At 65.5% G+C, this 41688-nt stretch carries 23 protein-coding genes; 7 read left to right on the plus strand and 16 right to left on the minus strand.

The window, feature by feature from the left end:
• Positions 1-130: 130 nt before the first annotated feature.
• From LWF15_RS33555 to LWF15_RS33565, 3 genes are all read right to left on the minus strand, one after another.
• Positions 131-1339, minus strand: a complete 1209-nt coding sequence (locus LWF15_RS33555; RefSeq protein WP_232815027.1) for a hypothetical protein — start codon at positions 1337-1339, stop codon at positions 131-133.
• Positions 1340-1402: 63 nt separating this feature from the next.
• A complete protein-coding gene (locus LWF15_RS33560; protein ID WP_232815028.1) occupies positions 1403-3115 on the minus strand; it encodes a DUF6119 family protein in 1713 nt (570 codons plus the stop codon).
• A gap of 106 nt (positions 3116-3221) precedes the next feature.
• Entirely contained in the window at positions 3222-3413 is a 192-nt protein-coding gene (locus LWF15_RS33565; RefSeq protein ID WP_232815029.1) for a hypothetical protein, read from the minus strand.
• 493 nt (positions 3414-3906) lie between these two features.
• On the opposite strand from LWF15_RS33565, the gene LWF15_RS33570 reads away from it, so the two are divergent.
• Complete coding sequence (locus LWF15_RS33570) at positions 3907-5508, plus strand: N-6 DNA methylase (protein WP_232815030.1); 1602 nt, start codon at positions 3907-3909, stop codon at positions 5506-5508.
• On the opposite strand, the gene LWF15_RS33575 is transcribed toward LWF15_RS33570, so the two are convergent.
• The 5 genes from LWF15_RS33575 to LWF15_RS33595 all read right to left on the minus strand — a co-directional run bounded on the left by LWF15_RS33575 (position 5483) and on the right by LWF15_RS33595 (position 21292).
• Positions 5483-7660 carry an ATP-dependent helicase gene (locus LWF15_RS33575; protein WP_232815031.1) on the minus strand — a complete coding sequence of 726 codons (2178 nt, stop codon included), beginning with the start codon at positions 7658-7660 and terminating at the stop codon, positions 5483-5485. The genes LWF15_RS33570 and LWF15_RS33575 overlap by 26 nt on opposite strands.
• Positions 7661-7723: 63 nt before the next feature.
• Positions 7724-8020: a hypothetical protein gene (locus LWF15_RS33580; RefSeq protein WP_232815032.1), complete on the minus strand. Its 297-nt coding sequence runs from the start codon at positions 8018-8020 to the stop codon at positions 7724-7726.
• Between the two features lie 49 nt (positions 8021-8069).
• Positions 8070-12158 (minus strand): Eco57I restriction-modification methylase domain-containing protein, encoded by a 4089-nt coding sequence (locus LWF15_RS33585; protein WP_232815033.1) that lies wholly within the window; start codon positions 12156-12158, stop codon positions 8070-8072.
• Positions 12158-15052 (minus strand): DEAD/DEAH box helicase, encoded by a 2895-nt coding sequence (locus tag LWF15_RS33590; RefSeq protein WP_232815034.1) that lies wholly within the window; start codon positions 15050-15052, stop codon positions 12158-12160. Before LWF15_RS33590 ends, LWF15_RS33585 begins: the two co-directional genes overlap by 1 nt.
• A 3-nt stretch (positions 15053-15055) precedes the next feature.
• Complete coding sequence (locus tag LWF15_RS33595; RefSeq protein ID WP_232815035.1) at positions 15056-21292, minus strand: protein kinase domain-containing protein; 6237 nt, start codon at positions 21290-21292, stop codon at positions 15056-15058.
• Positions 21293-21505: 213 nt separating this feature from the next.
• Here LWF15_RS33595 and LWF15_RS33600 point away from each other — a divergent pair, with 213 nt between their 5' ends.
• Complete coding sequence (locus LWF15_RS33600) at positions 21506-22102, plus strand: hypothetical protein (protein WP_232815036.1); 597 nt, start codon at positions 21506-21508, stop codon at positions 22100-22102.
• 157 nt (positions 22103-22259) lie between these two features.
• Positions 22260-22682, plus strand: coding sequence for a DUF6880 family protein (locus tag LWF15_RS33605; protein ID WP_232815037.1), 423 nt, complete (start codon positions 22260-22262; stop codon positions 22680-22682).
• Between the two features lie 587 nt (positions 22683-23269).
• On the opposite strand, the gene LWF15_RS33610 is transcribed toward LWF15_RS33605, so the two are convergent.
• Positions 23270-23830 carry an SMI1/KNR4 family protein gene (locus LWF15_RS33610; protein ID WP_232815038.1) on the minus strand — a complete coding sequence of 187 codons (561 nt, stop codon included), beginning with the start codon at positions 23828-23830 and terminating at the stop codon, positions 23270-23272.
• A gap of 418 nt (positions 23831-24248) precedes the next feature.
• Between LWF15_RS33610 and LWF15_RS33615 the strand changes: the two genes are divergently transcribed.
• Together LWF15_RS33615 and LWF15_RS33620 are read left to right on the plus strand one after the other, a co-directional pair.
• Positions 24249-30164, plus strand: a complete 5916-nt coding sequence (locus LWF15_RS33615; protein WP_232815039.1) for a DUF3320 domain-containing protein — start codon at positions 24249-24251, stop codon at positions 30162-30164.
• Between the two features lie 287 nt (positions 30165-30451).
• Positions 30452-30673 carry a hypothetical protein gene (locus LWF15_RS33620; protein ID WP_232815040.1) on the plus strand — a complete coding sequence of 74 codons (222 nt, stop codon included), beginning with the start codon at positions 30452-30454 and terminating at the stop codon, positions 30671-30673.
• Positions 30674-31057: 384 nt separating this feature from the next.
• Here the strand turns inward: LWF15_RS33620 and LWF15_RS33625 are convergent, their stop codons facing one another.
• The 7 genes from LWF15_RS33625 to LWF15_RS33655 all read right to left on the minus strand — a co-directional run bounded on the left by LWF15_RS33625 (position 31058) and on the right by LWF15_RS33655 (position 40567).
• Positions 31058-32236: a Wadjet anti-phage system protein JetD domain-containing protein gene (locus LWF15_RS33625; protein WP_232815041.1), complete on the minus strand. Its 1179-nt coding sequence runs from the start codon at positions 32234-32236 to the stop codon at positions 31058-31060.
• Positions 32233-35601, minus strand: a complete 3369-nt coding sequence (locus tag LWF15_RS33630) for an ATP-binding protein (RefSeq protein ID WP_232815042.1) — start codon at positions 35599-35601, stop codon at positions 32233-32235. The genes LWF15_RS33625 and LWF15_RS33630 overlap by 4 nt, the downstream gene beginning before the upstream one ends.
• Entirely contained in the window at positions 35594-36217 is a 624-nt protein-coding gene (locus LWF15_RS33635) for a DUF4194 domain-containing protein (RefSeq protein WP_232815043.1), read from the minus strand. The genes LWF15_RS33630 and LWF15_RS33635 overlap by 8 nt, the downstream gene beginning before the upstream one ends.
• Positions 36214-37671: a DUF3375 domain-containing protein gene (locus LWF15_RS33640; RefSeq protein ID WP_232815044.1), complete on the minus strand. Its 1458-nt coding sequence runs from the start codon at positions 37669-37671 to the stop codon at positions 36214-36216. The genes LWF15_RS33635 and LWF15_RS33640 overlap by 4 nt, the downstream gene beginning before the upstream one ends.
• A 12-nt stretch (positions 37672-37683) precedes the next feature.
• Entirely contained in the window at positions 37684-38835 is a 1152-nt protein-coding gene (locus tag LWF15_RS33645) for a helix-turn-helix domain-containing protein (RefSeq protein ID WP_232815045.1), read from the minus strand.
• Positions 38832-39617, minus strand: coding sequence for a hypothetical protein (locus tag LWF15_RS33650; protein WP_232815046.1), 786 nt, complete (start codon positions 39615-39617; stop codon positions 38832-38834). Before LWF15_RS33650 ends, LWF15_RS33645 begins: the two co-directional genes overlap by 4 nt.
• A gap of 143 nt (positions 39618-39760) precedes the next feature.
• Positions 39761-40567 carry a hypothetical protein gene (locus LWF15_RS33655; RefSeq protein ID WP_232815047.1) on the minus strand — a complete coding sequence of 269 codons (807 nt, stop codon included), beginning with the start codon at positions 40565-40567 and terminating at the stop codon, positions 39761-39763.
• Between the two features lie 149 nt (positions 40568-40716).
• Here LWF15_RS33655 and LWF15_RS33660 point away from each other — a divergent pair, with 149 nt between their 5' ends.
• Complete coding sequence (locus LWF15_RS33660; RefSeq protein ID WP_352396726.1) at positions 40717-40965, plus strand: type II toxin-antitoxin system Phd/YefM family antitoxin; 249 nt, start codon at positions 40717-40719, stop codon at positions 40963-40965.
• The gene (locus tag LWF15_RS33665) at positions 40965-41348 is read left to right on the plus strand and encodes a type II toxin-antitoxin system VapC family toxin (RefSeq protein WP_232815049.1); all 384 of its coding nucleotides are present in this window, start codon (positions 40965-40967) and stop codon (positions 41346-41348) included. The genes LWF15_RS33660 and LWF15_RS33665 overlap by 1 nt, the downstream gene beginning before the upstream one ends.
• Positions 41349-41688: the final 340 nt, after the last annotated feature.

The following is a 41688-nucleotide window of genomic DNA, read 5'->3' on the forward strand; positions in this document are numbered from 1 at the left end:
TCGCGATTTGTTCGCCAAAGGCGTCACTTCATACCAACGCGCCTCCGACTTCACGCTGGTTTCGGCGCACTTCTTCGAGGCGCGGCCACTACAAGCAGACGGGAGCCACCCGGCTGGAAGTTGCGCCTCCTCAGCTCTCCTCGCCCGATCCGTTCCCCTGCAGCTTCTTTACAACAAGGCTGCTCAGGCCCAGCGCGGCTATCCCGGCCACGGTCGGGGCAGCTTGTTTCGCCCGCTCCACTGCCTGTGCCCCTACGGCCGCAGCGGTTCCCAGTGACCGTTCCTCCCACTGCTGGAAGTTCTCCTCGATCCGCAGCAGCTGGTGGAACTCGTGGATGTCGGCACCGAGCCGGTTCGCGGCCTCGACGACCACCCCGGCGTTGACCCGGTTCCAGAAAATCTTCTCATTGGCCAGCCGGACCGCTTGGTCGACCCTGTCGAGCAGGCACCTGGTGCGCTCGGCGATGGGCTCCCGATGCCCGAGGCGGGACATAATCATGCCCTGGTCGTAGGCCAGAGCCTTGTCCGGCGTCTCGGCCGAGGACCGCTCGAACTCCAGCAGATCCAGAGCCACGGCCAGCTGAAAGCAGCGAGCAATCACCGCGAGCCACTGGGGGATTTCGGCCTCCGCCTGCCTGGCGGCTGAGGCCAGATCGCCCATCCGCGTGCCTTCCAGGCCTTCGGCGAGGCTGGCGAGTTGACTCATGGCATAACTCTGAGCGGCGCCGATCTTCTGGTGCGAATGAGCCACAGTCGACCAGAGCGTCGCGTTCACCTCGCCGGTCTGCCGATGGATCGCGACTGCCCGATCGATGGCGTGGCCGATCCCGACCAGTTCGGCGAGCACGGCGTCGTCCTGTTTACGCAGGATGTCGTCAACCTTCTCGTCTAGGCGGGCCAGTGCCGCGGTGATGTCCGCCATGGACTGCTGGGCCTGGATCTGCGACAGGATGTTGCCCACACCGGAGAGGACGGCCGGGTTGGTGGCCAGGGCCTGCAACCCTGTCTCGACCTTCAGCCATTTCCCGATGTCGCCGGGCCGCCCGATCATGGCGTAGCTGAGGCCCGGGGTGTCGGTGTCCATCAGCCCGATCTCCTTGACCCAAGTTGCGGACTCCTGGTCGAGCTTGAGGTATCGACCCGACGTGGCCGCGATCGAGGCTGCACCCTCGGCGGCGGCGGCCCCCGCCCGCAGAACGCGTCCGAACCGGTCCGGGTCGAGCGGGCGCGACGACGACAGCCGCCCGACCGACTTCAAGAACCTTTCGACGGCAGGCTTCGCGCCGATCACGGCCAGGCTCTCGCCGTCACTGATCAGTTCAACCTCGTGGTTCATCATCATCTCCTGGATAGGTCGCAGTTTTTTGAAACGGAAGAGTCAGGTGCCGGCCGAGCCGGGGGCTCAGTCGTCGCCCAGATGGATGCCGACCAGCTCGACCCGGACACCGCGGCGGGACAGGATGCGGGCGGTGTGCCGCAACGCCAGCTGTGCGAAGGGGAAGAGCGTCGTCTCGGACAGTTCCTGCCCGGTCTTCAGCAAGATGGCGAAGACAACCCGCTTCGGCTCGTAGTTGTCCGGAAGGGGGACACCACGCTTGGCCGCAGCCTTGAGGAACTGCTCGCGTACGTCGGCCTGCAGCAGCGCCTCGGCCGAGACCAGACCCTGGTTGAAGAGGTGGCTGAGCACGTCGGAGCCGGCGGCGGGCTTGACGTGGATCAGAGTGCCGTCGCGCGTCAGCAGGTCACAGACTTCCAGCCGCCACGGGCGGTCGGCCCGCCCACGGACGAAGACCTTGTCCATCGTCACCAGATCGGAGACGTCGTTGCCCACCCGCTCGTTGTACTCGCCTTCGGTCTCGATGCCCTTCGGCTTGCGGCGCCAGGCAGGAAGGGTGATAGCAGAGCGGAATTCGGTGAACAGGGCGGTCATGTCCTGCTGGAGGTTCGTCAGGTACTCCGCGCCGAGCTCGTACCACCTGCCCTCCAGCAGTGTGTACCGACGCGGACCAATGCTCACCGAAGCCTCGATCCAGCGGAACAGGTCACTCTCACGAAGGATCTCGTCCGGGGCCCCGGTGGAAGGCAGCATCCTCACGCGCCCGTGGCTCAGCGCGTCGATACGCTTCTGCGAGGTGCCGAGCCGCTGCAGCAGCTGCTCGATCCATTCGATGGTCAGCTCCACCCGGGGCGTCATCCAGGTACCGCCGCCCAGACGTACCTGGAAAGCCCCGGCCAGCGGATACGCGTCCTGCAGATCGGTGGGAACGGCCAGGGCCAAGCGCTGCTCGTAGTTCGGGCTGCTTGTGAGCGCGCTCTCCAGGACCGCCGACAAGCCGTTAAGCGTGTCCGGGAACGTGACCGGCCTGACGTTGTCCACGAACGCGAACTCGGGGGCGACGTCACGCTCGAGCAGCACTTTCTCGAGCGCTCGAATGTCCGCACAAAAATTGCGTGGAGACAGACCCAAATGGGTCGAGACCGAACCGGCCGCCTCCAGCTTCGGGGCGCGCTCGCCGGCCCGGGAATAGGTCAGGTCGAGGTCGAAGCTACGGCCGTTCAGCTTCCGGACCATCTCGCTGACGGTGTCCAGCCCCAGACCCCACAGGTGTGAGCCACCCGGCACCTGGGTCGAGTCCGTACGGCCCTTGCGGCCGGGCGAGCGCCGGACGATGTCGGAGACGTCGGAGGGGTCCATGCAGCGGATGGCCAGGGCCAGGCCGAAGGTCTGGTCCTTCACCGAATCCTCGATCCAGGTGTACCCGCTACCGAAGGGGACCACATAGAGGCGGCCGTCGATCTCCACGAACAGCAGGGCCCCAGGTCGGGAACCCTTGAACTCCTCCTCGAAGGAGTGGTCGGCCAAGAGGCCCAGGTCATCGCTCCACTCGGGCGCCACCTCCGGCGGCCGCTTGTGCACCAGCCAGGCCGGGGAACCGGCGACGGACTTCGGGGTCAGCTCGGGGTTGAGCTCCTTCTGACAGGTCTCGGTGAGGCAGTTGAGCACGTCGTCGATCCGGACTTCCTCCACAAGACGGTGCAGTGTCATCCGCCTGGTGGTGCGTACCCGGTGCCGCGACTGCTGCCGTGGCACCTCGATCATGTTTCTGGTCGTCATGACCATCCCCCAGTTCGAAACTCGACCCTTGTGACGGTCCGCGGCACGCCGCCCCGGACCGGCGACTCACTGCAGCTCACCCTGTGCGCTGCCGTCGTGCGATGGTTCAGAAGGTGTCGTTGCTGGTGATCCGCCCGTAGTCCTTCACCCGGTCGTCACCCGATAGGCAGCTGAGGGAGACCGTGGTGCCGACGTCGGTCGGGTCGGTAGTGCAGCTGGTTACGGCGACGCCCTCGGTGCCTTTCCAGAATTTGATGTCGACGAGGGCAGAGTCCTTCTCACCCTGGTTGTTGGTCACCTTCAAATTGCGGACGTCGACGCTCCCCAGAGCGTCAGCACTGGCCTTCCGAGCCTTGGAGTACTCGAAACCGGCGACCTCGAAGGCCTTCGCAATCCAGACCTCGAGCGGGTTGTCAGGGCCACCCGGCTGGCCGTCTTTCTCCTAGACCACAGTGAATGCCTCTGGTCTCGTAGGGACCAGAGGCTGCGTACCGGGGTGCCGGGCCTCGCTGTCTTGGTCGTTCATTTGGGCTCCCTAAGGAGGGTCACGGCTGATGGAGGCGAAAGTAGAGGTGGCACAGTCGTTTGTGGTTCGCGGTTGTCAGCGGTTGCATGCATCTCGAGCTGGCAACGGGATCAGTGAACCGTAGCCTGTGAACAATGTCAACGAACTGTATACTCATCTAGTTCACGCCGATGACGCTGCTCGGTGTTACTGAGGGTGGGTGTGCGTTAACTACGTCAACGTAACGTCTGGCTGGTAGGGGTCGGGCCTGTGTACCGTGGTGAACATGTCCAACGGCCCTGACGCCGCTCCTCCAGGACTCGTCTCATCTGCAGAAATCGCCCGCATTGCCGGCGTGACCCGGGCAGCTGTCTCGAACTGGCGCAAGCGCTACAGCGACTTCCCCGCCCCGGTTGTGGGCGGCCGGAACGCGCAGTTCGACCTACAGGCAGTGCAGGCTTGGCTGCAGAGTGAACGCCCGGTCTCCGAGACTCCGGGCGAAACCCAGATCTGGGCCGGGCTCCGGCTCACGCACGGCAACGATGTTCAAGCCGCACTGGCCGACGTCGCCGAGTTCCTGCTGCACGGCCACATCGGCAGGCTCGGGGTACGGGAGCGGCAGGCGCTACAGGGCATGCCCGGTCCTGAGGGGCTCGATGCAGTGCTTGAGCAGGCTGGCATCGGAACAAGCTTGGGAACCACTCAGTCGCTGGTACGAGCGGTTGGTGCGGTCATTGCCGGTCTACCTCGACAGAACAGCGCACCTCCAACCGTGCTCGACCCTGCCTGCGGGATAGGCAATCTCCTGTTAGACGTGGTGCCCGAAGGCACCAAGCTGGGTCAGGAACTCAACCGAGATGCCGCCCGCCTGTGCCAGGCCCGCGCGCAGTTGATGGGTCTTGAGGTCACCGTCAAGGTAGGTGATTCACTCCGAGCGGATGCTTGGAAGACGTACCTGGCCGACATAGTCGTGTGCGAACCCCCGGTCGGCATCAACGACTGGGGGCGAGAAGATCTGCTGCTGGACCCGCGATGGGAGTTCGGCGCCCCGACCAAGGGCGAAGGAGAGCTCGCCTGGCTTCAGCACTGCTATGCCCACCTACGGCCGGGCGGGTATGCCGTCATCGCCCTGCCGCAGTCCGTCGCCAACCGCAAATCCGGTACTCGCATCCGAGCTGAGATGATCCGGCGGGGAGCCTTAAAGCAGGTGGCGGCCCTTCCTGCCGGAGTTGCCACCACCCATCAACAACCGTTGCACCTATGGGTCCTGAGCCGCGACGAGGAGGGGGGAAAGACGCCCGACAGCATCCGAATGGTCGATCTGAGTGGGCCGACGGCCGACGCCCTGGCACCGTCGGTCGAGGTCCCGGCCATCGAACTGCTGGACGAGTTCGTTGATCTCAGCCCTGGGCGTTACCTTGCGGCCCAACAGCGGCCGCCCGAGATCGAGTACACGCGGGTCGCTCAGCGGATGGCGGAGCTCACCGCTCAGTTCAACGAGACTCTCGCGCAGTTTCAGCCGGGGGAGGGCAAGATCGCCGAGACGGACGTCCGGGTCTCGGACCTGATGCGTGCCGGACTGGTGACTGTCACCAGAAACGAGGTCTCGTCAAAGACGGAACAGATAGACGATGAGTTCCTCCGTCGATTTGTCCAAGCGCACGGCGGGACGGTCCGCGGTAGTGGCTCGTTCCGGACGGACGCTCGGGGGGCGCGCATCCCGCAGCTGGACAAGGCCGACCAGCGCCGGTACGCCGAGGCGTTCGCGGCGCTGGACGAAGTCGAGGCCACGCTCAGGGAGCTATCCCAACTAGGGCGGGATACGCTGGCCGAGGCTCGACAGGCCCTGGTGAACGGATGGCTCAAGCCTTCTTCAGAAGAGGCGTGACGAAGCGGCTTTCGGCGCCGTTCCAGGAAACTGCCAGGTACTCCCGAGCGCGGGTGCAGGCCACGAAGAGCAGGCAGCGGTCTCGCAGAAGGTCGTTGTCATGCTGCACCTGATCAACCTCCGCGGCTGTGATACCCGGTGCGTAGGGAAACACCGATGCGCCCGCACCGACCACAGCCACGGCGCGGAACTCCAGGCCCTTCATCGCGTGGGTGGTGGCCAACCGGATGCCCTCGTCGTCGGGTCCCGGATGGTCATCGACCTTCACGGTGAGGATGCCGGCCTTGTCCAGAGCGCCCGCCACCTTGTCCAGCAAAGGCTTGCGCAAACGGCTGCAGACCGCGATCTCAGTACTGTCGATGCCTTGTTCCAGCCAGTCCTCGACCTGACTCACTAGGGCCTCCACCTCGGCAGCCTGGGTCTTGTGACCGGTGACCACGGGCGGGTTCCCGTGCAGGAGCGAGCGGTAGCCGCTCAGGCTGTCATCGCCCTGACCGCTGAGATCGCTGATCGGCGAACCGGTGAGCAGACCGGTGGACCAGGACAGGATCTCCTCGGTGCTGCGATAGTTGACCTTCAGTCGCCGGCTGCGGCCGGTGACCTTGATCCCGACCGAGGCCAATGAGGTCTGCGAGTCGTAAATCCGCTGGTGCGGATCACCGGTGATGAACAGGTCGTCCGGACCCTCAGCCACCGCTGCCCGCAGGAATCGCCACTGGGCAGGATGCAGGTCCTGGGCCTCGTCCACCACGACGTGATCGAAGTTCAGCTCCACGATCCCAGAACGGACGAGGTCTGCTGCCTCGTCGCAGGCGGCGTTGTGGGTCTTCCTGCCCTTGGCCGACAACTCTGCGAGGTACCGCTCGATGGCACTCCAGATCTCGGTGCGCTGAGCACTGTTGCGCCGGACTCCGGCGCCCCGGCCCGGCCGCGCCGCGACCTGGTACGTCGCCTCGTCCTCAATCTTCTGGGCCAGCACGACGTTCTGGTACTCCTGCGCGAGGAACTGTTCCGTCCAGGGAAGGTTTAGATCCTTGCGGACCCGCTTCCAGTCCTGGTGGCTCTCGGATTCGCTCAGCAACTGCGGCTGCTTACCGGTGTGCCGGCGCAGTTGCGCCATGGCCAGCCGGTTGATCGTGCTCACCTCGACGCGTTCCAGCTGATCCGCTTGCCCGATCAGGGTCTCCAGGTTCTCCCGGAGATTGTCGGCCATGGCGTTGGTGAACGTGGTCAGCAGGACCCGGTGCTGGGGATACCGATTCAGAAGATGCTGGACCCGGTGTAGGGCGACGACGGTCTTACCGGTGCCCGGACCACCGCTGACCTGTGCCGACCCGTTGTACTGGGGATGGTAGGCGACGCGGCGCTGAGACGGGTGAAGGAACACCTTCCAGGCCACCAGAGGCTCTTCAAGGGCCTCACGCAACTCCGCGGAGCTGGTCAGCACCTTGATCCGGCTAGGGGTCGAGATGATCGCCTGCTCCAGACTGATCTCGCCCTCGCCGGACGCGCCCCCTGCTTCGGCACGCCGGGGGATGACCACGTCCTGGTACACCTCGTCCACCGTGAATCCGAGGGCCAGGTGGTGCAGGGCCTCGAACTGGTCCTCCGGCAGGAAAGAGCCAAGAGCGGTGAGCTGCTCCAGTTCCGTAACGGTGCGCGCCGCCCGCAAAACCTGTTCGTCGATGCCCAGATACGTCATCTCGTCGTCCGAGACGTGCGCGAACACTTTGGAGACGACCGTCGCGGAGTCGGCGTCCTCTGGCTCGATGATCTCGACCAGCTGATCGATCACGCTGACATTGCGCACTTCGAGGGCATGGGTGGCCGAGTTGACGCTGAACTTCAGCTTGGCCGCCTTGTCGTATGCGTCGTTGTGGGGGAGCACGTCGTACAGGAGGAAAGTGCCATCGGGTTCACCGTCCTCGGGCGCCAGCACGACTCCGCGGTAGAACTGCGTGATCCGGATCGTGCGCATACGGGGGTCCGCGGCCTTGTCCACCGACTCCAGGTGCAGCCCCTTGTCGGCGTACAGTTCGGCGATCGTGCGTTCCTGGAACTTCTCGGTGGCCTTCTGCACGCCCTTCAGAACCGGCTTCTCAAGCTGTGCAAACTTTTCCCAGATGTTCTTGGCCAGAGCGAGCTGAGGCACCATTTCCTCCAAATGACAGCAGAAGAGCGGTTTCACGTTCCGAGCGTTCGACGAGCAGCCTGATCAGAGCAGAACAGCAAGCAACTTCTCCAAGGCGATCCGGTAGCTGACGTCCAGCGACCCGGACTCAGCGTCCGTCAACTCCTGGGTTGCCGTGCTGTAGAAACCCTCGGTCAACGTCTGGCCCACCGCATCGTCCAGATCGGTCACCGACGGGCCCCGTTTTGATGGGGCGATGTGACGCCATGCCACCAAGCTCAGCGGGGTCGCCCCGCCGGCAGTAGCCGCGTCGCAGAGGTGCTCGAACTCTCGCGCCGAGACGCACCACTCACGACTTTCGGAGAACTCGGTGGAGAGCATTCAGAAACCCACCCTCATGATCTTGTCTGCTTATCAAGCGAGCCAACCGTCAAGAATGGCGAGGGCCCTGGCCCGGGGGAGGAACAAGCTCGGACACATAGCACGACTGGCTCAGCGGCCGATCGAGTTCGGGTTTCGCGGGGGCCATACGGTTGTAGGCAGCAAGGACGAGATCCCGGGTGCGGTAGGTGCCGTGGGCCTTGATCTCGTTGTTCATCAGGCCACCGGTATCTGTCCGGAAGGTGCCCATGATGTACTCGGCGTCGTCGCGGGAGATGCCGTAGAGGTAGAAGAACAGCGCATCCAGCTCGGCGCGGATGTGGGCGCGGCGATCGTCGTCCCAGATGAACGGCTGACCTGTGTCGTCGAGATCGGCTGCCAGGCCAGCCATGTCGTGGGCGGTGTAGGTAAGCTCGAGGACGCGGGGAACGATGAAGTCTAGGTGTGGGTCGAGCATCTTAGGGGTCGGTACAGGGAGTTGCTTCCATGTCATCAGTGCCATGTGAATCCCGCCAATTTTCTGACGGCTAATAAAATCGAAAACAAGAGAGCTCTGGACGGCAATAAGGCCAGCTGTTTGGCGTGGGGAAGTCTTTGGGAGCATTACCGGGAAGGTGTGTCCGACCGCGCTTATTGGTAGAAAGGCCGGAATTGATGTGCGCTCATTGGTGGATGAAGTTACATCGCACCAACCGCACAACCACTCGCGCTCCCAGCTGAGCTTGCGTAGTGATTCGCGGACCCCATCGACTTTGACGTCGCGATCACGTCGTCGAACTTTAATGGCGCCATTTTCATGGACCCAGTTTAACGAGAAAGCAAAACGAGAAGGATTGCGCAAGTCGGTCTGCTGCAAATAGCGAGGTTGATTTTGTCGGTTAAGGGCGGTTTCGCTCCGTATAACATCTGCTGCACGATGGTTGAAGAAGTCTACCATCTTGGCTTCGTAGAGTGGCAATTTTCGTTCGTTGCCCTTGACAAAGATGTTTCCCTCCAGCGCCCACCCGGCTGCTTCGAGCTCGACCTGGGTCTGGAAGATGTCCGAGTCATCGGTCATATCGAAGAGGCGGGTAAAACTAATCTTCCACGAATTTCCCCTAGGCTTCCGTTCGTTCCACAGAACGGGAAGACGCCGGTACACGAATGTAGTGAGGTCAGCGTCTCGCCGATTTCTGAAAACTGGGAGCGTGCCGGAGTTTGGGTTGATGAGGGTGATCTCATCCGGGGTGAGGGTGAAGACCTTGGACCGGTCCTCCAGCTCCATCGTGTCGCCAAGGAATGAGGCCAGGCGTGTCTCGGGTTCGGTGACTTCAGCGCCAGTCAGTGAGAGGAGGCAGAACTTGATGCGTGAGTCAACTCCCGGGAAAAAGAGTCTTGCTTCGCCGCGGGATAGTCGAGAGCGTCGGTTCTCAAAATCGAAAAGGCTAGCGATGCGGCCACTGCTGCTAAGCTTCCCGAAGAGATGCTGTGCGCCAGCACCGGTGCCAATAGCTGTTGGGACGATGACTCCAGCACGGCCGCGTCCGGCGATCAGGTATGAGGTCAGCTCTGCGAAGAGTTGATCCACGAGCAGAGAGTTCACGCCCTTGATGCTCAAACCTTTGGCCATCGACGGATAAGAGCCAGAGCTTCCCATGAAGTGGAACGAGCCCTTCACCCGCCGACGGGCTTGGTTGTAGCGTTCACCAGCTTCAGGGTGCTCGTTCATCCAGTTCTGGATTTCGGCGCGCCGTTTCGCGCCGGCCATAGCGGCAATTCTGGGCTCGACGATGCTGAAGTACTTCTTGTCCTCGAAGTCGATCTTGTCCCAAGGCGGGTTGCCGAGCACGCAGTCGAAGCCGCCGGGTTCGTCGTCCGGGAAGATGTTGGGGAACTCGATGTGCCAGTGGAAGAACCGGTACAGATCGCGCAGGCGGATGATCTCCTGGTGGGTCTCCCGCTGGATCTCCCCATCCGGCTTGTTGAGAGACAGGAAGGTTTCCTGGGTGACCGCGAACTTTCCTGCCCCTTTGGTTTTTTCCCAGACGAACGCGGCGCACCACGCGTCTGCACGACGCCGGGCAGTCATGTATCGACTGGAGGTCAACAGTTGCTCGTAAGCTTTGGTCTGGCGGCGGACATCGGTCAAGGCATCGGCCGGGGCAGCGGTGATCTCCAGCATTTCCCGAGCCAGTTCGGCGGTGGAGATCTTGGGCTGCGTCGGCCGGTCGAAGAGGGTCTCTTGTGGGGTGCGCTCGAGCTCGTTGCGGTCGGCGAGCGAGCGCACGATGTCCTTGTCGTCTCCCTCAATGAGCTTGAAGGCCCTGGCCGGGACACCCTCGGCCATCAGTTCGGGAGTGGTTCCGATCAGAGAGTTCCCGTGCTTGATGTGGGCGTCCAGGAATCCCAGCGGCTTGCCGGGTTCCATGGCCTCCAGCCACAGGGAGACCTTGGCCAGTTCGACCGCCATCGGCTCCAGGTCGACTCCGTAGATGCAGCGGGCGATGACCTCGTGCAGCGCGTGGCGGACGGACTCGATTGTCGGTTCGGGGTTTCCTTCCCTGACTGCGGCCACGCGCTTGGCGATGCGTCGGGATGCGGCTACGAGGAAGTGCCCGGAGCCGCAGGCGGGGTCGCAGACCGTGAGGCTCAGGAGTTCCGTAACGATGCTGTCGGTCGCGTCGGGGCCGGTGGCGGTCTCTTCGCCGCGCTTAACTGCGTCGTCGATCACCGGGTTGAGGCTGGAGTCGAGCAGGACCTCGATCAGGGATGTCGGCGTGTAGTAGGAGCCGGTCTGCTTGCGGTCGTTGCCAGCCCTGTTCTCCAGCTCGAACGTCTGGTCGGTGTCGCTGTGCTTCGGGACGAGTTCGAGGAGGGACTCGTAAATAGATCCCAGTTCCTCAGCGCCCATGTTGCGGTAGTCGATCTGCCGCCAGCGGGCGGCGTTCGGGTCGTAGGCGCGGTCGAGATGGCGAACGGCGTCGAGTAGGTATTCGTTGGCGAGCTGTGCGCCGTGCAGGGGGTCGCTGTCCGCCAGGTCGAAGAGGCCACCTAGACCTACCAAACCCAGCTCCGGACGCCCATTGTCGTTTGCAAGGGACGTGAGGACAAGGTGCAGGGTCGAGTAGAGGTCGTGGTGCGTCGTACCTCGGCGCTTTCGGGCGACCTGACGTAGGTGCGCTCCGGAGAAGTACTTCGCGTATCGCTGCTTGGCCAGCTCGTCGGCGTCGTTCGGGTGCAGCAAGTTCCGGTCTTCGGCGACGAAGAGGAAGATCATGCGGTAGACCAGGCGGAGCAAGGATCGGTGCAGATCGTGGGCATCGATGTTCTGGCGTAGCGCGGCATTGGCGGGATGGCGGACGAAGCCGGTTCCCAAGGCTCGGATGGCCTTTTCGACGCCGTCGCGCTGCTGGTCCAGGGCACGGGTGCCGGAGTCGATGGCCTCGACCCGCCAGGTCTCCAGACGGCAGCTCGACGGAGGGGTCCCGGGGGCGAGTTCGAACCGGGAGACATGGAGAAGCCGGTAGAGCAGGACGAACTCGCTGAAGAGTTCGCCGTCGAAGATGGCTTCGAGGTCGAACTCCACGTACGAGGCGGTGGCCAGTGCGCTGGAGTCACGCAGCAGACGGATCTGGCGGCCGTTGGAGAGCACCGCCCAGAGATGGGTGCTGCTGCGGTTCAGGCATTCCTGAACCATCGACTGCGCGGGCACGGTGCCCGGGGCGCTGCGGGTGTCGAGTGGGGCGTTCCATACAGCCAGGTGGATTGGGACGTGGTCCCAGCGGTGGCTGACCGGAAAAGTCTTACTCTGGTCATCGCTGCTCAGGCCGAGAGAGCCGTTGGCGGTCAGGTGGCCGTATCCGAGTTCATTGAATAGGGGTTCGAGCCACTGATTGATCGCGATGCCGGTGGGGTCGGCCGGCGCCTGCGGCTGTGAGGGCAGCTGCTCGCGCAGTTCTTTCCAGATCGAGCGCAAGTAGTCCCAGTGACGCTCGGCCTCGTCGCGAACGGAGCGGCGCTTGCCAATCACTCCGTAGTCGGCCGGGGCCGAACCGGAGACGTCTCGACCCTCGGAGATCCGGGCGAGCATGTCGACGGGCAGCAGCGCACCGATCGTGTGGACGGCCGAGAACACCTGGTGGTGGGCGGTCGCGGACATCAGTTGGCCCCTCCGGTCGGCAGGTAGACGTAGACACCGAGAACGTCGGCGGGGTGCTGGGCGGTGACCTTTAGACCACGGATGATCTCGCCGGCGGTGCTGCGCACCTGCCTGTGCGAGTCGAGCAGTTCCTCGGCGAGGCGGTCGCCCACGCTGTCGAGGTGCCCGGTCAGGTCGGTCAAGGAGTTGAGGACGCGGTTGATCGTGTTCGTGGCGAGAGTAGCCTCGGCATTGGCATCGGGTCTGGCTTCCAGAAGTGCCTTCGCAGCCTCCGATTCGATCCAATGGGGGTTCGCGGGCGCGCCCGTGAAGGCGAGCAGACGCGCGTCCTCCGCAACCAGTTGTCGTGTTTCGCTTGCCCGGGACGGAAGCGTCAAATGGAAGCGGTAACGCACCAGGAGCAGCGTGGTTCGGGTCGGGACGTCGCTGGTACGTATGACTCCGGCACGACGCGCCGGGCGGGGTCCAGCAACCTGGCGGTCCAGGGCAGCATTGAGGACGTGTGCAGCCAGGGCGCTGATGACCGGGTCGGTACGCACCAAGGCGGCTTCTCCGCGCGAGATCGCCGGTGTGGTGCGGAAGGGGATGCTGCGACCGCGTTCGATAGCCGTTCCGACGAACGGGGCCAGGGCATCCCGGACTCCGGCGGGCGTGTCACTCACGTCGGCCCGGAATCCTTCGGGCTCGTCATGGATGACCGCGCCGAGAGCGTTGAGGGCGTTGCGGGTGAAGTCCTGAACCTCGCCCGAGCGTCCCAGCGACTGCCGTAAGGCAGTCACCTGGACTGCGACGTCCTCTGGGTGGATGGCGTTCTGGGCGAATCGCGATCGAGACTGTTGCTCGCGCTTGGCTGCTGACTGCCATTCGTCGTGCAGGGCTGCGGTCTTGCCCTCCACCGCCTGGGTCATCTCGCGGATGTCGAACAGTTCCTGCTGTTCGCCCTCGCGTTCCTTGCGCATCAGTTCATTGACGATGGCGTCGGTGACGCCGTTGGACGAGGAGTCCGGGACTGAGACGGCGATGCCCAGGTCACGCTTGATCTGCCGGTGTTTGCGCAGCAGGACTTCCAGGACCAGGCTGTCGATGCCGTTGTCCTTGCCGAACATGGTGATCACGCGCACTTTGTCGCGCTTCTGGCCGAAGCGGTCCACACGGCCCTCACGCTGGTCGTGCCGTGTGGGGTTCCAGGCCAGGTCGTAGTGCACCACGGCGTCGAAGTGGTGCTGCAGGTTGACGCCCTCGGAGAGGCAGTCGGTGGCGACCAGAACCATTCTCGTGTCCGGGTCGAGGGCACGCTCGGCGGCCAAGTCCTCGATCCGCTGGATCCGCTGCTGAGGGGAGAGCGTGCCGGTGACTGAGCGGACCAGCGTCTTGCGCAGCTTGGCACCAAGTACCTCAGCCACGTATTCCGCGGTCGGGATGTACCGGCAGAAGACGATCGGCCGGTACCCCGCTTTGAGCAGCGCGTTGACGTGCTTCATCAGGTCTTTGAGCTTCAGGTCGCCGTCGAGGCCCTCGAGTTGTTCAGCTCTGGCGGCCAGTTCGGACAACCGGGTGGCGGCCTCGCCGAGCTCGGCGCCGGGGGCTACATCCAGCCCTTCGAGGAGGTCGCTGTCGGTGGAGTCGCTGGTCAGGGGCGCGCCGAGGGCGTCGGCCTCGGCTTCGGTGCTCGCCGCTGCGGTAGCCGACCGCGTGGTGAGCGTCTGAGCGGCGGCCCGAGGGGAGGAGACCATGGAGCGCAGGAGGGCAATCGCCGACCACCAGGCGATCCGGTTGTCCCGCCCACCCTGGGCCGAACGGACGCGTTCGCCCGCGTACGCGACGGCGTCTTCGAGGAGCGCCTTGTACTCCGGGGAGACCTTGTAGGGCTCGTCCTTAAATTCTCGGTCCTCAGGGAAGGACGTCTGCTCGGCCAGAGCGTCGTTGGCCAACCCGTCCTTGGTGGTGAGGAAGCGCCGCACATCGGCGCGCTTGCGCTGGACGAAGTAGTTCGCCAAATGCCGGCGACCTGCCTCGGTCTCCAGGTTGACGTCTTTGAGCGAGGGTTCCAGCAGGCCCAGGAGGTTGCGGAAGGCGCTCTCCTTACCACTGTGTGGGGTGGCGGTCACCAGAATCAGATGACGCTGTGGGTCGGCGGCGATGCGTTTCATCAGTTCGTAGCGCAGCTGATTGCTGGTGCGCTGCTTGACGTCGTCAGCGGCGACGCAGGTGTGCGCCTCGTCGACGATGACCAGGTCGGCACAGTGCTTGACGAAGTCGTCGCGGTGGCGGGGCGACTTGATGAAGTCGGTGGAGACGATGACGTGCGGATGCTTGTCGAACAGCGACTGGCCAAGGTCCAGACCCCGCTCCAGACGGGCAGCGGTGGACGCCAGGACCAGTTCGGCGTCGATCCCGAACTTCTCTCGAAGCTCGTCCTGCCACTGCTCGGCCAGCGCCGGAGCGCACAGGATCGCCAGGCCTTTTGCGCTGCCCTGAGCGAGCAGTTCGGTGGCGATCAGGCCGGCCTCGACGGTCTTGCCGATCCCGACGTCGTCTGAGATCAGCAGCCTCACCGTGGGCTGGCGCAGCGCCATCAGCAGAGGGACGAGCTGGTAGGCCCGGGGTTCGACAGCAATGCCGGCCATCGAGCGGAACGGCCCCGCCCCGGCCCGGAACCCGATACGCATGGCCGATAGCAGCAGGCCGGCCGCCTGGGCGTTGCCGAGGTCGTTGGCAGCCGGGGGCTGGAAACTGGCGCTGTCAATGTCCTCCAGCGCCGGGAACACGGCAGCGATGTCGTCGTCGGAGCCACCCAGGGGGCGCAGCACCAGCATGTCCTCGGCGCTCTCGGGCAGGACAACCCATTCGCGGCCGCGGGCCGAGACCAGGGAACCGGGGGTAAAGGTGCTCATCCTCTACTGCTCCTTGCCGAAGTAACTGGCGTGCTGGTCGACGATGCCGGACCAGTCGGCCCCATGCGGGAACCGGACCACGTCCCAGCCCGCGTCGTACAGGCGTTCCTCGGCCTCGGCATCTCGCTCGGCCACCGAAGGGTAGTCGTGGACCGGACCGTCAATGAAGACGGCCACGCTCGCCTTGGGCAGGCGATACACGAAGTCCGGCCGGGCGGAGGCGGGCTCAATCAATTCCTGGGCGCCGTCCGGCATCCGCAGCCCCTCCTGCTTCAGCCAGGCCAAGAATTCCTTCTCCAGGCTGGATCCGGCGCTGTTCTGCAGCTGCTCGAACTGCTCGGAGCGGGACTGACCCGCCCCGGTGCTCAGCACGGTTGAGCCGGCCAGCCGCAGCAGCAGCTTGACGATGGTGGTGCGGTCGATGACGCCGTGGTCGAGCTGGTTGCCGTAGGTCAGGAGGCACTCGTAGCAGCCCTTGGCGCAGGGACGCTTCGGATCCGCCCCACCCAGATCGTCGCCGTCCGGACTAAAGTGACAGATTTCCAGGGCCTTGAGAGCAGCCTGGGCAAGGGCACCGGGTTCGGCCTGCAGCCGGCGCAGCACGCCGGCGCCTCCCTCGGCCGCCTCGGTGAAGAGCATCCGGTCCCGGTTGCCTTCCTCCGGAGGGAGTAGTTCGCTGGTGAGCTCTGAATCCTCCAATTCGAACGCAGCTTCCACACCGCGCTCAAGCGCGTACATCAGCGTGGCCGCGACCGGATAGGGCAGTGGATCGTCCAGGCCCAGGACCAAGACGTTGCGCCGGTCCTCGACGAACGGAAGGACGCGCTTGCGACGGCGCTTCTCGTTGCCGCCGGAGTCGATGACCGGCATCTGGCTGGAGTCACCGGCAGCTTCGGACGCTGCCTTCTCGTTCATCCACTCGCCGGAGGCCGGATCCAGCCAGAAGCCTTCCGGGTCGTCCTTCTTGGCCCGCAGACGTCCATGATTGACGATTCGGATGGTTGCCGAGTCGCCGTAGGTGACACGGGCGAGGCTTTCGCCATCGTGAGTGACCAGACCATCGCGTCGGCCGGGACGGTCGCCGTGACCGGTGAACCGGTAGGAGGTGACCAGCCTGAATCCGGCCCGACGCCGTTCCTCCTCGTCCGAAGAAATCCGCTCGCGGATCTGGGTGTAGACCGTGTGCAACTGCAGCAGGTTGTCCTTCGCCGCAGGCAAGGGGGTCTCACACATTTCACAGACGTTGTCGTTCGGGCCGGCGTCATGGTGGTAACCGCACTGACCGCAGCGAACAGCAGAGGTCATCACGATCTCGCCGGCGGTCTCCGGCGGCAGCTGGATCCGGGTCACCTGATACCGCGAACCTTCGTGGTAGATCAGCGCCCCTGGACCGAACTCGCGGATCGCCAGGAACCGCGGCCGCTGTAAGTAGTCCCCGTGTGCCTTGCGCCGGGCTGAGGACGACACATAAGCAGCGAGCGGAAGTCGCGGGAACGAGTACCCCGGCAAGAAGCCCTCGCTGGCCAGGTACCGGTAGGGATTGAAGTCGGACAGGACGGACTTGCTCTCCACGCTCTCGTTCTTCAATAGGCCGATCTGGGTTTCGGCCTCCCGACGACGCCGGGTGGCGGTCTGGCGGTCCCGGTCCGACAGGGTGTGATCCAGTACCCGGCGGTTCTGTTCGGCCTGGTCCACCAGAGCCGCCCGGAACAGCTCACGCCAGCGGTCGAAGGACCGGTTGAACCGCTCGGGCGCCTGCCGGAGCGTGTCCTCCAGCCAGCTGTCCTCCCACCAGTTGGTGGACGTGTGCAGCTCCTCCAGCAGGGTGCCGAAGACGACGGTGGCTGACTTCAGGGCACGTTCACGGGCCTGCGGCTTGGCAATCGCAGTCAGGACGTCCTCGTGCAGGGGCAGCTGCGGATTGGGCACCCGGGCGTTGTCGTCGTAGGCGACGTCGATCACGCGGGGGATCGCCTGCCCCAGCTTCAGTCCCGCCTCAGCCAGCCAGAGGGCATGGACGTGCGAGCGCAGCAGGTCTTCGTTGGTCAGGTCGAGGCGCGGCGGCTGGACCGCGCCGGCGACCATCTGCTCGGACTTTCGGAAGTAGTACTGGTCATGGCTGTTGCCGTTGGCGCAGTAGGTGACGACGAGGGCGGGCTGCCCGGAGCGTCCGGCTCGGCCGCTGCGCTGGGCGTAGTTGGCCGGTGTCGGCGGCACGTTGCGCATCATGACCGCGTTCAGGTCGCTGATGTCGACGCCCAGTTCCATGGTGGGGGAGCAGTACAGCAGCTTCAGATCGGCTCGTCGGAAGGCTTCCTCTCGGTTCTCCCGCTCAGCCGGGTCGACCTGGGCAGTGTGTTCACGGGCGAAGAGATCGCGCAGATCCGAGGCTGTGTCCTGGTACAGCGTGCGGAAGAACGCGTTCACCCGCGGGCCGTCGCCACTGGCATAAGTGCGGGTCAGCGGGTCGTGAGCGCCTTGCTCGCCGGTGCCGGCCCGCCAGAGCATCGCTGCTGCGGACACACGGTAGCCGGTGGGCATCTTCGCGCGGGCACCGAAGCGGGGGCCGCCATTGCGGGGCGGAGCGGCCTCGACGCGGGTGAGCATGTCGCTGTCGGCCAGCAGGTTGAGCAGGTCCACGATCACAGCCTGCGTGTCGTCGATGCTGAGACCATCGAAGTGCCTGCGGCGCAGATATTTACCGAACTTTGCGCGGCCGGAGAGATACAGCCCGGTGGGGTCGGTGCCCTTGCCCGAGGACTGCGGATAGGCGATCGCCACTTGTGGACGGTCGGCGTTGCTGAGCATCCAGAAGTCGGTGAGCCGGGATTCGCTGGCCTCACGAAGCCGGTCGAAGTCGTCCCGGAAGTAGCTGACGTCGATGGCCAGCGATCGTCGCAACTCGTCCATCAGAGCGGCCATGATCTCGACCCGCTGAGCGGTGTCGGCCTTGACCAGCGGGTCGGCCAGGGACTGCCAGCGCTTTTCCTGCTCAGCGATCCAGGGCAGATCCGGGTACTCGATGCGGAGCAGGCCGGTCTGCTCAAGGTTGGGCATCGTCACCCGCCATCCCCGCTCCAGATCGAGATACAGGCGGAAGGCGATCACGTCCTTGACCGTCTTGGCCGCAGCCTTGGCGACCATCGGCGAGGGCTCTTCCTTGCCGCAATAGTCGTTCGGGTGCAGCCCCATGGCTGCCACCACCGCGTCGGCCAGGTACTCGTGCTGCAATCCCTCGTCCCCGGCCTCGCACAAGGCGTGGTAGAGCGAGCTGCGAAGCTGTGTCACCTGAACGAAGTCGTTGAAGTGACCGGCCTGCAGCGAGGCGTCCTGCCGGTTGTCGACGAAAGTAAGAAGCTTGCGAGCTTTCTTGCCGAGGGTCTCTTCCGGCATCGCGTTGAGCGAACGGACCACCGATGACGAGACTAGAGACGTGGCTGAGGAACGCCCTTCCTGGTCGAGCGTGGCCAGTTTGGCGAAATCCTTGCCCCGGGCCTGTTCGTAACTGACCTGGCAGTGGGGGCAGAAACGGAAAGGCGCCGGGATAAAGGCCGCTTCCAGATCGCCTGCTCCTTCGTTGCCGTAGACGTCGACAGAGATCTTGCGGGGGAGCTTGTCCCGGTAGTTGTCCCGGACGGACTCGTTGCCGGCGACGTCCGTCTCCAGCCAGGACTCAGGCAACCGCCGGTCCTTGAGAACCTCTTCCAGCGACCCCGGCCAGGGACGTCCGTCGGAGGCCACATAGAGGTAACCGTCATCGGTACGCCCACCGGTACCGACGGTGTCCCGCCGCGGTTCGTACACGTACCCGTCGCCGTTCTCACGCCGAGTGCGCCAGACAGTGAGGAACTCCTGTCCGCACTCGCGGCAGAAAGCCAGCGGCAGCAGGATCTTTCCGTTGGAGTGAGGCTGAATCCGCTGGTAGTCGCGGGTCCGATGACGGATCAGCGGGTCTTCCAGGGTGACGTAAACGGTGTCGCCCTTGGACAGGAACTGGTGAAGCCGGAAGGCGAAGAGGGGACGTTCGGTGACCGGATGACGTGCCTGGGAACCCGCCCGCAGGGTGAGGCGAATGGCCTGGATGCACTGGTCCTGGGTGACACCGGTCTTCTCCGCCAGTTCCAGGGCGGCTGTTTCGATGGTGCTGGGTGTTTGCCGGACGATCCGGCCGTCCTCGTCTTCGGTCAGCCCGAAACGGCCCTCGATCCAGCGTGCCAGGTCGTCCTCGACCAGGGTGGAGTAGCTCTGTGGGGAGGACGTCGCCTTCAGACGCGCGGGGCCGGGCGTCACCTCGCTGGTCGCGGTGCCGCGGATAAGGGTCTCGCCGATCACGTGCTCAGGGCGGATTTCGGTACCGAACAGCGTGCTTGCGACCTCCGCGACGGCCTTCTGCTGCTGGGCAAATGTCCCCTCGCTCGACATCGTTGCGGATGTGCCGACGCACTGCAGGTTCCCGGTCTCGCAGGCCTCGCGAACCCGGCGGATCAGCAGGCCCACGTCAGCGCCCTGGCGACCGCGGTAGGTGTGCAACTCATCGAAGACCAAGAACTCCAGGCCCTGGGCCATCCGGATCAGGGCATCCCGGTCGTCCGGGCGGGTGAGCATCAGTTCGAGCATTACGTAGTTAGTCAGAAGGATGTCCGGCGGATTCTCACGGATCTTGCGTCGGGCCTCATCGCTCTCCTGGCCCGTGTACCGAGCGAATGTCACCGGCTCGTTGCCGGCGCCGTAGCCGTTGCGGAGGTACTTCTCCAGCTCACCCAGCTGGCTATTGGCCAGTGCGTTCATCGGATAGACCACGATGGCGCGGACCTTGGCCTTGGGGGAGGGGTTGCGCAATACGCGGTCGACGATCGGAATGATGTAGGAAAGCGACTTGCCCGAACCGGTGCCAGTGGTGAGGACGTAAGAAGCGCCTTGCGCAGCAATGTCGATGGCCTCGCGCTGGTGCCGGTACAGCGAGATCGGCCGGCCGTCGCAGGTGGTGCTGCCGTCCTGCTTGCCCGCCTGGAAAATACGGGCCGTCTCTTCGTGCAGCACCTTGTCCCGAACTAGGGCGTTCACCGAACCGCCGTCTGCGAACCAGGGGTTGAGCGAGAGCCACGGATCTGGCCACTGCGTCTTCGCGTCGAGCTGTTCCTCGACGAACTGGGCGATCCGATCGTCGCGGATCGGGGCCGCGCCCTCGGTGAAGCTGCGGTAGTCCTTGATCAGCTTCTCGTGAAGCTGGAAGACATCCATGCCACCCAAAGCGGGCGCGGCGACTGGGGCGTCTTTGTTGAAGGAAGGCTGCGGCGTCAGAACCCGGGTCATCCCCTTCTGGAGACAGAGGACAGGGTTATACGCCTCCCAACCCTCCGGCGCCGGCTCGGTGGCCTCGGGAAGAAGGTCCAGCAGGTGCTGGCGGACCGAGCCGGCGTCGGCAGGACGGCTCTCGGGCTCCTTGGCCAGCAGCTCGCCGATCAGACGACGGAGCGCCGTGGGCACATCGGGCCGCAGCAGAGCTAAGGGCGGCACATCTTCGTTCAGGTGTTGGAGACCGAGCTCATGAGCCGACTGACTGGTGAAGGGGGGGCCGCTGGTCAGCAGTTCGTACAGGACACAGCCAAGGGCATACAGGTCGGCGGCCGGGCCGACGGCGGACGCCTTGAACTGCTCGGGAGCCATGTATCGAGCGGTGCCAAGGGTAATCCCGGTGCCCGTCAGCTTCCCAGCTTCCTGATCCTCGGTGATCCGGCCCATCCCGAAATCCAGAACTCGGACTAGGCCCCCCGGCTGGAGCATGACATTGGCCGGCTTAAGATCACGGTGGACCACATCGGCAGCGTGGGCGGCGGCCAGGCCCGCAGCCATCTGGGCGCCCAGCGCGATTGCCCAGCTCACGGGCATCTGGCCAACCTCGTCGGAGACGGTGCGCAGGGTGTGGCCCTCCACGAACTCCATGGCGATGAAGGGCCGCCCCTGGGCCACGTCGACCGCGCCGCTGACGAAGCGTGGAAGGTTCGGATGCGACAGGCGGCGCATGATGCGAGCTTCGCGCTCGAAGCGCTTGATCGCCTCGTCGTCCTGGGTAGTCACGTCGGCACCGGACTTGGTGCGCAGGACGACCTTGACGGCGACGACATAATCCGGGTCGGTCGGCCCTACCGTCTGGTCTTCAGCACGGTAAACCTCGCCCATGTTGCCCTTGCCCAGAACGCCTACGATCTTGAAGCGGTCGCCCAGCTTCTCGAGCTTCACAGTCTCTCCCGTGCCTGTGTTGGCGCTGCCCCGTAGGTGTCGGTACGTGGGGCCACGAAGAGCGACTGTACACGAGCTCTCATCGGTTGTGAACGATTGTCCGTTGACAAAGTCAACGACCAGGAACCGTATAGTCATGCACGGTTGGACGGTCCCAGCGTTCGGCGGAGGTAATGGCTGAGTGCTGAGCGGTTCTTCTGGAAGAATCTGGTCATGTCCTGGTTTGGGGGAGTACGCACGTCGATCCCGGTCACGTCGAGCGAGACGTTCCTGATGGCGGGTGAGGCACGCGAGCTGATAGAAGCCGAAACTGGTTACGGCGACCATGACAAGCATCCTTTGGCCGAGCGACCTTCTGACGACTGGGCAGGGGCTGCGACACTCCTACTGGCGAGGGTCCAGCTCCAAGAAGCGATCGCGATCCTGTCGACGCTGCTCGGCGAAGACGTTTCTCACTGGACCCCGGAGCGCCTCGGTGAAGAGCTGACCTGGCGAGTAGAGGCGGCGACCGATGACGGTGAGGACGACCTCTCGTTCGAGATTGGCATGCTCGGTGAGGCGCTCACCTTGTTTCGGGCTCTTCACGTAAGCCCCACGGTCAGCCACGCCTATGCCCCAGACGGCTCGATCAGCTTCACGCATTCCAGCGTCCGGCTCCCGGAGATCCTCCATTTCGGCATCAAGGGCAACAGCAACGGTGAGTTGGAGGACGACCCAGCCACTGTTTTCGCTGTTGCCAGGGGCTGCACGCTAGATGCCGCCCGAGTGGCTGAGCGCGTTCGGCGAGGAAAGGAGGCCTCTGGCGGATAAGTCTTCGGCGAGCGTCAATAGGCGGTGGTGTACCGAGCTGGCCTGCCCTCTCCGAAGAATAGATGCATGACCTCGCTGGCCGATGACGTACTACCCCTGATCCGTACCCGCGCCGACCGGCACCGCTGGAGCGCTGCTAGCAAGCACGGCCCGGCAGATGCATCAGGCAATCGACATAGTCGAGGCCGCCGTCCTGGCGACCGTGCCGGGCGAGGTCTACACGGTCACCCACAAGGCTCTGGCCTCAGCCATCACCGTGATCGCCCGGGCCGACGACTCCTCCGGAATCATCGGCGACGCCTGCCGTCGCCTGCTCGCGCTGCACCCGAAGGCAGCGGCCGCGGCCAAGGTGCCGACGGCCCGGCTGGTGGACTGGATGATCAAGTTCCAGTTCGAGGGTGAGTTCGACTATTTCAAGCTCGGCCCTGTTGCCTACGCCCCTGGGCTGGGCGCGGTCGGCATGAAGACCTGCCGGGCCCGGCTGGGCGAGGTCCGTGATCAGCTGGGTCCCCGCCCAGGCGACCGGTGGGACAGCAGCAACCGTCTTGAGCGCACTGCCGAGCTGCGGCTCCGCGAATGAACCGCGGGGACGTCTGGCTCCCTCTGGGCGTGACGCTGGGATCCGCGGGGGCACCGCCATCCTCTACGTGGGGCATGCTGGTCGCCACGTTCGCCACCCTCGAGACGCCCTCGGACAGATGTCCCGAGGGGTCCCTCCCGGCCGGCCCTCCACCAGTGATTCTTCCCGATCGTCAACGAGTGCTGCTTCGCCGACGGCACCCGGCACTCCTTGACCGTGTGGTGGTTCAACCCGCTGCTGTTCCTGGCCCTCGCCGTCACCGGCGCGCTGGCTGCCTACACCTTCTACCGATGGCGTCGTCTCTCGAGGAGCCCGCATTGAAGTAGGGCACACCGTCCGTGCGGTCGGTCTCCAGTGTCAGGTTCTGATCCTGGGTGGCTTTCGGCCGTTTGGGATGTCAAGTGCTGGTCCGGGTGCCGGCCAGCGTCGGCGCTGTCCGGGCCGCTGGCTCCACCACCCAGAACGGTTGGCCGGTCATCGCGCAGGCAGACTCGGTCCGATTCGCTCTGGAGGGCACCGACGTCCGGTCCTGATACCTCAAGTCCACCATCCCGGGGAAACCTGGGATCCGCCCTCACGCCCGAAGACTAGTCATCTTCCCTGAGGTACTTGGCCGACGCACGTGCGGCATCTACCAGTGCCGCGAACGACTCGAACCGGCCGCTCGGCCCTGGATGCCAGCTGGACCAGGTGTAGGCCGCCCATTCCCCGGCAGCGGACACATCGCCGGAATCAAGTATCCAGTACTGGGCGTCTCCTTGCTTGGAGATGAGCAGCGCACGGTCCGCGAGGCCCGCCAGTTCGTCCTGCTCGTGCTGAAGAAGGCTGTGTAGCAGCGGGTCCGTGTCCCGTGCCCAGCCGACCTCGCCGGTGGTCCGCATCGTCCACAGGAACGGGCCCAGCTCGAGCCAGCCGTCAGAGACTGCCAAAAATGTCCGGTAGCTCGGCGGCAGTCCGATGCCCAGGCGTTGCTCCAGTTCGGCCAGTTGATCTGTGTCCGCGCCGTCGAACCCGAGCCAGCGGTCCGCCCGTTGCTGATCGCTGATCTCCAGGTTTGCGTTCTCGTCGGCGCTTTCCAGCACTTCGACACTGTATTCGGCGAGGTAGAGCCGCCACTGGGCTTCGGACCGTGTTCCTTCGACAGTCATTGCGCCTCGCCCCTGTTCCTTCAGGCTTATCGTCAAGATCGCGGATATCGTGCCACGCTTCCAGCTCGTCGCTGGCCCCGTCACTCATGAGCGACAGCGACATCCGCGTGGCAAGAACGCGAAACGCGGGCGGCCATCTATCAGTAGGCCGGCCCGTCGGCACACGGTGACGCTGATCATCTGCGGGGCGGGGCCGCCAGCAAGGTCCGCATTCGGTACGCCTTCCAGTTGCAGCGAGAAGGACGCAGAGGCGGGCGATGCGTTCAAGGGCGCCGGAGACCTCGAAGCGATCCGGAAGAGACCCCGCCCCTGCGAGCGGGGACTTGGCGTGGCGTGCGCGACGGTCTTTTTGCGCGTCATGTGTCACAAGTTGTCCCTTGTTCGAACGTATTCATGATCACCGATCTACGCTCGGCTCATGCCCGACCATGCAGTAGCCGGCCCCACGACGACCACCACGGTGAACATCGACGTCACCGCGAAACGGGTCCTGAGCTACGCGATGGCCAACAGCGAGATCCCCGTGGTCGACCAGGTGCTGCTGACCAGCCCGGCCGATCGGCCGGGGGCAGTCCTGCGGGTCCTGATCCAGGACGAGCAGGGGCAGGTCACACGGCCGTTCGAGCAGGTGGTCGACCTGGTGGCGAACCGCCGGATGAGGGTCGAGTCCGTGGACGTGCAGCTCGATCCGGCGGTGATGCTGCAGATCGAGGAACAGCGGCCCGGCAAACTGATCGTCGAGGTGGAGTGGCACGGGCACCTGCTGGCGCAGCGGGCCGAGCCCATCCGGCTGCTCGCGGCCCGGCAGTGGCTCAGGGACCAGCGAGTCGCGCACCTCAGCTTCGAGATCCTTGCAGCGTTCGTCATGCCCAACGACCCGTCGGTGGCGGCGCTGCTGAACGAGGCCTCGGAGATCCTGCGTAGGCGCACCGGCAGCGCGGCCTTGTGCGGCTACCAGCGCGATGCCCAACGCGTGGATGCCACCGTTCAAGCCATCTTCGAGGCCGTGCAGGCCCGGCGGATCAGCTACAGCATGCCGCCGGCCAGCTGGGCCGACGACGGGCAGAAGGTTCGTTCACCGCAGGAGGTCCTGGAGGGGCGGCTGGGGACCTGCCTCGATACGACCGTGGTCATGGCGGCGCTGCTGGAGCAGGCCTGGATCCGGCCTCTGCTGTGGATCGTCGAAGGGCACGCCTTCCTCGGGTACTGGCGCCAGGAGAAGAGTCTGGGAACGATCACCCAGACCGACGTCAGCGACCTGGTCAACCGGATCGACCTCGGTGAGATCCGCTTGGTCGAGACGACGATGCTGACGGGATCGGCGCAGCCGGGGGTCTTCGATCGCAGCTCGCAAGACCCGTACGAGAAGTACCTGACCGGAGACCTTTCCACGGTCTACGGAGTGACCGACGTCTGGGCCGCACGCCGCGGCGGGATCCTCGCGCTGCCCTCCCGGGTGCGTCGCGACGACGGTCAGGTCCAGGTCATCGTCTACGAACCCCAGAAACACTCCTCGGCGCCGATGCCCCGAGAACGCAGCGCACCCTCGTCCTCAATCGGATCTACGGGCACAAGGATCCCGGCCCGGGTGCAGGCATGGAAGAACGTGCTGCTCGACCTGAGCCGGAGCAACCGCCTGATCCACTGCCCCGAGCAGCACACCGTGGCCCTGCGCGTGCCGACCGGGCAGCTGGGGCGGGTGGAGGACACCCTGCACGAGGGCGATGCCCTGCAGCTGCTGCCCTCCGACCAGCTGGATGAGATCCAGCGGGCGCGCGGCGCCACACGCAGTGCCCACCTGCCTCAGGAGCACCTGAGCGAAAGATTCGACGGCAACCGCCAGCTGTACACCAATCTGGCTGACGCCCAGTACGAGAAGCGGTTGCGGGCCCTGACCCACAGTTCCCGCACCAACATTGACGAGATCGGTGCCAACAACCTCTACCTCGCCCTCGGCACGCTGCTGTGGAAGCCCGACGGGACGGACCTGCGCTCGCCGCTCATCCTGGTGCCGGTGCGCCTGACCCGTCGGCCCCAGGCCCGCGGCTACCACCTGGAGTTGGACGAGAGCGGGACCAGCACGCCCAACTTCTGCCTGCTGGAGAAGCTTTTTCAGGAGCACGGTCTGCGCGTGCCCGGGCTCGCCGAACCGGCCGCCGACGGTGCCGGGATCGACCTGGATGCAGCCGTACGGGCCCTGCGGGTGGCGATTGCCGACAAGAGACTGCCGTACCGGGTGGAGGCGAGTGCCGAGCTCGCGACCTTGCAGTTCGCGAAGTTCCGGCTGTGGAAGGACCTCGACGAGAACTGGGAGCAGCTGTCGGCGAACACGCTGGTCCACCATCTGATGCACCAGCCGTCCGAACCCTTCGAGGACCCCACGCAGCGGCAGCAGGCCACGGTGGATCTGGACGAGCTGGACGCCGTGTGCCCGCTGCCGGGTGATGCTTCGCAGTTGGGCGCCGTGGCCGATGCCGTAGGCGGGCGTACGTTCGTGCTGGAAGGACCTCCGGGGACCGGAAAGTCCCAGACCATCACCAACATGCTGACCCGTGCGGTGGTCGAAGGGCAGCGGGTGCTCTTCGTCGCCGAGAAGCGAGCGGCCCTGGACGTGGTGCGCCGGCGGCTGGACGAGGTCGGCATGGGGCCGTTCTGCCTCGACCTGCACGACAAGAGCAGCAAGCCGGTGCACGTCCGGGCCCAGATCAGCCAGTCCCTGAACCACCAGGTCGTGGTGGACGAGCAGGACCTGCGTGCTGCCCAGCAGGATCTGCGCTCCTCACGTCGAGCACTGGCCCGGTACGCGCGAGGGCTGCACGAGCCGAATGCTGTTGACTATTCCTTCTACTCGGCTCACACCGAGCTCATCGCGCTGGGCGACGGTCCCGTGCTGGCAGTGCCTCGGGAGTTCCTGCACACGCCGGACGTGGCGGCCAAGGTACAAGCCGTCCGTGATCTGCTGCGGGTACTGCCGGACACGGCCGACGTCGCCCGTCCGGAGCGGCAGCATCCCTGGGGGTTCCTGCTCCTGGACGATGCTGCGAGCCTGGACGTCGAACGGATGCGCGAGGCCGCGCAGCATGTCGACGACAGCCTTGGTCGTTTACCGGCTGACGGTCCTCTGGCCGGCGTGCTGGCTGTGGTGCGCACCGTCGAGGACTTCTCGGACCTGAGCACGGTCATCAGGGGGCGTGCCGTCCCGCTCGACATTATGGACGAGTCGCGCAGCCAGCGCTGGCAGCTCGCCTGCGGGGAGTTGCTGGGTGAGCTCGACTCGTTCTTCACGAACGGCCATCCGGTGCTGAAGCTGGTACTGCCGGCTGTGCTCGACCTGCCCTTGGACGACATTCATGCCCAGGCTCAGCAGGCGGGGGAGTCGAGCGTCATTGGACGAGCCAGACGGCTGCGTGACGTGCAGATCCGGCTCGAGCCGGTGCTATGGCCAGAGGCTGACGTCAGGGGCAGGGACCTTCCTGAGCTGACCGGCGACCTACTGCAGTTGCGCGAGGACGTCCGGGCACTTGCCCAGCGGGCACGCAGCATTCCGGGGATCGACATCCCCGCTGGCTGGAACCCCTTCACCGAGCACGGGCTGGCGATCGTCCGCGATCACGTCAGCTGGCTGGGCGCACTGGGTCAGGCAGTGGACCCGGCCTCCGCCGATCCGCAACGGCAGCAGTTCATCGAGCAACTGCGGCTCCTTCCAGCGCTGGCACAGCAGATCGACGACACGGCGGCGGATGCGATCGACGAGGCGGCCGGCGCCGTTCAGGCGCTCCTGGGGGAGTGTGGCTCGACCCCGGAGCTCCTGCTGTGGTGGAGTGGTGACGCAGGACTGCCGGCGGTTTGGCGTGAGACGAGCGCGGGGCGGGCGTTGTGGGATCACGCCCTGCTCAGCCTGCGGCGGTGGGTGGCGTTCAGGCAGGCTCTGGCCCCCCTGTGGGGGATGCGTCTGGAACAGGCCTACGACGAACTGCTCACCGGTTCCATCCTGGCCGACGACGCCGCCGCAGCTTTCGAGCGAGGGCTGGCACTCGCCGCACGAACCGAGCGCGGTGAGGCGAACCGGCTGGACGTCTTCGACGCCGAGGCCCACAACCGTGCGGTGGTGCGCTTCACCACGGCAGCTGCCAGGGTCCGTGAGCATCTGAAGACTGCTCTGCCTGCACAGGTGCTGGAGCGCCGCACGTTCGATGCCGCCACGGCCACCGGAAAGGCCGGAGCCCTGCGGAAGGAGATCCGGCGCCAGCGCAAGGGACTGGGCGTTCGCGCCCTGATGTCTGAGTACGGCGAGCTGGTCACCGAGATCATGCCCTGCGTTTTGGTCAGCCCGGATTCGCTGGCGCGATTCTTCCCGGGCGGGGAGCAGATCTTCGACCTGGTGGTCTTCGACGAGGCTTCGCAGATCCGGGTGGCTGACGCCATCGGCGCGATGGGACGTAGCCGGGCCGTGGTGGTCGTCGGCGACAGCAAGCAGATGCCGCCCACCTCGTTCGCCCAGAGGTCCTTGGGCGACGAGGACGACGATGACGCCGTAGCGACTGAGGCAACGACAGCGCCGGCCGATGAGGAGAGCATCCTCACCGAGTGCGTCGAGGCCCGGGTGCCGCAGAAGTGGCTGTCGTGGCACTACCGCAGCGTCGACGAGTCCCTGATCGCCTTCAGCAACCTGAAATACTACGAGGGACGGCTGTCCTCGTTCCCCACCCCGAACACGGCAGGCACGGACTGCGGCATCAGCCTGGTCCCTGTCGAAGGCACCTACCTGCGTACTGCCGGGGGAAAGATGAAGCGGACCAACCCCCAGGAGGCCCAAGCCGTGGTCGCCGAGATCCGGCGACGGTTCGACGCGACCGAGACACCACCGTCCATTGGTGTGGTCACGTTCAACGCGCCGCAGCGGGCCCACATCGAGGACCTGATCCGCGACAGCAAGGACGAGCGTCTGATCGAGGCCCTCGACGCCCGCGGGCCGGAAAGCCTGTTCATCAAGAACCTGGAGAACGTCCAGGGCGACGAGCGCGACACCATTCTGTTCTCCACCGGGTTCAGCACGAACGAGAAAGGTTCCCTGCCGCGCAACTTCGGGCCGCTGGTCTGGTTCGGCGGGGAGAGGCGCTGGAACGTGGCCATCACCCGGGCCCGACGTCAGGTGATGGTCTTCAGCTCGTTCACCCCGAGTCAGCTCAAGGTTGAGCAGACGTCCTCGGCCGGCCTGCAGCACCTGCGCGCCTACCTGGACATCGCCGCGGGTGACAGCCAGGTTCTGGCCAGCAGTGTGGCCTCGGCAGCCGCCCCGGACAAGCATCGCGAGCAGCTGGCGCGAGCCCTGCGCGGGCGGGGCCTGATCGTTCAGGAAGTGTTCGGCCTGTCGGAGTTCAGGGTCGAGCTGGCTGTGGCCTGGCCCGACGATCCACAGACCTTCCTGGTGGCCGTGCTCCTGGACGGCCAGGAATGGCGGCACCGCAAGACGGTCAGCGACCGGGACGGGCTACCGGTGCAGGTACTGTCCAAGATGCTGGGCTGGCCCGCCGTTGAACGGGTCTGGCTGCCGGAGTGGCTGGTCTCGCCGGAGAACGTCCTTGACCGTCTGGAGGCCGCTACCCGCGCGGCAGCCCAGGCTCGTCCTGCACGGACCAGGCCAGCTGCTGGCCCGAGCCCCGTACGAGCCGCCGCGCGGGACGCGGACCTGCTGATCGTCGGACCACCGGTCACGCCGGCCAATCTTCCGGCGCGACGACCGTTGCTGCCCCGCATTATTGGCTCCCACCAGGCCCTTCCAGGACAGGAGACCTACACACCCTGGCAGCCGAGAGTCATCGGGGACCGGAAGGCACTCGACCGGCTCCCGGCGCTCCTGCCGGCCGTGGCTCAGCTCATCGACGAGATCGTGGAAGCAGAAGGACCCATACATCGGGAGCGTCTGGCCCGGCTGGTTGCTGCGGCCTTCGGCATCAACCGGCTGGTTGCCGCCCGGGCGGAGAAGATCTACGCCCACCTGCCGGCCCTGTACTTCAAGGACCCTGAGGAGCCGTTCCTGTGGCCGGCCGGTCTCATGCCAGACACGTGGACAACGTTCCGGCGTCAGAGGAGCGTGAAACCGCGCCCGCTCGAGCAGATCGACCGTCATGAGATCGGCAACGCCATGGTGGCGATCGCCCGCTTCACCGCGGGGCTGCCGCGCGAACAGCTGCTGCGCGAGGTCCTGGGCGTGTTCGGGGCGCGGCAGATGACTGACAAGGCTGAGGAGCGGCTCTCGATCGCGCTGGAGAAGTGTCTGCTGCAGGGCCGGATGATCGAGCAGCACGGTCTGCTTCTGGTTGTCGAGCGGTAGCCGTCCTCCTGCCGCTGACCATTGGCGTCGATGCCGTCGAGCTGACGACGGACGGCCTGTAACTGCTCGCGGTACCGCAGTCCGGGAATGGCATCTCCGTGTCGGCGGGCAGTCAGGCCGGAACCGCCATGGCGAACGGAGCGCTCCGGCAGCAGAGGGGGGTCCCCGATCGCCAGGGTGCGAGGTGCGTCGGTCCGTCGTTGGGATACCGTATCCCCTGATGGTACGGGTATTCCGAACTGTGAACGGCTGTCCGGCCGTGCCGGCTGTTGGGGTTGAGGTTGGTGGTGCCGATCATCGCTGGGAGCGCTCGCAAGCACGGGGCGAAGGATGAAGCCAGGCTGCACGTGTTTGCGAATCCCATCCGTATCGTCGAGGTCGATGACGGGCTGCGGATGTTCGTCGGCCCGGACCAATCGGCGAGGCTGCCTGACTTTGGTGTGGTCGAAGGGGATTTGGCCACGGTAATCGCGCATGCGATGTCCGCCCGTTCAAACTTCCTGAGGTGATCCGGATGCCACGGACCGTGCAAGAGATCCTTGACCATGCCGACGAGTTGGCTGCACGGTTCGAGACTCTTGAGCCCGGCACATCGGTAGCTCGAGAATCCGAAAACACTGACGGCACTCCGTCAGGCAGTGCTGGCCAGGTCTGACGCCGAGCGAACACTCGCCGAACTTGTACGGCAAGCGCATACTTCTGGGTATTCGTGGCGTTCGATCGGTGACCTGCTCGGCACCTCGGGCGAGGCTGCGCGGCAGCGTTATGGGAAGCGGGCTCGGCGCTCGGCGGATCGGTGAAACCGGGCGGTCGACGCCCGAAGGTTTCTCGTGGTGGGAGGCAAGGCCGCCTTTACCAGTCCAATCTGAGAACGTGGTCGACTCGTGTGAGGTTCAGAGGCCCACCGCGGCCAGCACCCGCCCGAACCGGATGCGTTCCTGCTCCAGCCGCAGCCCGACCGCATACCGGTCCTCGACCAGATCGACGTACAGTGCCGCCTCGTCGGCGCTCAGATGTTCCAGGTGGGCGTTGACCGGCGAGTCCTCCACGCCCCAGTGCCTTTCGTGCTCCAGCAGCGTGGTCCGGTCCATGAGCATGGACCGCACCTGCGGGAAACGCGCTCGCAGCCGGTCCAGCATGACGAATCCGTGGGTGTCCAGGTCTCCCCAGTAGGTCACCGGCCGGTGGGCCAGCCAGTCGACCTGCAGCAGTCGGGACACCCCGTAACCAGAGCCGAGAAACAGCAGAGTGTCCGGGACGGGCGGGAACGCGTGGTAGGTCGTCTCGTTCTCGACCACGAAGACCTGTCCGGGCAGATCCAGGGCGTTGAGTTCGGAAACCGGCACGGCCATCTCCGAGACGCCAGGCAGCAGGTGCGTTCCGTCAGGACGGCGTAGTCGCGCGTAGGCGGGCTTGACCGCGAAGCCGTAGCGCTGGGCGAACGAGCTGCCGGTGAAGATCCGTTCCGGTGGAAGGCACACCTCCAGCAGCGCGGCGAGGGTCTCCCGGTGTGCCTCGACGAACTTGGTGTCGACCCCCGGGACGTCGACCTGGCGGATCCAGGCACCGGTCGGCATGGCGTCGCGCACCCAGCGGACAACCGCGATGAACGAGCTCCAGTGCGGGGCTACGGCAAGAACTCGCTGGGGATGACGGGCGACCCACGTACGGGCATCCGGGAGGTCCGAGGCCACCTGGGCCAGGATCTTCTCGAACAGGCTTACCTGCGTTTCGACCTGCAGCAGACGCCACAGGACCTCCCGCGTTTCGATGACCGCCCGGACCGGCAGCTGAACCGCGCCGGATCGTCGCCCACCGACGACCTGCCACTGCACGTGCAGTCCGGCCGGAAGCCGGGCCCGCCAGCGGTTCGCCCAGGCCTGTACCGCGTCGAAGTCGTCGGCGTACTGGGCCGCAGAGGGCGGCCGCAGACCGATGACAAGTGGTTCCCAGGCCGAGCCAAGCGCCAGTTCGGTGAGGTCGGTGCCGGCCGCCCACCGGGTACGCAGGACGCTGACGACGTCATCTTTCGTTGCCCACCGGACACCCCGCGGCAGCGACAGCGTCCTCACGAGACTGTCTCGACCGTCTCGACCTTGCTGACGTCCACCATGCGGTGCAGTTCACGCCGCGTGCGGAACTCCTCGATGGTCAGGGTCTGCAACCGGGAGTTGCTGCCGGTCTTGTTCTCCACGAAACCGACGGCGTCGACGTACGGTTCGATCACGTGGATCTTCTGCAGCGGCGTGACGATGAGCAGTTGCAGACCGATCCGGCGGAACAGGGTCAGCGCGAACCGGGTGGACTCGTCCGACCCCCGTCCGAAGGCCTCGTCGATGACCACGAAGCGGAAGGTCTTGTCCTGCTCGCTGTCGAGCTGGAACTGATAGGCGAGTGATGCAGCCAGGATCGTGTAGGCGAGCTTCTCCTTCTGCCCACCGGATTTGCCGGCCGAGTCCGTGTACGTCTCGAACTCGCTGTCGTCGTCCCGGTGACGTTCCGAGGCCGAGAAGACGAACCAGTTGCGCACGTCGGTGACCCGCCTGGTCCAGCCCTTGTCCGCGTCGACCTGGCCGGCCCGGCCGCGGAAGCGTTCCACGAGTTTCTGCACCTGAAGGAACTTCTGCTCGGAGTACTGCTCGCCGTCCCCGCCCAGCGCATCGTCGGTGCAGGCGTGCAGTTCGGAGCGGAAGTCGCGGATCTCGATGTTCGGGGTGCGGGTGGTCTCGAGGGTGATGTAGCGGCCCGGGTTGTAGTCAATGTCGTTCAGGGACGTGTTGATCCGGCCCACGCGTTCCCGGATCAGTTCTTCTTCCTGGGCGAGTTTCGAGCGGAACATGGCGATGTCGCGGATGGTGTTGGTGTTGAGGAAGTTCTTGAACTCGGCTTCGAACCGGGGCAGATCGTCCTGCAGCAGCCGGTGGTGCATGGCCCGGAAGTCGCCCAGCGCCTCCACCGAGGCATCCATGTCTACGGTTTCGGTGCGGTTCGCCTCGCGGAAGGCGCTCATCAGCCGGACCAGGTTGCTGTCGCAGGCGCGCAGGAGCTTCTGGCGCCGATCGATCTCGCCGGTGACCCTGTCGCCGGTGCTGCGCTCCCAGTTCTGCCAGGCGTCGGCCGTGGCCGGGCCCGGATCGGGAACGTAGGTGCTCATCCCCTCCGGTTCCGGAACGTCCTCGTCGGCCTGGAGCACGTCCAGACATTCCCGTTGCCCAGCTTCGGCGCGTTCGAGGTCGGCGTGAGCCCGTCCCAGGTCCCGGTTGCCCTGCTGGATCTGCTCGTTGAGCGCACCCAACTCCTCGGCAACGCTCTTCAGCTGGTCGGTGATGCGTTCCAGATCCTTGGAGGAACGTTCGATCTCATCCTTCTCGGCCTGATCGCGTGCGATCTGCCGGCTGGCGGACACGTGGTCCAGATCGTCATACGTCTGGTAGACGTCGAGCTGGTCCAGCGCGGTTCCCTGACGGCGCAGCGCCTCACGTCGGTCCGCCAGGCTTTTCTGCTCGCCGACCAGCTGCTGGCGCCGATTGTTGAGCAGCAGAGCCTGGGCCAGCAGAGCGTCGATCTTGGCCTGGTTGCTCCAGCCCAGCACGTAGTTCCTGCGGTCGTCGATTGCCTTGGAGTCGTCCTTGACGTGCCGGCGAGCCTCCTTGATCTGGCCGGTGACGGTGACCGCGCGCTCCGCGAGCTGGAAAGCATCCATCGTCGAAGCACAGACATGAGCCGCCCGGGTAGACAGCTCGCGCTCGATCCAGCCGTAGAACTCACTGTCGGACTTGATCTCCAGCCGGTGAAAAAGCGTTTCCGGACCAGGAACCTGGTGACGATGGGTGGCCGCCAGGATGGCCGGCACCCGGTAGTAGACCAGCCGGACACCCAGATGACGATCGTTGATCCAGGCCGCCACCGAACCGTAGTGGCTGTTCGGGACCAGCAACGACAGACCGAAACCATGAAGGACGCGTTCGGCGGCACCTTCCCAGGCCGCCGCGTCCTCCCGGACCTGAATCAGTTCCCCGGCGAACGGCAGCATCTCGGTTCCCACACCGAGGTGTTCGCACAGCTGATCACGCAGCTGCAGGCTGCGCCGGGGAATATTGCTGCGCCGTTGCTGAAGACTGGCCAGCTCGTCGCGGATCTCGTCGCTGTCGGACTTGATCTCCTTCTGTTCCACGGCAATGTCGGTCAGCCGGTTGTCGACCTCGGCGCTGGCAGTCTCGAACCCGGACCTGACCCCGTCCAGAGCCTCGCGCATCTGCGCGAACCCTCGCGCGTCGGTGACCGGCGTCAGCTCGACCCGGCCCAGCAGCTCATTCACCTTCTCAGCCGCCGCCCGGCGACGCTCGCGTTCAGACACCGCCCTGGTGATGCTCTCTTCCAGCACGTGCAACCGATCGCCACCCAGTCCGGCGCGCTGCAGCTGAAGCTGTTCGCGCTGGCTGTCGAGCTCTCCGGAACGCTTGGTGAGCTGCCGAGATTCCTCGGCGAGGACGTCAATACGTTTCTGTCCGGCTTCGGCCTCAGCGGCGAAGGCCTCCAGCCGGCGAGCCGCGGTGAAGAACGGAAGATGAGCCCGGACCTGAGCGAGCTGGGCCTGCTGGGCGCTCAGATCGTCGTACTTCGAACCCTCGTCGAGTATCGGAGTCAGCGCGTCGAGCTGGCGCCGGGCCCGTACGACCGAGTCGTGGGCCCGGGTCAGGTCCTCGAAGTGCAGCAGGATCTGGTTGATCCAGCGGTCGGCGTCGAACGGTTCCAGCATGTGGGTGCGCACGAAGTCGTTCAGATTGCTGACCGACTTCATCGAGACCGTCTGATGGAACAGTTCCATTGCCTGATCCGAGGCGATCCCCATCCGGCGGCGAAAATCGTTGCCGTAGGGCGGGAAAGAATCATGGACGCCGGTGCCCGGCTGCTTCTTCAGGCGTCGCTTGAGCGCGGCGATCTCCGAACCGAAACCGGCCAGATCCCCCGCGATCGACAGTTCACGATCAGCAACCACGAACAGCCGTTCCGGCTGACCGGCCTGCCCCTCCTTCAGCCAGTACACCTGGGCCAGGCTCACCACCGCCTCGCCGGAGGCGAACACCGCCACCAAGGCCGAGTAGTCGTGGCCAGGGCTGCGAAGAGCGACCGGGCGCGAATTGCCGGTCAGCTCGTTGCGCTCGAACTTGTGATGGCCGAGCACATAGGAGCGCAGATCGCGCTCGCGGGTCTGCGCACCGGCCGCCTTGTTGTACGAGATCCGGTTGGCCGGCAGCAGCAGCGTGGTCACCGCGTCGACCAGCGTGGACTTCCCCGAGCCGATGTCGCCGGTGACCAGGGCGTGCCCGCCGGCGATCTCCAGCGACCAGACCTTGTGGTGGAAGGTGCCCCAGTTCCAGACCTCCAGGCGGCGCAGCCGGAACCCCGAGGACGGTGCGATCACGACCTCAACCATGCGTTTCTCCCTGCGCGGTCGGGATGCCCAGCTCGGCTGCGTAACGCTGCAACCCCTCCTGCACCCCAGCCAGCCACTGCGCGTCGACGAACGCCTTCAGGATGCGGCGGATCTCGTACGAGTCGTCCTGTTCCTTCAGCCGCCGCAGGAACCCGAGCTCGACCACTTTGCCGATCAGGGCGTCCACCTGATCGGTCATCCGCGCCTCGGTACTACCCGCCGGAAGGAACAGCGTGATCATCTCGAGGATCTGCTCACGGGTCAGCACACACCGCGTGTCACCATCGGCGGCGTCGGACTCCGCCAGCCGTTTGCGGAGCAGGGCCAGCAGGATGCTCTGGTGAAAGGTCAGCTGGCGCCGGGGAATCAGCCGCGGCACGGCAGCACCTTCGGCGTTCTCGTCGTCCGGTAACTGCCGAAGAAAGGCGTACCCCTCGGACGGGTCGATGGCCAGGGTCAGACCGATGACCGCAACATGATCACGGATCTGCGCCTGCAGAGGCACCAGGTGCCGCCAGACCTGCGGATGCAGATCCTCGTACACCACCCCTTTCATCAAAGAGGTGACAGCCAGCGGCAAGTTGAGCTCGCTGCGGGGAACCGGGGACGTACTCACTCCAGCTCCTCCTTCGGCGCCCCGACCGCCCGTACATAAGTGACCGAGGGGAGCGTTGCCTGCCTGGTCACCCCGTCGTCCTCCCACCTGACGTATTCCTTGCGTGACTCGTCGAAACGCACGTCGAAGCCCGGATCGTTCAGCGAAAGGTATCCGACCAGCTCGGCCAGCCCTTGTTCGAGTGGCCGGACCACCAGTACCTCCTGCAGCGGGATGCGCTCGCGGCCCTGCAGCATCTGCCGCACCCCCGAAGCAAGTTCCTGCGTGTCCACCATGACCTGGTCGTACAGGACCGAGGCGTCCACCTCGTCATCGGCCTCGTGCACCTGGTCGCTGACGATCGCCGAACGCGCGGCGGGACGGTACAGGGGTCTCTCCATCGGCAGGGCGATCTGCGGCGCACTGCCGTCGATCTCGCTCTCGAAGGTGATCGGCGCATGCTCGCGCAGCTGCAGGGCGACGGATTCGATGCCGTGCAGCAGGTCGACCACCCGCCGGTTCTCCAGCCAGACCCGATCGTCCAGAAAACGCCGCAGCTGCTCCGACAGCTGCCGCACCGTCGACTGGGTGCGCTCGCCGGCGGCCAGCCAGTCATGGTGGATGTGCCGTAGCCGCGGGTCGTGTTCGCCGATCTCGACCATCTCCTGCACCCGGGTCAGCATGTCGACGAACTGTTCCTGGCGGGCGGGGGAGAGCAAGAAGTCGTAGAAGGCGTGAAAACTGCGGCCCTGGTCGGACTCGGTGATGCTGGTGCGGCTGCCCAGCACCTCGTCCAGCAGGCCGGCCTTGGTCCCTGACCAGGTGGCGATCTGCTCACGCAACTGCCGGTCGAGCTGGCGGAAATTCGACTCGACCTGCCGGAAGTCCGACAGCAGCTCCCGGGCGGTGGCGGACAGCTGCTGGTAGCGGTCGCGCAGGCCGGCCGGCTCCATCATCGGCAGGTCACCGGCCTCGACCCGGGCGATCTCCGCGTCGATCTCGGCGCGGCGGGCCCGGAGTTCGGCCAGGCGGGTCTGGGGATCCGTCTCGGCTCCGTGAACCATCTGCCGCAGCAGCTCGAACACGGTGTTCAGCCGGGACTCGGTACCCACAAAGCTGCGGGCCGGCAGGTTGTGAACCCAGGCGACGGCCTTCTCCAGATCGGCACTGGCGTCGAAGTGGACCGCCTCCGACCCGGCCGGATAGTACTTGCGCAGCCAGGCATTGCCGGGGGCGGCCCAGTCGTCGAGGTAAGCCCGGGAGGTCTTGGGGAAGGCATCGTCACCCAGGTGCTCACGCAGGGCGAAGAGCAGATCGTCGAGCCGGGTCTCCAGAGCGGTGCGCTCGATCGAGCGCACGTTCTCGTTCACGAACACCTGCCCCAGGAAGGCCAGGACCAGAGCAGCGTTGTCGGCCTTCAGCAGCCTCCAGGCCGGGTGGTGGATGCGTAACTGCTCGATCTGGTCGTAGTCCATGCGCTCTCCTGATCACAGCAGCGAGACGACGCCGTGCTGCGAGGCTGTCTCCGACACCGGGGTCATGGGGAAGGGCGTCGGCGAGGTCACGACCCGGAACAGGCCCTGCGGGACGCGGCACTGCCCGATCAGCTTCTCCTCCCCGATGCCCTCGGCCGCGAGCATGGCTACGGCCTTGGACAGCAGCGATGGGTGCTCGACGACACTGATCAGCCCGGGTTCCTTCCGGCGCCAGCCCCGGTTCGTGACCGTGTTCATGGCGTTGCGGTACGACACGTCGCTGAGCCGTCCCAACCGCCGGGCCCGGTACAACAGCGCCTGCATGCTCACGCCCCACTGCTCCTTCAGCCGAGCCAGATCCGTCCATGCCTGGGCGCCCATCCTGGAGGGAAGGACCTCACGGATCGTGCGGGCTGGCATGAGCAGCTCCTCGGCGAAGCGGTTGGCCTGGTCCTCGACGATCCGGCCACCGGGCTCGGCGTCGTCGTGCATGACCAGGTGGCCGAGCTCGTGGGCGACGTCGAAGCGCTGCCGGTAGTAGTCCCGCTTGATCGGGTTGAGCACCACGATCGGCCGCAGGGCGCTGGAGAACGAGTAGGCATCCACCGAAGCCGCCTGCTCGGGACTAAAAACCACCAGAATGCCGTGGCTTTCGAGAAGACGGACGAGATGGCCGATCGGCTCGGCGCCCAGCCCCCATTGCTTACGGACGAGTTGCGCGGCTCGCTCGGGCCCGTCACCTTCGGTGTCACTCACGGGAGAACAGGGAACGTCCGGGTCGGGGAACTCGACATGACGCTCCAGGCTGCTGGTGATCTCAACTGCCAGCTGCCCGTAGGCGAACGCCTGGTCACGGGCGAGCTGGGGGGTGGAACGCAGCGAGCGGAAGTGCGGGGTGCTGCTGAGGGCTGCGATGTCATCGGGGCGAACAGCGAAGAATCCCGGATCGACCGAGAGACGCAGGGCCAGCTGAGCCACCGTTGCCGCGGTGGGCCGTTTCGCTCCCGACTCCCAGCCGGCCACCGCGGTCGGCGTCTTGTCCAGCACCCCGGCCAGGTCACTCTTGCGAAGACCCGCAAGCTGCCGGGCCAGGGTAAGCCTTGCCCCGTCGAAGCGCGGGGCGACGTCGACAGCACGATCGGGGGGAGACTTGCGTGAGGTCACCGCTCATCACTAGCACGACGGGCGTTACCCTCGCTGCTGGGGGCCCGCCGCTTCACGAGCGGCTCGCTGGCCGGGGCAGCCGGCCCTGCCGGATCAAGAACATCGTCTCGCGTACCGGTGCCGTCCAGGCCAGTGTCCAGGAAATGCAGCCAGTGCCAGGTCTTCTCACCCCTAAAGCCCTGCCGCGGCAGGCCTACGGCAAGCTCTGACGAGGAAGCCACGGCATCCAGGGCGTGGGCGATCACGAAGGTGTGCTTGTCGAGCTTCACCTCGGACTCCGGCTGTTCCATGAGTGCTTCGGCGTCGAACAGCGCGCCCTGGCGAGGGTCCACCTTGCCCGACTGCCGGGCCACCGCCTGCTTGGTGGGACTCTTCTGCGACCAGGGGACGTAGTCCAGCCGGCCGAGCTCGCCTGAGGTCAGCAGCAGGCGCCACGTCGCGAACGTCCAGCCGGGGCTGCCGTTGAGATCGTCGCGGGTAACGGTGCCTGCGGGTAGCCGCGGCATGCTCGTGCGGTCGAGGGGAGACAGTTCGGCGAAGAGTTCGTCCTCACCGAACTGCTCGTCTCCCGGGCCGACGCCGTAGTTCTGGCAGCCGAAGACCCGATCCAGGCGATCGCGGAAGAGCACGTACCGCGTCTGGCCCAGCCACTGCTCGTCGTATCCGGCTCTGGGGACGTAGTCATCGAGAGACCGGCGCACCGCCGCGTCGAAGGCCCACTGCACGGCGTTCAGGACGCCCGCACCGCGGAGCGCACTGATGACTTCGTCTTCCCCCAGCACGAGCCAACCATACCCTTCGAACAGTATTCAGTGTAGAAAAATGAACCAGAGCGGCTTGACTGCCCTCGAGGTTGCGTCCTTCCATGCAACTGAGCGGCTCGTATCAGCACGTCACCGCTCTCCCGGACCCTGCGGGCGGCCTGCTAGACCAGCACCACGTCCGGGAACCGTCCCTCTCCGGTGCTGAGGGCGTCCTCGATCTCGTTGAGGAAGTTCCAGGCTCCCAGGTTGGCCGGTTTGGGGAAGCTTCTCAGGAGCCAGGCGGCGAAAGCGAAGCCGATGGGCAGGAGCTCGCTGCTGATGAACGTGGACGACGTCGGGTTGGTCTTCGGCAGGCATGTGACGAAGTACTGGATCCGGTCGGCGGGGATCTCCAGGTACGGGTGCGCCTGCGAGAACTCCTGCGCGAGGCTCTTCAGTTCGTCTCTGTTCGGCCAGCGTTCGCCGCAGACTGCGTACAGGGCCATCGCATTGACGGCCACGAGGAGCTCCCGGAAGTGCCGGGTCACGTCCAGGCCGAGCGCTTCGACGTCGGCGGCGGCCCGCCGGATCCGGGGGCCGTCCTGTTCGAGGGCCGCGCCCAGACCCTCGCGCAGCAGTTGGTCAAGGTCGGCGTCGATCCGGCCCTGGGGGCGCCACTGCGGGCGGGCCTCGCTGCGCCACCGACGCCGGATGCCCCGAGTGCTCAAGCGCGAGCGGATGTGTTCGGCGAGAGGGAGCAGTGCAATGACGACGAAGACCGCGGCGTGCGGGTCGTCGTCGATGAGGCCGACCGCCCGCAGAACCAGCCAGACCGACAGGCCGACGACGATGACGAGCCGCAGGAGCAGGATGCGGCCCCGCGCCGCCCAGCCGGCGTAGACGGTGCGATGTATGTGGGGCCACCGATGACCTGAGCCCGGCCAGAACCTGCGCCACCATCCGATTGGTTCGTCCTCTGAAGATCCCACACTGCTAGAATACGGATTATCCGACCTGGAAACGGCTTGTCCGAGTTCAGTGCGCCAAGAGGTGCAGACTGCATGCGGGGCGTCGACATCCCGCTTCCCCGCCGGAGTCGATATCGAGAGGCGAGTAGCACAAGTGCTACATTTATTAGGTGGAGGAAATCGGGTTGCGTGATCTTCGTCAGAACGCCAGTGACCTGGTCCGGCGGGCCGAGAAGGGTGAGCAGGTCACGGTGACCGTGGCGGGTCGCCCGGCTGCTGTGCTCGGCCCACTGGGAGGGGGCAACACCTGGGTCAGCTGGGAACAGGTGGCGGATGTTTTCCGCCGTCCCGTGGATGCGGACTGGGCGTCTGATCGCGACCTTGTCGATCAGTCCGTCGTCGACCCGTGGGAGAGGTGATGGAACGCGGTGTCCTGGACACCAGTGTTCTGATCGCCGATGACCTCGCCCCGATCCCCGGGCGGCTGGCGATCAGCGTAGTCAGTATGGCTGAGCTGCAGTTCGGGATTCTGGTCGCCAAGAGTTCAGATGCTCGGGCCCAGCGGTTGGCCCGGGTGAACGCCTTGCAGCGGCGATTTGATCCGTTGCCGGTGGACGACGCGGTGGCCGAGAGCTACGGGCGGCTGGCTGCTCGGGTGGTCGAGATCGGTCGGCAACCGCGCGGTCGATCTCTAGATCTGATGATCGCAGCCACTGCCCATGCTCATGAGGCTTGCCTCTACACCCGTAATCCGGATGACTTCCGGGGTCTCGAAGATCTGGTGGAGGTGATCTCGCTGTAGTTACGCGGTGCCCCGGGCCACCCAGGAGCAACGCGAGGAGCACGGGACCAGCGGCGTGGTGCACCGGGCCGGATACATTCATAGCGGTGCCCGACAAATCCTTCCACCCGGTCTCGTGAAGTCCTGCGCTGGCACAAGCGGTCACCGAGTGACCCGGACTTCCGTCAGTTCGCTCGCGCGAGGCCATGGCAGGTCGGTTAACAACCGTTCCTAACGGATGGCCGCCGTGAAATGGTTCTGAGGCGTGTGGCTTTTCGTCTCCTGGGGGCCATTGGCTCCCGGTCGGAGGGCTTCGACGGCTTCCTTCGCGAGCCAATGACATTGCCTTTACGCCAGCTGG

It is taken from the genome of Kineosporia rhizophila (assembly GCF_021277265.1).
Classification (GTDB): Bacteria; Actinomycetota; Actinomycetes; order Actinomycetales; family Kineosporiaceae; genus Kineosporia; species Kineosporia rhizophila.

Excerpts from the sequence above, each read along its gene's own strand:
- LWF15_RS33640 (WP_232815044.1), bottom strand. The coding sequence starts at position 37,671 with ATGGACTACGACCAGATCGAGCAGTTACGCATCCACCACCCGGCCTGG.
- LWF15_RS33580 (WP_232815032.1), bottom strand. The coding sequence starts at position 8,020 with ATGCTCTCCACCGAGTTCTCCGAAAGTCGTGAGTGGTGCGTCTCGGCG.
- LWF15_RS33570 (WP_232815030.1), top strand. The coding sequence starts at position 3,907 with ATGTCCAACGGCCCTGACGCCGCTCCTCCAGGACTCGTCTCATCTGCA.
- LWF15_RS33590 (WP_232815034.1), bottom strand. The coding sequence starts at position 15,052 with ATGAGCACCTTTACCCCCGGTTCCCTGGTCTCGGCCCGCGGCCGCGAA.
- LWF15_RS33605 (WP_232815037.1), top strand. The coding sequence starts at position 22,260 with ATGCATCAGGCAATCGACATAGTCGAGGCCGCCGTCCTGGCGACCGTG.
- LWF15_RS33630 (WP_232815042.1), bottom strand. The coding sequence starts at position 35,601 with ATGGTTGAGGTCGTGATCGCACCGTCCTCGGGGTTCCGGCTGCGCCGC.
- LWF15_RS33555 (WP_232815027.1), bottom strand. The coding sequence starts at position 1,339 with ATGATGAACCACGAGGTTGAACTGATCAGTGACGGCGAGAGCCTGGCC.
- LWF15_RS33585 (WP_232815033.1), bottom strand. The coding sequence starts at position 12,158 with ATGTCCGCGACCGCCCACCACCAGGTGTTCTCGGCCGTCCACACGATC.
- LWF15_RS33560 (WP_232815028.1), bottom strand. The coding sequence starts at position 3,115 with ATGACGACCAGAAACATGATCGAGGTGCCACGGCAGCAGTCGCGGCAC.
- LWF15_RS33600 (WP_232815036.1), top strand. The coding sequence starts at position 21,506 with ATGTCCTGGTTTGGGGGAGTACGCACGTCGATCCCGGTCACGTCGAGC.
- LWF15_RS33610 (WP_232815038.1), bottom strand. The coding sequence starts at position 23,830 with ATGACTGTCGAAGGAACACGGTCCGAAGCCCAGTGGCGGCTCTACCTC.
- LWF15_RS33665 (WP_232815049.1), top strand. The coding sequence starts at position 40,965 with ATGGAACGCGGTGTCCTGGACACCAGTGTTCTGATCGCCGATGACCTC.
- LWF15_RS33615 (WP_232815039.1), top strand. The coding sequence starts at position 24,249 with ATGCCCGACCATGCAGTAGCCGGCCCCACGACGACCACCACGGTGAAC.